Below are 57,215 nucleotides of genomic sequence, written 5' to 3'. Positions count from 1 at the left end.
TGTTCATGAGTATAGTTGAAAACCCTGTGTAATGAATTTTTTGTTCCGATCAACGACAGCGCGATTTGTATGGAATGGTTGGCGCCAAGTGCAAACATTCCTATATAGCCTAGGTAATAAATCAAATCAGCTCCGAGTGTTTTTGGAGAAAGTGTGGAGATAAGGAATAGTGATATGGCGATGATGACAGCTATGAAAATTTCAGGGCCGCTGCTGAGATAGATACTGATTTTTTCATATCGATATTTGGTGCCGATAGCGTTCTTTAGGTGATGATTGCTCATGATCATTTTATGATTGAAGTGGCGAAGGCTTTCTGAAGAAGCTTGCTTTAGCTCAATAATAGAGGTTTTATATCGTTGTTCTTGTTCGATTTCGGTTGTGTACGCGTGTGTTATTTTTTTGGAGGAGTGGGTGACATGGATATATGAGAAGGCGAAGAGTGCTAATAAGGGAGGCGCCATAAAGAGATTTTCAAGAATGAGCATGGAGAATGTAATTATAGTCAGACTGCTCGCGCCTGCCAGTTCAACGATTTGTATTGCGCTTGAAGCGATGCGTTCGGAGTCTTCTTTTATAAGGGTGGCCAGTTTTCCCTGGTCAGTTGACAATATATTATCATAAATATATTCAATTATTAGGAGCCGTATTTTTGATTTTATATATTGATTTAGCGTTTCGGAGAAGCACTGCGTAACGCTTTTTAGCGAGAAAACCGCGATCAATAGCGCTATGGTTAAAAAAAACTGGTCAGGTTTTGAGATTTCCTTAATGTTTATACTGATAATATAAGGTATTAGAAATTGTAGTAGTGCTGTTGTCAGCGATAGCACCAAGCTTGTAATAATGAGCGCTCGACAAACTTTTATTATTTTAGTCATGTGCGCCATCTCGTTTGTGTAATAAACGCACCCTTGAGTGTCTGTAAAAAGCTTCAGGGGTTGAAAAATATATTCCAACCAAAAATCTAAGTGGTATTAATATGCGATCAATATACAGGGTTGACGCGATTAGCTCGCCTAGAGTTAAAGTGTTGGCCGTTATGAGTGTGCTTCCGATATATAAAATCGCAGATAGGCCAATCAGCGAAGATAATCCAGAAATTGCATTTAAAGATGATATGTTTAACTGTGTGCGCCATAGTACGTGAAGTACGAGTGCTTTGTGTTTTTTGAATTTTGTAAAAAGAGGTCTGTCTTTGGTTTTCGTTCTGGATAATATTTTGCTGATGAGAGATGTGTTTTCTTCTATGTATTTTCCATAAGCCGTCTTCATTTTTTTCTGAGTCAAAAAATAAATTAAAGAGGCGAATAAAATAGCCGCAGTTGGCGCTATGGAAAGCGAGGGCTGATAGCTAAATATTGCGATGAAGGCAATGATTATTGCGGTGAGGCTCGTACTAACGTCATAATATAGGCTGTGATGCAGGTAGATGGAGTTGTCCGTGTCGTTATCAATGTACTCGATAATATCCCCCTCTGATGGGGAGTTTTTATTGTGCTTAATCAGGACCTCTAGAGACCTTTGTTTTAGTTTAATTCTTGTTGAAGAGTTGGTGTGCGCTAAATAAATGTTGTTGACTAGTTTTAAGCAGGGCGCGAGGATAAGACCGCTGCAGGCGATTAAAAGATAGGAAAGTTGTAGTTGGTTGTGTGCGTGGTAGTGGTCGATAAGTTTTCCCAAAAAAAAGGGGGTGCTCAAGTTTATGCACGCAGCGACACCGCCAAGGCCGATAAAACGGAAATTTTGAATCATTATTGTAAGTAGTCCATTTGGTGGATGAGAAAAGGAAATTTAAACGATTCATTTAAAACCCCGTGAGCACCTAAAATGGCGCCCGTTTTACCCACCCATAGGCCTAATGGATCGGCCGCTCTTGTGCGTAGCTCTCTTGTGTCGTGCTCTGCTAAGAGAGATGTATTTAGCCAGGTGTAAACCCTTTGATCGAGCAGTGACGGAGGGTAGACGCTCTTTATAATATTGAGTAGGCCATAGGCGCCATGGCAAATCGAGTCATTGATAGGGCGCTTGCGCTGACGCAGGTTTTCGTAGCTGAAAAAGGAGCAGGGTGGATTGTTTCTAATGAACTCCAATGCCTCCGGGACATGATGCTCCGAAAAATATTGGAGAATAAGATAGTTTCCTGGTAGTCCATGGCTCCAAGAGAACTCTCCATTTGTTGACTCTGACCTTCTGCGATAGTCCGGCCAGTTCTTAATGTTTTTATCATATTGTTGCAACTCCCAGTCCAGAAAGTCTACAAAGGTATTGTAGATTTTTTGATTCTTTGAAATGGTTCTGTAAAAATAAAATATTGAATAGGCGCAGCCCATGACACCATGAGAAAGCCCCGAAAGAAGTGAGTCGTTACGAGTTGTAATTGATCTGTCAAATTGTACAAGACGTTTGCCGTTTAGTAGCACCAGCTCTGAATCGATTTTTTTGTATAAGTTACATGCTAGTTCACGAAAGTCATTGTCTTTAGTCAGTTCGTATAGCTTGGTCAAAACACTAAGAGTGCCATACATTCCTGAAAGGAGGTCCGCCCCCCAAAAATATTTTTGCCACCAATCTTCTGAGATCGCACTATGGAAGTAGCTTTTGTATTGCGACAATAATTCGTCGTGCCGGTTGTCCTCGAAATATTTCAGGGTTATGATCAGCGGGAGAACTGAAGATGAGAGGCCAAAATGTGAGCCACCTAAGTGTGTACCTCTATTATGAAGCTTTTTGTTAACCCGATTGTATGCTTCATTCAATATATTCAGAATGCTTTCTTTTGGAATGGGTTTGTTTTGATGTATCATTGCTAAACCATAAGCCATCCCCGATAGACCATAATACAGATCCTCTCCAAGCTCAGAGTACTCGATATATCCACCTGGTGATGCATGAAATCCATACCAGAGGCCATTATTTGAAAGCTCATATGAGATTTTTTCTATTAAGAAATCTATGTTTGAATTTTGGGCGAATCTTATGTCTTCAAGTTTTTCTTGAATAGAGGAACACGTATCGTTGATATTGTCTTCTTTTCTAAAAGTATACGTTGTTAGCTTGCGATCATGCTCGTACATATACCGCATAGCGGTCAGCGTATTGCTTATTTGTGATATCTCGAAACGGCGTCTGGCCTCCGTAAAGTTTTCAATGTAGCTAATGCTATTTGAAAGCCCGTCCAGATAGCTACCGGGCGGCAAGTGCCCCTTTCCTGAGTAATGGGGTTCGGAAAATGAAAGTTCCCCAACGCAGCTTTTTGCGTAAGGAATATCAATATTCAACAGTGCATTGACTTCCGCAGGTAAAAAACCCACTGCCGGCGCATTATCGTTATCAAGGATTTTCGTCAGAAAAGCTTTTCGTTTTTCCGTTGAACACATCAGGGACGCATGAAGCGAACACTGAATTGCATAATGGTAAGTGGCAGTAGGTCGGGGGACGTAGCGGCACGTAAGCCCTTTGAATGATCGAATTTTTTTGATGACATACGCCTGATGTTTTTTTAACGTTTCGAAGAAGCAAGTGAAACCTTCCTGGATTTCTCTTTCATATTCCCACGGGCTGACGATGCAGCCATTAAGGTATAAGACGTTTTTTCCAGGATATATTTTTACACCGTCCGTGCCAAATCGCCCATTATCCTTATCATCTTCCAAGTGCTGATACAAGTTGAGGCTTACATATTGTTCTTTTAATCCGCCCAAAGCGCTTAAGTCTACCCCTATGCCATCTGTACCCTTCCATGTCCAATTGGGAAGAATGCTGGTTTGGGCGCTATTCCAGCGAACTTCCTTGGGAATGCTACTAATGTTCAATACGCAATAAAAAATGGTTTCTAGATCAATAGGGACAGGGTGGCTTGTATTGCAAATCAGATTGTCGCATGTAATGTCGGATGTTGTGAATGCCGTACAGTATCCTAATAAAAAACCGGCCCGTCTATAATAGGTCTGCACGTCCGCAATATCGTTGGCGGGCAATTGTGGAAAATATTTGGCCCAGCCGTGTGTTGGATGAACTATGTATAAAGGGATTTTCCATTCTGAATAGTGACTGTCAGCTTTTTTTGAAAGGTACTCCAAAAGCATTGAGGCGCGGTTTTCAATGTCAAGATTTCGCGGCTTGTAAACGACCTTGCTACCATTTGTAAATGTTAAAGTGCAGGCGGTGAGCGAGCCATTATGGGTTTCCCCCTCGGAGGGGGTGCACTCAAGGAGTAAGTGAGCGGAGCTCAAACTGGTTAAAGCTTTGAATCCGGGTTTGTCCTCTGTTAGTCGCAGGGCTAGTAGGTAAGTCTGATCGATGAAGTTATCGGTTATTTTTTGTAGGGTTCGCGTTAATTCTGGATATGACTCAAGAATATTAAGAAGGTATTCGTTGTTTTTTCTAAGTATTGCGTAATGCTCGAATACGCCAAGTTTGTGGGGTTTAATTGTTTGATTTAATATGTCTCGTTCGACAGATAGTACATTCTGCGCGGTGTTCGTAATACGAGTTGAGAGGTTGCCGACGTAACCATTTATAATGGCCTTGCCTTCCTCGTGATCGAGCTTCTCTATTTGAGTCAGGTTTCTTTTAGTTTTCTCTACGTAGTAAGCTAGAAATGGCCAGACAGGGCAGTCGGTAGTTAGATTTTCTGCGGAGGAATTAAGCGTTAAGAAATCTATGGCTGCCGAGGCGGTAGCACCTTGAGCATCGTTCATATTGGGATACCTTAATGGTTATGGTCGGCAGCGACAATGCCGCCGCCGACTCAACTTGACCAGCCTCAGGAATAGGTCGCATTGCAGCAGGTGTTCCAGCATTGAGTGCAACAGCTTGTGCACGGTAAGGTTCCACTGCTCGCGGCGGTTAGATTGCTATACGCTTGAATAACGAGCGCGGATATTGGCGCAATTGCTTCAAGTACTACGGTTCTGTTGTTTTTAATTGTTTCAAGATCGATTTGCATGGCATACCTCAATTAGTATGATCCAGAATACCCGCTCAATCGGGTATTACACTCCGTCCGTTGTTGATTTTCGTGGGGTGATGCTGACTGGTTGGGTAAGTGAAATTATGATGTGTCCATTTGAATAGTCCTTTTGTTAGGTGAGCGGTTTTTCCGCTGATTTAATAATTTCCCTCATCGCTCATTTAGTCAATTGCCCCATTTTCGGTTTTATCTGTAGTCTTTTATTTTTTGGATCGAAGGCTGATTCCTACAAAGCTTTCGTGTTCTTCAGGGGTTGTAAGTTAGGAGAGGCTTTGATGAGAGGTATTTCTTTCTAGATGTGGGGCAGCACAGTTTTAATGATTTGGTACTGCCGGCAACGCCGCCGAGATCGAGCCGATCTCCCAGGAACGAATATTTAAGGTTCTTCACGGAATCTCGGGAAAGACACAAACAAGAACGCCGATTTTATGGATGATTTTCGTGCGAGCAAACACATCTAAAAACCGGCGCTCTTATGCACGATATTAATACGTTTCGTGCGCTATACCGACGATGCGAACATCTATATGCGCAGTTGCCGTGCAGGCGAACGAGTAATGGCCAGCGTCGAGCGTTTCCTGAGCCAGCGTTTGAAACTGATGCTGAATCGGGAAAAGAGCCGCGTAGCACGGCCTTGGGTCTGCGATTACTTGGGTTATGGGATGAGTTGGCACAAGCAGCCAAAACTGAGGGTGGCGAGCCTGAGCCTGCACCGCCGTATACGGAACCATACGTACGGTGGTGTGAGAGGACGGCGGCTGTGAAGCCGCCTCCTGCTCGATGGGACGTTATTTCGCGATGCCTGGAAACAGGCCCTTTGAGGGGAGGGGGAAACCGTGAGGACAATATTTCATCCCCGAGTCCTGCGATCGGCGCTATAACAGTCCTGTTGAATTGAGAACCGTTCACCTCCCATCCAAGGAATCTGACGTCCCATGAATTCGATTTTCGGCAAATTGGCTGGCCGCGGTGCGTTGGCCTCGGCGATGAGTCTGGCGGTATTGATGTCAGTCGGCGTTGCGCGGGCCGCCGATGCTCCGGCCCAGCGGGTTGCGGTGCGTGGCGAGATCACGGCGGTCGAGGCGGACGCGCTCAAGGTGCATACCCTCGCGAACGAGAATGTCACGGTCGGCATGACCAAGGACACCCAGGTTCGCGGGGTGGCCCTCGCGAAGCTCTCGGATATCAAGCCCGGCAGCTACATCGGCACGGCGGCGATGCCGGGCCCGGACGGTACGCTGACGGCGATGGAAGTGCATGTCTTTCCGCCCGAGATGGCTGGCACCGGGGATGGCCACCGGCCTTTCGACCTGGCGCAGGGCAGCACCATGACCAATGGCCGCGTGGGTGAGTTGAAGGTCGCCAATGGACGGACCCTGACCCTGAGCTACAAGGGCGGTGAGAAGACGGTCGTGGTTCCGGAGGGTGTGCCCATCGTCAACCTGGTACCCAGTGATCGCAGCCTGCTCAAGCCGGGGGTGAAGGTGGTGCTGTTTGCCCAGCAGGGGGCGGATGGCAAGCTGACGGCAGCGGGGATTTCCGCGGGTGAGAATGGGCTCAAGCCGCCGATGTGAGAGACGGAGGCGTTATTTTGCAAACACCACCGATTCGTAGGAGCGGCCGGTCGACGCTCGGTTGCCGGCGATGAGGCCCTGGCGTCTTGCATTGATCTTGCGGGCGCCATCGCCAGCAAGCTGGCGCCTGGAGGGGGGCGGTGTTTTCAATAGCGCGTGGTGACGGTTACTTGCCGTTATAGATCTGATCGAACACGCCACCATCATTGAAGTGGGTCTTCTGTACCGTGCGCCAGTCGCCGAAGGTCTTTTCCACCGAGAGGAAGTCGACTTTCGGGAAGCGGTCGGTGAACTTGGCCAGCACCTGCGGATCACGCGGGCGCAGGTAGTTGTTGGCGGCGATTTCCTGGCCTTCCGGCGACCACAGGTACTTCAGGTATTCCTCGGCCAGCGCACGGCTGCCTTTCTTGTCGACCACCTTGTCCACCACGCTCACTGGTGGCTCGGCTTCGGCGGACACGCTCGGGTAGACCACTTCGAACTGGTCGCGACCGAACTCGCGGGCAATCATTTCCGCTTCGTTCTCAAAGGTCACCAGCACGTCGCCGATCTGGTTGGTCATGAAGGTAGTGGTCGCCGCGCGACCGCCGGTATCGAGCACCGGAGCCTGCTTGAACAGCTTGCCGACAAACTCCTTGGCCTTGTTCTCGTCACCGCCGTTCTTCAGCACATAACCCCAGGCCGACAGGTAGGTGTAGCGGCCGTTACCCGAGGTCTTGGGGTTGGGCACGATCACCTGGACACCGTCCTTGAGCAGGTCCGGCCAGTCTTTCAGGACCTTGGGGTTGCCCTTGCGGACGATGAACACGGTGGCGGAAGTGAACGGCGCACTGTTGTTCGGCAGACGGGTGACCCAGTTGTCCGGGACCAGCTTGCCGTTGTCCACCAGGGCGTTGATGTCGGTGGCCATGTTCATGGTGATCACGTCCGCCGGCAGCCCGTCGATAACCGAACGCGCCTGCTTGCTGGAGCCGCCGAAGGACATCTGCAAGGTGATGTTTTCATTGTGCTCGGCCTGCCAGTGTTTCTGGAACGCCACGTTGTAGTCTTTGTAGAAGTCGCGCATCACGTCGTAGGAAACGTTCAGCAAAGTCGGTGCGGCCTGGGCCAGGCTGCCAAAGGCCAGGCCGGCGGCCAAAAGTGAGGCGCCAAAAATTTTTTTCACTGCGCAGTCCTTGTTTCAGCTGAGAGAGGGGTAATTTGCCGGCAACTATAACGGCGCAGGTATAGTCATTTAAAGATTAAAAAATACTTTGCTTATTCTATTTTCTTGTATAGCGCATTCCCACAACGGGAGCAGAAAGAGGCTTCCGGTTCGTGGCTGTTTTTCCCGCAGGTCGGGCAGTCGTGCTTATGCGAATCGCCGCGCATGGCATTGGCCAGTTCGGCGGTGAAGATCCCGGTGGGCACGGCGATGATCGAGTAACCGGTGATCATCACCAGGGAAGAAATCACCTGGCCCAGCACGGTCTTGGGCACGATATCGCCATAACCCACGGTGGTGAGGGTAACGATAGCCCAGTAGATGCCCTTGGGAATGCTGGTAAAGCCATGTTCCGGGCCTTCGACCACGTACATCAGGGTGCCGAACACTATCACCAGGGTGCAGACGCTGAGCAGGAACACCAGGATTTTCTGCTTGCTGCCGCGCAGAGCGTCGAGCAGATAGTGCGCCTGTTTCAGGTAGGGGCCGAGCTTGAGTACCCGGAAGATCCGCAGCATGCGGATGATGCGGATGATCAGCAGGTATTGGGCGTCACTGTAGTAGAGCGCGAGGATCCCCGGCACGATGGCCAGCAGGTCCACCAGCCCGTAGAAGCTGAAGGCATAGCGCAGCGGCCGCGGCGAGCAGTACAGGCGCAGCAGGTACTCGATGGCGAAAATGATGGTGAAGCCCCATTCTATATAGGCCAGGGCGTCGGCGAAGGTCTGGTGGAAACTCTCGATGCTGTCGAGGATCACGATCACCAGGCTGGCGAGGATGATCAGCAGCAGGGTTTTGTCGAAGCGCCTGCCGGCGACGGTGTCGGATTGGAAAACCATGACGTAGAGCCGCTGGCGCCAGTCGTTGTTACTGTTCATGAAGTGTTGCCCAAGCTTATGGATGCGGGAAGCGTGGGGGATTGCCGATCATTGCGCAAGCCGGGGGGCTTTGGGGGGAGCATTGGCTGCGCTCTCTTGTAGGGCTTGCCGGCGATGGCGTTCTCAGGGGCGATGCATGACTTGAGGGCCTCATCGCCGGCAAGCCGGCTCCCACAAGGCTTTGCGGCGCTTTCAGGATCCCGTTTCCTTTGCCGGCCAGCGTTGGGCTTGCGGTCTACTGTTGCTTGTCTGGTGCAATACACGGGCTCCGGCCCGAACCAGCCAGCAGGCAAGGATAAAGGGCGCGGTCAGCGGCGCCAGGCCGAGGGCGGAAAAACCGGGTGTCAGCAGGTTCGCCAGGAGCATGCCGATCAGCACGGGCCAGGGTGTTCGCTGCCGTTGGCTCAGGGCAAGCGCGACCAGCGCCGGGTTGTAGCCGGCCAGCCCGAGCTGGGTGGCGGACGCCGGATCATGCAGGAGGGTGAAGGCCAGTCCGACGGTGCTGCCGAGGACCGCCCAGAAGGCGGCGCGGCGATTGGCGAGCAGCAGTCCGATGAGGATCGACAAGGCCGCCAGGGGCTGGTCGAGGAACATGACCTGGCCCAGGCCGATGAAAGCCGTGTTGGCGTAGGCGAAGGCGTCATCAAGGGGGACTGTCACGCTGCTCTGGGCCGGGGCCGTGAACGCCAGCAAGAACCAGCTCAGGCCGACAAAGGGAGCGGTGTAGGCCGGCAGGCTCCGCGCGTCGCCGGTGTATTTGAGCCATTGCCGGACCAGAATCGCGCTCAGGCCGGAGGCGGCGATGATCAGCGGCGGGATCAGTATCGACCAGGGAAACCGCAGGCTGATCAGCAGGCCCAGCAGCACGCCGTTGTAGCTGTAGAGACCGGCCTGGCGCTCGGCCTTGGGGTAGCCGCGACGCTGGGCGGTGAGCAGGCCGGCTAGACCGCCGAGCAACGCGCCGCCGAGCAGGGTCGGGGCGCCCAGGAGTATCGCCAGTAGGCAGCACAGGCCGCAGAGCGGATGGCATTGGAGGAAGATCTGGCTGAAGCCGTTGAGCAGGGCGGTTGCCCAGTCGGGGCAGTGGGACGTGTTCGGCATGGTGTGTGTCAGGGGGATTCTTTGAGGGCGCAAGACCGCTTTCGCGAGCAAGCTCTGCTCCTACAGGATTTGTGTTCGACGCAACATTGTAGGAGCCGGCAAGCCGGCTCCTACAGTTGACTGCGTTCAGCCGGGAGGGGCCTAACGCTCGCGAATCGAGAAATTCGCCATATGCTCCAGGCCCTTGATCAGCGCCGAATGGTCCCACTGGCTGCCGCCGATGGCCGCGCAAGTGTTGAACACCTGCTGGGCATTGGCGGTGTTGGGCAGGTTGATATTCAACTCGCGGGCTCCGGCCAGGGCCAGGTTCAGGTCCTTCTGGTGCAGGCTGATCCGGAAGCCCGGGTCGAAGGTGCCCTTGATCATGCGCTCGCCATGCACTTCGAGGATTTTCGACGAGGCGAAGCCGCCCATCAGTGCTTCACGGACCTTGGCCGGGTCAGCGCCGTTCTTCGCGGCGAACAACAGTGCCTCGGCGACCGCCTGGATATTCAGGGCGACGATGATCTGGTTCGCCACCTTGGCGGTCTGGCCGTCACCGTTGCCACCGACCAGGGTGATGTTCTTGCCCATGTGCTGGAACAGCGGCAGGGCGCGGGCGAAGGCCTGGGCGTCGCCGCCGACCATGATGCTCAGGGTCGCGGCCTTGGCGCCGACCTCACCACCGGATACCGGGGCGTCGAGGTACTGCGCGCCTTTCTCGTTGATCCTGGCCGCGAACGCCTTGGTGGCGGTGGGCGAGATCGAGCTCATGTCGATGACGATCTTGCCCGGGCCGACGCTGGCGGCAATGCCGTCGGCACGAAACAGCACGTCCTCGACCTGCGGCGTGTCCGGCACCATGACGATGATGAACTCGGCTTCCTGGGCGACTTCCTTCGGGCTCGCCAGGGCCACCGCGCCAGCATTGATCAGGTCGACCGGGGCGGCGTCGTGGTGGTGGGACAGGAACAGGCTGTGACCTGCCTTTTGCAGATTGGCGGCCATGGGATGGCCCATGATGCCAGTGCCGATAAAACCGATTTTAGCCATGATAACGTCCTCTTTTTCTTATATCGCGTTATGGGTTTTCAGCCAGCCCAGCCCGGCTTCGGTGCTGGTTAGCGGCTTGTATTCGCAGCCGACCCAGCCCTGGTAACCGATGCGCTCCAGGTGCTCGAACAGGAACCGGTAGTTGATTTCTCCGGTTCCCGGTTCATGGCGTCCGGGGTTGTCGGCCAGCTGCACATGGTTGATCTCGGCCAGGTGCTCGGACAGGCTGCGCGCCAGGTCGCCCTCCATGATCTGCATGTGGTAGATGTCGTATTGCAGGAACAGGTTGGCGCTGCCCACCTGATGGCGGATCGACAGGGCCTGGGCCGTGGTGTTCAGGTAGAAGCCGGGGATGTCGCGGGTGTTGATCGCTTCCATCACCAGGCGGATGCCGACGGCTTCAAGCTTGCCGGCGGCGTACCTGAGGTTGTCGACGAAGGTCTTTTCCAGAAAGGCGTCGTCGAAGCCCTGGGGGCGGATACCGGCCAGGCAGTTGATTTGGGTATTGCCCAGTACCTGTGCATAGGCGATGGCCAGGTCGACCCCGGCGCGGAACTCCTCGACCCGGTCCGGGTGACAGGCAATGCCGCGTTCGCCCTTGGCCCAGTCGCCGGCCGGCAGGTTGAACAGCACCTGGGTCAGGCCATGGCTGTCGAGTTGCGCCTTGATCTCGGCGGAGCTGAAGTCGTAGGGGAACAGGTATTCCACGCCGCTGAAACCGGCAGCGGCGGCGGCCTTGAAACGGGCCAGGAAATCCTGCTCGGTGAACAGCATGGACAGGTTGGCGGCAAAGCGTGGCATGGGCGTCTCCTTGCAAATCGATACAAAGTGTTTGGGCTGACTGCCGGCACAGCGATAACAGCGGTGAAGGTGATAGCGCCAGCGCTGGCAAGCCAGTCTCCTGCAAGTGTGGGATCAGTCGAGCAGCGCAATCGCCGTCGGCGCATCGTTGCCGACCAGTGCCAGGTCTTCGAACTCGTTGATGGCGTTGATCTCGGTGCCCATGGAAATATTGGTCACCCGTTCGAGGATGATTTCGACAATCACCGGCACCCGGAACTCCTCGATCATGGCCTGGGCCTGGCGCAGCGCGCCCTGGATCTGCTCCGGCTCGAACACCCGCAGGGCCTTGCAACCCAGGCCCTCGGCGACAGCCACGTGGTCCACGCCATAGCCGTTGAGCTCGGGTGCATTGAGGTTGTCGAAGGACAGCTGTACGCAGTAGTCCATATCGAAGCCGCGCTGGGCCTGGCGGATCAGCCCCAGGTAGGAGTTGTTCACCACCACGTGGATGTACGGCAGCTTGAACTGCGCGCCGACTGCCAGTTCCTCGATCATGAACTGGAAGTCATAGTCGCCGGACAGGGCTACCACCTTGCGATTCGGGTCGGCCTTGACCACCCCCAGCGCCGCCGGAATGGTCCAGCCCAGGGGCCCGGCCTGGCCGCAGTTGATCCAGTGCCGCGGCTTGTAGACATGGAGGAACTGCGCGCCGGCAATCTGCGACAGGCCGATGGTGCTGACGTAGCAGGTGTCCTTGCCGAACACTTGGTTCATCTCTTCATAGACGCGCTGGGGCTTGACCGGCACGTTGTCGAAGTGGGTCTTGCGCTGCAGGCTGGCCTTGCGCTGCTGGCAATCGGCGAGCCAGGCACTGCGATCCTTGAGCTTGCCGGCGGCCTGCCATTCACGGGCCACTTCGATAAACACGGTCAGGGCCGCGGCGGCGTCGGAAACGATGCCCAGGTCCGGGGTGAATACGCGGCCGATCTGGGTCGGCTCGATGTCCACGTGAATGAACTTGCGTCCTTCGGTGTAGACCTCCACGGAGCCGGTGTGCCGGTTGGCCCAGCGGTTGCCGAGGCCCAGCACCAGATCGGATTTGAGCAGCGTGGCGTTGCCGTAGCGGTGGGAGGTCTGCAACCCGACCATGCCGACCATCAGCGGGTGGTCGTCGGGAATCGTCCCCCAGCCCATCAGGGTCGGAATCACCGGAATGCCGGTCAGTTCGGCGAACTCCACCAGCAACTCGCTGGCGTCGGCATTGATGATGCCGCCACCGGCCACCAGCAACGGACGTTCGGCCTGGTCGAGCAGGGCCAGGGCTTTCTCGACCTGGATGCGGGTGGCACTTGGCTTGGCCAGTGGCAGCGGCTGGTAGGCGTCGATATCGAATTCGATCTGCGCCATCTGCACATCGAACGGCAGGTCGATCAGCACCGGGCCGGGGCGGCCGGAACGCATTTCATAAAAGGCTTTCTGGAAGGCGTAAGGCACTTGGCCGGGTTCGAGCACGGTGGTTGCCCACTTGGTCACCGGCTTGACGATGCTGGTGATGTCCACGGCCTGGAAGTCTTCCTTGTGCAGCCGTGCCCGCGGTGCCTGGCCGGTGATGCAGAGGATCGGGATCGAGTCGGCGCTGGCGCTGTACAGGCCGGTGACCATGTCGGTGCCGGCCGGGCCCGAAGTGCCGATGCACACGCCGATATTGCCGGCCTTGGTGCGGGTGTAACCCTCGGCCATGTGCGAGGCGCCTTCGACGTGTCGAGCAAGGACGTGATCGATACCGCCGAGCTTTTGCAACGCGCTGTACAGCGGGTTGATCGCGGCACCGGGAATGCCGAAGGCAGTGTCCACCCCTTCGCGGCGCATCACCAGGACGGCAGCTTCGATTGCTCTCATTTTGCTCATTATTTTGTGCCTCTTGCGTTTTATAATTGTATACAAGTTGCTGTGTGGCGAGTGTATTCACGCTGGGTGGCGCTGGTCAATGCCTTTTCTAAAATGACTGGCAGATCGGTTCTGAGGCCGTTTGTCTGGATTTTGAGTAGACTTCGTCGTATTTTTGTATACAAAAATATATTATATTGTGTTCTATTAATCTGGCCGGACGCCTTCGGAAACTGAGCGTCAACGGCTCTCCCTCACTCGATAAGGACGGCACCATGAGCGCTTTAACCTTGAACGTCGCAGTCAGTCTGGCCTGTGAGGCGATTGCTGCCGGCCGGGCCATTTCGGCAGCACCGCTGACCATTGCGGTGCTGGATGGCGGTGGTCACCTGGTGACCTTGCAACGCGAGGACGGGGCTAGCCTGTTGCGTCCGCAGATCGCCATCGGCAAGGCCTGGGGGGCGATCGCCCTGGGCAAGGGCTCGCGTTTGCTGGCGCTGGATGCGCAGCAGCGGCCGGCGTTCGTGGCGGCGTTGAACAGCCTGGGGCAGGGCAGCGTGGTGCCGGCGCCGGGCGGGGTGTTGATTCGTGATCAGGGCGGGCAGGTGATCGGCGCCATCGGGATCACCGGGGATACTTCGGATATCGACGAGCAGTGTGCGATCAGTGCGGTCGAGGCATTGGGGTTGGTGGCGGATGCCGGGGTGTCAGTCTGATTTTTGTTGTTTGGGCGGACGCTTTCGCGGGCAAGCTCCGCTCCCACAATGTCCGTGCTCGCGCACAAATATTCGGTGCGGCCGGGAATCTGTGGGAGCGGAGCTTGCCCGCGAATGGCGCGCCGCGGTCTATCGGTCCGGCTCGCAGCCCTTGAGCACCAACCGCACGATGGTCTGTGCCGCCGCTTCGTAGTCGATATCTTCCAGCTTGGCCTTGCCGGTGATCGAGGAGATCTGCCAGTCGAAATCGGCATAGGTCTGGGTCGCGGCCCAGATGCTGAACATCAGGTGATGGGGGTCGAGCGGGGCGATCAGGCCGCGGTCGATCCAGGTCTGGATGCAGGCGATATTGTGCCGGGCCTGGGCGTTGAGCTGTTCCACCTGATCGGGGCTCAGGTGCGGCGCGCCGTGCATGATTTCACTGGCGAAGACCTTGGAGGCGAACGGCAGGTCGCGGGAGATGCGGATCTTCGAACGGATATAGCCGGCCAGCACCTCGGCGGGTACGCCCGCCGGGTTGAACGGCGTCGAGGCCTGGAGGATCGGCTCGATGATGCTTTCCAGCACCTCGCGGTAGAGGTTGTCCTTGGATTTGAAGTAGTAGTAGACGTTGGGCTTGGGCAGGCCGGCCTTGGCCGCGATATCGCTGGTCTTGGTGGCGGCGAAGCCCTTGTCGGCGAACTCTTCGCTGGCGGCGCGCAGGATCAGTTCACGGTTGCGTTCGCGGATGGTGCTCATAAACCAGGTTTTTCCTTGCCGGCCCGGGCGGTTGGGCATGGTAGCACCGGGGTTGCGCAAGGCTCAAGAATGGCCCTTCCACACGCCTGCATGGGCATATTGCAGGAGCGCCCGGTCAGGTCCTTGAACCCTGCGCCATCTCCTCAGCCGCCATCGCCGGCAAGCCGGCTCCCGCAGGGTTTTGGGCATGGCCACGATCTGTGCTGATGCGCACAACTGTACAAGCCGGCTTGCCGGCGATGGCGGCCGACCCGGCGCCGCAGGACTCACGACAGCATCAGAAGTGGTACTTGATCAACAGGCTCGCGGTGTCTTGGTTGGTCTTGAACTCGCCGGTGCTTTCCAGGCCGTACTTGTTCTTCCAGTAGTCATACTCGATCCCCACGTACAGCTGCTTCTCGCCCCAATGCAGGGCCTTGCCCAGGTCGTACTTGATCTGCGGGTTGAAGTGCAGGTTGGCGTGGTAGGTTCCTTGGGCATTGCGGTCGTTGTCCACCACCCAGTCCATATAGCCGTCGATCAGCACATCGGAACCGCCCACCGGCAAGGTGTAGGACCAGACCGGGGTGATCTGCCAGATATTGCTGCCCGGGCGGTTGCTGTCGGTATGGCGCTGGTAGAAGTTCAGCTGGAAGTAATCGAACCCCGGGACGTCCAGGTCGAAACCGGGGCCGAACAGGTAGGCGTTGGTGTCGCCTTCGCCGAACTCGTAGGTCATGGCCAGCAGCACGTCCTTGACCGGGCCGAAGGCGAACGAACGGTCGAAGATCTTGCCCATGGACAGGCGCGGGGTGAACTCGCCGTAGTAGGTGTTCGGGCCGAGGCGGGTATCGGCCTTGCCATTGTAGAAGATCCGGTCGAGGAAGAAGAAGTTGTCGCCGTACTTCCAGGCGTCGGCGTGCTCGAAGGTGACGGTCTGCTGGATCTGCGGGTTGACGGTGAAATTCTTGCCGTACAGGTAGGTCAGGCTGTTGTTCTGCCATTGCAGCAGGTCGCCTGCGCAGGCGGCTCCCGTGCCCAGCAGGGTGGCGGACAATATCAGGCTCGTACAAGTGCGCTTCATCGGTGTGCTCCTTAAGGTCAGTGGTTCCACGATTTCCGTCGTTCGGCGTTCTGGGTCTGGCGCCTTTTTTCTTTGTGTACCACCACCGATTGGCCAGCCTGCCTGCTCTTGGCAGGGACTGGATCAAGGCAAAAAAAGGTCAAAGACGCCTCGTCCGGCTGTCCGTGGGACAGTCGAGCGGGAGTGCTTCGATAGGCCTTGAGGGGGGCCGCGCCGGGATCGGCTGGCGCTTGGCTCAGGTGTCGGTGGTGATAGCTTGTTTGAGCGGATTCGAGCGGGCGCGCAGCATACTGACTCGCGCCGCAGGGCTCAAGCGCCCCGTGCCAGAGCGCTCGATTCCGCCGGCAAGGGCTTCAGTGCGAGTGAACATGCCCGCTGAGTGCCGCCCGTTCCGCGCCCCCCAGCACGTTGAAGAGCAGGTTCAGGGACACGGCGCTCAAGGTCGCCATGGCGATACCGCTGTGGGTGATCGGGCCCATCCACAGCGGTAGATGGGCGAAGAACTCCGGCCGTACCACGGGGATCAGGCCCATGCCGATGCTCACCGCCACCAGCAACTGGTTGCGTCGGTCGGAGATGTCGGCTTCCTGGAGGATCTTGATCCCGGTGGCGGCGACCATGCCGAACATGGCGATGGCCGCGCCACCCAGCACCGCCGGCGGAATCGAGGCGACCAGGAACGCGGCCTTGGGCAGCAGGCTGAGGACGATCAGGAAGATCCCGGCGACGATGGTCACCGAACGGCAGCGCACGCCGGTCATCTGCACCAGGCCGATGTTCTGGGCGAAGGAGGAGTGGGTGAAGGTATTGAAGAAGCCGGCGAGGAACGACGCTCCGGCATCGCACAGCAAACCACGCCGGAGCATGCGCGGGGTGACGTCCTGGCCGGTGATCTTGCCCAGGGCGAGGAACATCCCGGTGGACTCGACGAAGATGATCACCACCACCAGGCACATGGACAGGATCGGTGCCAGGTGAAACTGCGGCACGCCGAAATGCAGCGGGGTGACCACTTTCAACCAGGGCGCCTGGGCCAGGCCGCTGAGGTCGACCATGCCGATGACGCCGGACAGCACATAACCCAGGAGCATGCCGATCAGTACCGAGATATTCACCCAGAAACCGCGCATGAAACGGTTGATCAACAGGATGGTAGCCAGTACCAGCGCGGCCACCGTGAGGTAGATCGGCGAGCCGAACTGTGTCGCGGCACTGCCGCCGCCGGCCCAGTTCACCGCCACTGGAAACAGCGAGAGACCGATGGCGGTAATCACGGTGCCGGTGACCAGGGGCGGGAAGAAGCGCACGATCCTGGACATGAACGGAGCGATCAGCAGGCCGAAGAAACCGGCGGCGATGGTCGCGCCGAAGATCCCGGGCATGCCGATGCCGGGCATGCCGGCCATGGCTACCATGCTGCCGACGGCGGCGAAACTGGCCCCCATCATGACCGGCATGCGGATGCCCATGGGACCGATGCCGAGGGATTGCACCACGGTGGCGATACCGGCCACCAGCAGGTCGGCGTTGATCAGAAAGGCGATTTCCTCACGACCCAGGCCGGCGGCCTGTCCGATGATCAGCGGTACGGCGACGGCGCCGCCATACATCAGCAGAACGTGTTGCAGGCCCACCAGGATCAACTGCAACAGGGGCAGGCGCTGGATAGCGGGTGCGGCGGGGATGCGCGGTTCGGATAACTCGGACATGCAACACCTCGGATCTTTTTTATTCTTGTGGTTTTAGCGCTGTGTGGTTGCATACAGCGTTTTTGAAGCGGTTGCAGCCAGGTGGCGAAGGGGCCTTTTGAAGCCCTGATACTGTTCAACTAAGGACCTGGGATCTTGAACGCGCCGCCTTGGTGGGAGCGGTGCATGTCGGATCGCCGCACCGCCGTGAAGCTTCTGGCGGTCTCGAGGGCCTTTTCGCGAGCAAGCTCTGCTCCCACAGGGACCCTGTTCGGCCTTGACTGAATAGCATCAGGGTTTGCCCACTCGCCACCGATGTTCAGTTGGTGCGCGCCCCCTGGTTGATCCAGGCAGCGATCAGGTCACGCTCCTGCTGGGTCATCTGGGTGATGTTGCCCAGCGGCATGATCTGGGTGGTGATGGCCTGGGCCTGGATACGCGGGGCCAGTTGCTGGATCTGTTGCGCGGTATCGAAGATCACACCCGCCGGCGCCGAGCTGAACAGCGGGCTGGTGGGCTGGGCCGAATGGCACACCGCGCAGCGTTCCTGGATCACGTGGTGAACCTTGTCGAAGCTGACGTCAGCGGCACTCGTTGTGGTCGCTGTCGTTGGCGCCGGAGCGGGGACCGAAGCTTGGGCTGGCGCGGGGGCAGCTGCCGGCGCCGCGGATACCGCGGGGGGGGCTTCGGCCGGCTTGCCGCCCAACGCGGTTTCCGGCAGCGGCTGGTATTCGATCGGCGCCGGGGCCTTGGCCACCGGCGGTGCGCTCGGGGTCGACGCGGGACCGGTGACATAGGCCAGGCAGATCATCCCGAGGGCTGCGACCGGCAAGGTCCAGGCGAACTTGTGACTATTGTGGCGAGTGTTGAAATAGTGCCGCACCAATACCGCCAGCACCGCGATCCCGGCCAGGATCAGCCAGTTGTACGGGCTGCCATAGGTGCTCGGGAAGTGGTTGCTGATCATGATGAACAGCACCGGCAGGGTGAAGTAGTTGTTGTGCCGTGAACGCAACAAGCCCTTGGCCGGCAGGGTCGGATCCGGCGCGCGGTTCTCGGCGATGGCCGCGACCAGGGCGCGCTGGGCCGGCATGATGATGCGGAACACGTTGCCGACCATGATGGTGCCGATGATCGCGCCGACATGCAGATACGCACCGCGACCGCTGAACACCTTGCTGAAGCCGTAGGCGGCGGCAATCAGCAGCACGAACAGAATAAGGCCGAGCAGGGCGGGGCGCTTGCCCAGGGCCGAGTCACAGAGGAAGTCGTAGACGAACCAGCCGGCGATCAGCGCGCCGATACCGATGGCCACGCCCTCGGGGCCGCTCAGGCCGCTGCCGGGGGCGACGAGGTAGAGCACCGGGTTGGAGTAGAACACCACGCACAGCAGCGCGATCCCCGACATCCAGGTGAAATAGGCTTCCCATTTGAACCAGTGCAGGTTGTCCGGCATGGTCGGTGGGGCCAGCTTGTATTTTTCCAGGTGGTAGATTCCGCCGCCGTGGATCGCCCAGAGGTCGCCGGCCAGGCCGTCCTTGGGGTTGACCCGGTTGAGGTTGTTCTCCAGCCAGACGAAGTAGAACGATGCACCGATCCAGGCCACGCCGGTGATCATGTGAATCCAGCGCACGCTCAGGTTCAGCCATTCCATCAGATGTGCTTGCACAGTTTTTACCTCTCGCCTGTCACTCTTTTTCGGGAGTGATCAGACCTTCTCTTATTGGTGGGGGGCGAGGATCAGGTACTCATCCTCTTTGAAGAAATGCTCATCGCAGTTGTTGCCGGAGCCACTGCGATCAACCACCAGGAAGTCATCCCGCTTTTCGATCGTCAGCACCGGGTGGTGCCAGACGCCGCGATGGTAATTGATGCCCTGCCTGCCATTACTGACAAAGGCGCGGACCAAGCCTGATACCGGTGCATCGCCAAGGGGCGCGACCACGATCAGAAAGGGGTTGCCGAGCAGCGGGATGAAAGCCTGGCTGCCCAGCGGATGGCGCTCGAGCATGCGCACGGTCAAGGGCATTTCCAGCGCGTCGGCGCGGAAGATGCTGATGATCGCCTGGTCGTCCGGCGTGGCGGTTTGCACCGTCGCCAGGCGATGGAAGCGCTGGGTCGAACCGTTGTTGATCATGAAGTGATCGCTGCCGTCGGTTTCGATCACGTCACCGAAAGGGGCGAAGGCTTCTTTGCTCAGCGGTTCAATCGTCAGTGTGCGCATGCGGGTCTTCTTGATCTCATATTTGTGAATGGCTACACCGCTATCCCGTGGATGCGGATTTGTGCGAGTGGAGCTTGTGTGGGAGCAGTACCTGTGTGGGAGCGGAGCTTGTGGGAGCGGAGCTTGCCCGCGAAGCTTTTAGCGGCCTCAAGGGCCCCTTCGCGGGCAAGCTCCGCTCCCACAAGTTCCAGTCCTGTACAGGCTCTGTTCCCAAAAGTTCCAGTGCTATACAGGCTCCGCTCCCACAAGGTCGTGCATGACCTTTATTTTGCAATCTTGCCCAGCACCCGCAGCCGGCTCACACCGCCATCCGGGAACACGTTCAGGCGGATGTGGGTGATGGGCCCCAACGCCTTGATCTGTTCGGCGAAGCTGTGTTCCTGGTGCATTTCCAGTTTCTGGCTCGGCAGCAGTTCGCGCCAGAACAGGCTCTGGGTCTCGATCTGGCTGTCGGTGCCACCCTTGACGAACGCGCCCTGGATCGAGCAACTGTCCGGGTAGTTGCCTTTGAAGTGCAGGGTGTCGACGATGATCTGCTCGATTTCGCCCGGATGACCCAAGGCCACGATCACCCAGTCATTGCCCGGGGTACGCCGGCGTGCGGTTTCCCAGCCGTCGCCCATGTTGACGCCACGGCCCGGGTTGAGGATGTTGCTCATACGGCCGAAATGCTCGTCGGAACAGGCCAGGGCACGACCGCCGTTGAGGGCGGACGCCAGGTCGACCTGTTCGTTGTCGGCCACCGCCGTCCAGTCACGGAACGGAATGCCGTAGACCCGCAGACGCGCCACGCCGCCGTCCGGATAGATATTGAAACGCAGGTGGCTGAAGGCCTGGTCGTTGCTGATCTCGTGGTAGTGATGGCTGTTGCCTTGCAGCTCGACGGCGGACAGCACTTCGACCCACTGGGTGTTTTCGTCCGGTTCGCCCTGGCTCAGGAAGCAGGCTTCCAGCGAGGCCGATGGCGGATAGTTGCCGGTGAAGAACGAAGTGTCGATGTCCACGCCCTTGATCGAGCCGGCCACACCGAGGCGGATCACCGCGCTGTCGTAGCCTTCGAATCGCTTGCGGCGCGATTCCCAGCCGTCCATCCACTTGCCGTTGTCATCGAACACGCCCTCCTTCCACACCGCCGGGGTCGGCTGGAACAGGCGGTTGGCGTCGGCGAACCAGTCGTCGGTGACCGAGAGGATCTTGGTGCCCAGGCGGGCGTCGGCCAGGTTGACGAACTTCTCGAAAGGTACGGCGTAAGCTTTCATGCTTTTTGTCTGCCTTTAAATGAGTGGCTGGGGAGGCTTGCCGGGTTCAGGCGCGGCTCGCTAAAGGGTCTGCAGGCGGAACAGGGCGATCTTGTTGATCTCGGCCAGCGCGCACTGGAACTCGGTGTCCACCGGGTTGTGGATGCGCACTTCGAACGCGGCGAGGATCTGATGCCGGTTGCTGCCTTTTACCGCCATGATGAAGGGAAACTTGAACTTGGCCTTATAGGCGTCGTTCAGCTCGGTGAAGCGTTGGAACTCCTCGCTCGAGCATTGCTGAATACCGGCGCCGGCCTGTTCGTTGGTGCTGGCTTCGGTAAGCTGGCCCTGGACAGCCGCTTTGCCGGCCAGGTCCGGGTGAGCGTTGATCAGGACCAACTGGCTGGCGCGATCGGCGCTCAAGAGGATGTCGCTCATGCGCTGGTGCAGGCTCTCGACCTCGTCGAGGTCGGTGTCCTGGCCCAGGTCGAAAGCCTTTTCGGCGACCCAGGGCGAATGTTCGTAGATATCGGCGAAGGCCTGGACGAAGGCTTCTCGGCTCAAAGTCGAGGGCTTGAGGGTCTGGAAGGCGGTCATTTCGCAGCTCCCTGGAAAGGCTGGGTGGCGTGCCAGTGGCGGGCGATATCGACCCGGCGACTGAACCAGACCCGGTCATGGCCTTTGACATATTCGATGAAGCGCTGGAGGGCGGCCAGGCGTGCCGGGCGGCCGATCAGGCGGCAGTGCAAGCCGATGGAGAGCATTTTCGGCGCGTCTTCGCCTTCAGCGTAGAGCACATCGAAGGCATCCTTGAGGTACTGGTAGAAATCGTCGCCGGTGTTGAAGCCCTGCACCTGGGTGAAGCGCATGTCGTTGGTGTCGAGGGTGTAGGGGATCACCAGGTGCGGCTTGCCGGTGGTGTTGTTGGGTTCCCAGTAGGGCAGGTCGTCGTCGTAGGTGTCCGAGTCATAAAGGAAGCCGCCTTCCTCCATCACCAGCTTGCGGGTGTTCGGTCCGGTGCGTCCGGTGTACCAGCCCAAGGGGCGTTCGCCACTGATTTCGGTGAGGATGCGGATGGCTTCGAGCAGGTGCTCGCGCTCCTGGGCTTCGTCCATATATTGGTAGTCGATCCAGCGATAGCCATGGCTGCAGATCTCGTGGCCGGCCTCGACCATGGCGCGGATCACCTCCGGATGGCGCTGGGCGGCCATGGCCACGGCGAAGACGGTCAGGGGGATATCGAAGCGCTTGAACAGTTTGAGAATCCGCCACACGCCGGCACGGCTGCCATACTCGTAGAGCGACTCCATGCTCATGTTGCGTGCGCCCTGCAAGGGTTGCGCGGCGACCATTTCCGAGAGGAAGGCTTCGGATTCCGGGTCGCCATGGAGGATGTTGCGTTCGCCGCCTTCTTCGTAGTTGAGCACGAAGGACAAGGCGATGCGGGCATTGCCTGGCCAGTGGGGGTGAGGCGGGTTGCTGCCGTAACCGATCAGGTCGCGTGGGTAGTCGGCGCTCACTGCAGTCTTCCTTCTTGTTCGTGGTGACGGTTGCGTGGTGCCCCGTCAAAACCGGGTAGCGTCACGGCGATGAGGTGATTGTATACAACTTTATATTCATTTTGTAAGCCCGTTTTTTTGCATTTCTTTCTGCTGAATGACCGCACGCTTCGCCCTGGGAAACCCTGCAAGAAACCTGCCTATTCGGTCAGTTAATACTTTGTGGACCTTGCGCTGGCAGGCGATTGCGCTTTATTCATGACTCGTGGGGATGGGCTGGAGGTGGAGGAAAAAATCTCGAATTTATTGTGTACAATATTTTGTAAAAGTGTCTTAATAATTTTCGAGCCGCGTCAGCTGGTACTTCGCCAGGGCCGGTTTCTCCTTTATCCACTGACTCCGGGAGGCGCGAGGCCCGATCTGCCGCAAGGGTGGGCCGGCCCGCAGAATCAATGGGACGTTTGACTACACATGTTTTGGATGCCGCACATGGCTGCCCCGGCAGTTCGATCAAGGTCGAGCTGTATCGGGTCGAAGGCGCACAGCTGGAGCTGGTCGCCAGCGTCCTGACCAACAATGACGGGCGCTGCGCTGCACCGTTACTGCAGGGGGGCGATTACCGCTCCGGGGTCTATCAGTTGCAGTTCCATGCCGGCGACTACTATCGGGCCCGTGGCGTGAAGCTACCGGAGCCGGCGTTCCTCGATGTGGTGGTGCTGCGTTTCGGGATCAACGCCGAGCAGGAGCACTACCACGTGCCGTTGCTGATTTCGCCCTACAGCTATTCAACCTACCGAGGCAGCTAGATTCCCCCAAGCATCTGCGCCAAAGCTTCCTTGGTTATTTGCCCGCGTTCACTGCGGGCTTTTTTATGTCTCGCGATTGGGTTTACAGGTGGTTGTGGTGGTGAATGCACTGGCCTCTTCGCGGGCAAGCTCCGCTCCCACAATGTCCGAGTCAACCGCGGTATTGTGTACAGACACAAAACTGTGGGAGCGGAGCTTGCCCGCGAAGAGGCCAGTACGGCACTACACATCTAACGGCTCAACAATGACACCGCGCCCGCACCACCGAACAACCCGGCGCTGATCCGGTTGAACCAGCTCTGTCCCTTGCCGCTGCGCAAATAACCCGCCGCCCCATGGGCGCCGAGGCCGTAGGCCAGCTTGCACAGCAGGTCCAGCACGGTCCAGGTGGCAATCATCACCAGCAACTGGCCGAGAAACGGCTGGTCGGTCCTGAGAAACTGCGGCAGGAAGGCGGCGAAGAACAGGATGTCCTTCGGGTTGCTGGCGCCGAGCACGAAGGCGCGCCCAAACAGGGCACGAAAGCGCGGGACCGGCGCGGTTTCGGGCACATTCGCCGCCCGCGCCGGTTGCCGCGATTGTTGCCAGCTCCGCCAGGCGAGATAGAACAGGTACAGCGCGCCGACAATCTTCAGCGCGCTGAACAACTGTTCCGAAGCCAGCAGCAACGCACCCAGGCCCAGGGCTGAAGCGCTCAACAAGCAGATCGAGGCGCTGACCCCACCGAGAAAGGCCGGGTATGAGCGGCGCAATCCATAATTCAGGCTGTTGCTGATCATCAGCAGTGACAGCGGCCCGGGGATCAGGATCACTACCAGGGCGGCGCTGCTGAACAACAACCAGGTTTCCAGACTCATCAGGTTTCTCCCTTCGTACAAAAGCCCCATCGAGATGGGGCTGGTCACTACCGCTCGGGTTCTCTTACAGGAAGATGAACTTGGCGATAAAAATGGCGCACAGCACCCACAGGCTGATGGAAATATCCTTGAACTTGCCGGTTCCCGCCTTCAGTGCCACATAGGTGATAAAGCCCAGGGCGATCCCGTCTGCGACTGAAAAAGTCAACGGCATCATGATCGCGGTGACAATCGCCGGAATGCTGTCCGTGGCATCGTCCCACTCGATATGCGCCATGCCGCTCATCATCAGCATCGCTACGTAAATCAGCGCGCCGGCGGTCGCGTACGCAGGGATCATGCCAGCCAGCGGGGCGAAGAACATGGCCGCGACAAACAGTATGCCTACAGTAACAGCGGTCAGACCAGTCCGACCACCCGCGGCAACACCCGCAGCACTCTCCACATAGCTGGTGACCGGCGGCACACCGACCACCGCACCGAATACGCTGGAGACGCTATCCGCCTTCATCGCCCGGGACAGGTTCTCGATACGACCGTCGGCATTCACCAGACCGGCGCGCTGGGCGACCCCCATCAGGGTGCCGGCGGTGTCGAACATGTGCACGAAGAGAAAGGCCAGGACCACGCTGATCATACTGACGTTGAACACGCCCTTCAGGTCCATGGCCATCCAGGTCGGGGCCAGGCTCGGTGGCGTGGAGAAGATGCCGTGGTATTCCACCAGGCCCAGGCCCCAGCCGGCGAGGGTCACGCTGATGATGCTGATCAGGATGGCACCGAAGACCCGGTGGTAGCTGAGGATCGCGATCATCAGGAAACAGATCGCCGCCAGCAGCGGACCGGGCTCATGCAGGGCGCCGAGCTTGATCAGGGTAGCCGGGCTGGCGACGACAATTCCGGCGGTTTTCAGGCCGATCACCCCGAGAAACAGCCCGACCCCGGCACCCATCGCATGACGCAGGCTGAGGGGGATGCTGTTGAGCAGCCATTCGCGGATTCTCGACAGGGTCAGCGCCATGAACAGCACGCCGGAGATAAACACCGCGCCGAGGGCGGTTTCCCAGTGGTAGCCCATGGTGCCGACTACGGTGTAGGTGAAGAATGCATTCAGGCCCATGCCCGGGGCCAGGCCCACCGGCCAGTTGGCATAGAGGCCCATCAGCAGGCAGCCGAGGGCAGCGGCGATGCAGGTGGCGACAAAGGCCGCGCCGTGGTCGATACCGGCGTCGGCCATGATGTTCGGGTTGACGAAGATAATGTAGGCCATGGTGATGAAGGTGGTCACCCCGGCAATCAGTTCGGTTTTCACCGTGGTGCCATGCAACCTGAGCTTGAACAGGCGTTCCAGCAGTCCGGAACTTGACGGTGGCGACAGGTCCAGCAGGGGGGCTTCGGATTTGCGGCTTTCCACAGCGAGTACTCCTCAAGAGTTTTATTGTTATTTCCAGAGCCGGACGCGGGGTGGGCAGCGGCTCTTTGAGGCAGCACGGGTTTGTTGACTATAAAGTCAGGAACTCGCACGAAACGAATTATGCTTTTGTATACAAATAAAGCAAATAATGTTTTTTTATTTGTGTGCGATAGATGAGATGTGTGCGATGTGTGTGGTTGAACGGTGAGAGCAGGTTGACCCTTTGTGGTGAGCGGGCTTGTCGGAACGCCGCACCGCCGCTCTGGGCTGCGAAGCGGCCCCAATATCAGCGACTTCATTGTGTCAGGCAGAACGCAGTCACAGGGTTTACGGCTGCTTCGCAGCCGAGCGCGGGCAAGCCCGCTCGCCACGGGTGGTGTTCATCAAGGAAGGGGGGTATCAGGAAGGACGGTGTTTTCCCAGCGCTAGGTTCACCGCCAGCCAGCCGTCCACCGCGGCTTCGCCGGCCTGGGCAAAGGCTTTCTGCAATAACTTTACCTGCTCGCGGCGCAACGACGCCTCCAACTGCTCACCCTCCGTCGTCAACCGCAGCAGGCGCTTGCGCTTGTCGGTCTCGGACGCAAGGCTGCGCACCAGGTCCATTTCGCTCAGTTGCCGCAATGGCATGTTCAGCGCCTGCTTGCTGACGCCGAGCAAGGCCAGCAGCTCCTTGACGCTCACGTCGGGATAACGGGCGATAAAAAACACAATGCGCTGGTGTACCCGGCTCAAGCCACGACGCTCGAGCATTTCGTCGGCCTTGGCGGTGAACGCCTGGTAACCGAAAAAAAAGGCCTGCATGGCGTCTTGCTGGGCATTCGAATTTTTAAGGTCAAGCATATTGACGTATCTGCTCGCGGCGGCGTAATTTCGGTCAAGCAGTTTGACGTACTTTTCGCTCACTTAGCTACCGGTGACCTCGCATGGCCTTCTCCGAACGCGTGATCCGTCTGAAAAGCTCCCTGATTCGTGAAATCCTAGCGGCCGCCCAGCGTCCGGAGGTGATGTCCTTTGCTGGCGGCTTGCCATCCGAAGCCATGTTACCGACCCTGGACTGGGAGGGCCTGCCGCCCGCCCTCGGCCAGTACGGCATGAGCGAGGGCGAGCCGGCGCTGCGCGAGGTGCTGGCTGCCGAGGCGCGGGCGCTGGGAGTCGACTGTCAGGCGAGCCAGGTTTTGGTGGTCAGCGGCTCCCAGCAGACCCTGGATCTGGTGGCCAAGCTGCATATCGACAAGGGCACCGAGATCCTTCTCGAAGGGCCGACCTATCTTGCCGCGTTGCAGATCTTCCAGCTGTTCGGCGCCGACTGTCTGAGCATTCCGCTGGAGCAGGATGGTCCCGACCTGGCCCAACTGCGTGCGCGCCTGGAAAACCACCAGCCGGCCTTCGTCTACCTGATTCCGACGTTCCAGAATCCGTCCGCCGTGCGCTACAGCGAAGCCAAGCGCGAGGCCGTCGCCGCCTTGCTCGACGAGTTCGGCGTGACCCTGATCGAAGATGAACCGTATCGCGAGCTGACCTATGACGGCGGCAGCGCCCGGCCGATTGTCAGCCGTTTGCGCAACAGCAGCTGGGTCTACACCGGCACGCTGTCCAAGACCCTGGCCCCCGGATTGCGGGTCGGCTACCTGATCGCCAGCCCGGACCTGTTTCCCCATCTGCTCAAGCTCAAGCAGTCGGCGGACCTGCACACCAACCGCATCGGCCAGTGGCAGGCGTTGCAGTGGATCGGCACGGAAAAATATCGCCAGCACCTGGTACAACTCCGGGACTTTTACCGGGCCCGACGGGATGCCTTTCAACAGGCCCTGGAACGGCACTTCGGTGACCTCGCCGATTGGCAGGTGCCACAGGGCGGTTTGTTCTTCTGGTTGACCCTCAAGCAACCGCTGGATACCCGTACCTTGCTCGCCGAGGCATTGAGTCGGGATGTGGCATTCATGCCCGGTGAACCTTTTTTTGCCGAACCGGAGTGTAATCCGGGTAATCTTCGTCTTAATTTCAGTCACATCGCACCGGAGCGCCTGGACGAAGGTCTCCAGCGCCTGGCTGCTGTCATCCGTCATGCACAGGTCGCACAAGCGGCTTAAGGGGAGGGCCATGTACAAGGTTTATGGCGATTACCAGTCGGGCAATTGCTACAAGATCAAGTTGATGCTGCACCTGCTGGGGCAGGAATATCGTTGGCACCCGGTGGACATCCTCAAGGGTGACACCGAGACCCCGGAGTTCCTGGCGAAGAACCCCAACGGCAAGGTGCCGGTGCTGGAGCTGGAAGACGGCACCTGCCTGTGGGAGTCCAACGCGATTCTCAACTTCCTGGCCGATGGCAGCGAGTTCCTGCCCAGCGAGCCGCGCCTGCGCACCCAGGTGCTGCAATGGCAGTTCTTCGAGCAGTACAGCCACGAACCCTATATCGCGGTGGCACGCTTTATCGAGTTCTACCTGGGCTTGCCGGAGGAGCGTCGCGAGGAATACCTCAAGCTGCAGAAGCGTGGGCACAAGGCGCTGAAGGTCATGGAAAAGCAGCTTCAGCAAACCCCGTACCTGGTGGGCGAGCACTATTCGATCGCTGATATCGCGTTGTATGCCTATACCCATGTGGCCCATCAGGGCGGCTTCGACCTGAGCGACTACCCGGGTATCCAGGCCTGGCTGCGGCGGGTGGCCAGCCATCCGAAGCATGTCGGCATGCTGGATTGACGATCCGACGTATGACGCAAGCTTCTGGATGACGCAAACCCTCCCCGTAGGAGCCGGCTTGTTGGCGATAGTGGATTGTCAGGCGACAGAGATGCCGGTTGTCAGCTCGCAATCACCAGCAAGCCGACCCCTACAGGAGGTAAGTCATCTGTTTATTCATCGAACAAGGAATACCGCATGAGTTATCCCATGTTGGCTTTTTTTGCGCTGGGGGTTCTCGGCCTGGCCACGGGCGCGCAAGCGGCCGATAACTGCGATGCCAGTCAGGCGTCGATGAATGAATGCGCGGGCAAGGAATTCAAGCAGGCCGACAACGACCTGAACACGTACTACAAGACCCAGATGGGCTACCTGAAGAACCCGGCCAACAAGGCCGCGCTCAAGGAGGCGCAGCGCAAGTGGCTGGCTTTTCGTGACGCCGATTGCCTGTATCGCAATGGCGAACCGGCGGACGGCGGTTCAATCTGGCCGCTGCTTGATCTGCAGTGCAAGACTGAACTGACCAGGCAGCGTGCGGCACAGTTGAAGGCTTATACCGAATGCCGGGATGAAACCAACGGCTGCCGCAATTAAAGGCGCCCTGCTTCAGGCCGCGGCAAAACGCTTCTGCAGATAATCGATGATCACCTTGGACTCGTACATCCAGGTGGTCTGGCCGTTTTCTTCGATGCGCAGGCAGGGCACCTTGATCTTGCCGCCTTGCTCGAGCAGGGTCTGGCGATCCTGTTCGTTGTTCTTTGCGTCGCGCAGGGCCACCGGTACATTGAGCCGGCGCAGGGTGCGGCGGGTTTTTACGCAGAACGGGCAGGCGTGGAACTGATACAGGGTCAGCTCCCGGGCCGCGGCATCGACCTTGGCCTGGTCTGGCGCGGAGCGCTTTTGCTTGCTCGGGCGGGTGAGGAAATCGATGAAGATGATGAGTTGGCCCAGGCCGACTCGAAGTGCTTTGACGAACACGGGATAGCCTCGCGGGCGGTGGAGAAGGGGGGCAGCTTACCTGATAGTGGCGGGCGCGCTGCTTGGGTGAGAGCGAAATTTGTGGGAGTGGTGCTTGTGTGGGAGCGAAATTTCGGGGGTTGAGCTTGTGTGGGAGAGCCGTTTGTGTGGGAGCGGTGTTGATGTGGGAGCGCCGTTTGTGTGGGAGCGCAGCTTGCGCGCGAAGAGGCCCGTGAGGCCGCTAAAAGCTTCGCGGGCAAGCACCGCTCCCACACAAGCACCGCTCCCACACAAGCATTGTTCCCCCACCAACACCGCTCTCACACAAGCATTGTTCCCGCACAAATACCGCTTCCACACGAGCACAGTCCCCACGCAGGCAGCCCTCTCACCGCTACTGCATCAGGACTTACTTGATCAGCGCCAGGAATTCGCTGCGGGTCGCGGCGTTTTCGCGGAACTCACCGAGCATCACCGAGGTGATCATCGACGAATTCTGTTTCTCCACACCACGCATCATCATGCACATGTGCTTGGCTTCGATCACCACCGCGACCCCCAGGGCACCGGTCACCTGCTGGACCGCGTCGGCGATCTGGCGGCTGAGGTTTTCCTGGATCTGCAAGCGGCGGGCGTACATGTCGACAATGCGCGCGACCTTGGACAGGCCCAGCACCTTGCCACTCGGGATGTAGGCCACGTGGGCCTTGCCGATAAAGGGTAGGAGGTGGTGTTCGCACAACGAGTAAAGCTCGATGTCCTTGACCAACACCATTTCGCTGTTGTCAGAGCTGAACAAGGCACCGTTGGTGACTTCTTCCAGGCTCTGTTCGTAACCGCGGCAAAGGTACTGCATGGCTTTGGCGGCGCGCTTGGGTGTGTCGAGCAGACCCTCGCGGGAGACGTCCTCGCCGAGTTGGCCGAGGATCTCGGTGTAATTCTGTTCCAGGGACATGAAGCTACCTGTGGGAGTTTACGCAAAGAACAAGGATACGGCGGCTGGCAGCCGCCTGCAAATTCGATGACAGTCCGGTTACTCGTCGCGACCTTCCATCATGGTCCGCTTGAGCATTACATACACCGCGCCCGCGCCGCCATGTTTCGGCTGGCAGGAGGTGAAACCCAGGACTTGGGCGTGCTGGCGCAGCCAGGTGTTGACGTGGCTCTTGATCATCGGCCGCTTGCCGTCCAGGCGCACCGCCTTGCCGTGGGTGACGCGCACGCAGCGGATCTCGAACTTGGTCGCCTCGGCGAGAAAGGCCCAGAGGGTTTCCCGGGCTTTTTCCACGCTCATGCCGTGCAGGTCGAGGCTGCCTTCGAACGGGATCTGGCCGATCTTGAGCTTGCGCATCTGGCTTTCCTGGACCCCGTCGCGGGCCCAGTGCAGGTCGTCTTCCGGTCCGACGTCGATGACGAACTGGTCGGACAGCCCGTCCACCGCGGTGTCCTGCACCCGCACCGTGGCCGCCTGGCGCAGCTTGGCCAGCTGCGCGCGGTCGGACTTGGGCTTGCCGGTATCGGCGCGGTCATGCTTGATCGGCTTGACGCCACGGATCTCGCTTTTGAACAGGGAAAAGTCGTCGTCTTGCATGTCAGCCTCCGCAGGGCCTGGCAGTTTACCCAAGTCCCCGGGGTGTCGTCACAGCCGATTGCACGCAGGTGCTTGATCAGTCGTGCTTTTTCATCAGGTGGGGAGCGATGTTCAGCCCGTGGCCGCGGCGCATCCGCCGCCGACTGCGGCGCCACAGCCAGACCCCGAACCAGAGCGTCAGCACGCCCACGCCCAAGACCACCGCTGAACCGGTCGGCGTGGCATTCAAATCCCCCAGTGCCGGCGCGTGGCCGAGCAGACTGGCCGCGCCAGCCATCACCAGCAACACCCCGAGGGTGGCCAACAGTGCCGCAATTGCAGCGCTCAAGCGCGAACCCCAGGTGCTCCGGCCCCGGGGGCGCAGGCGGCGAGCGTCAAAACCATCGGATATCTTCATTCCGATTTCCTCTATGAGTATCGGCCCTTCGACCGAGAGATGGTCGGCTTGTTCCTGATGCGTCCGGGAAATCGGAAAATGAGACGCAATTGACTGGAGTAATGGATGGGCGGTCGTCAGGACAGCCCATCGCAGCGGCTAGCCGATCAGGTCTTTGGTCTGGGCGAGGGTGGCGAAGTTGTCCGCCATGATCGCCATCTCGGTACGCTGGACCTGGGCGGCGCTGATGACTTCACCTTTGTAGGGCAGGTCGCGGGTCGCGCAGGCATCTTCCACCAGGGTGCAGCGGAAGCCCAGGTTCTTGGCCGCCCGCACCGTGGTGCTGACGCTGGAGTGGCTCATGAAACCGCAGACGATCAGGTCCAGGGAGCCGAGTTCCTGCAGGTGTTTCTCCAGGCCGGTGCCGTGAAAGGCGCTGGGCAGCAGCTTGCCGATCAGGGTTTCGTCGCCCTGGGGCTCCAGTCCTGGAATGAACTCGCCGCGCTCGCCCTGGGGGTCGAACAGGCCGCCCACGGTGCCCAGGTGACGGATGTGCACGATGGGGCGTCCGGCTTGGCGGGCGGCGGCAACCAATTGCTTGATATTGTCGACGGCAGTGTCCATGCCGGACAAGGCCAGCGGGCCACTGAGATATTCTTTCTGGGCGTCGATGATCAACAGGCTGGCATGGCTCAGATTGGCGGCCGCATAACCACGGCCGCTGAGTTGAAACATCGTCTTTGGAACGGACATTCGGGGCTCCTTTGAGTGGGGCTTTTACCGCATTGTCCTCCGGCTGAGCGCGTATGTGAATCGCAACCCGTGCAGGCGGCGTGGTTATTGGGCTGTAGCCGTGTCAAGGGTTGTTTGCCCGCACCCGAAACGACGCTCGATGATGTCTTTTGGCCTTATTTTCGCCGGGTAGCGGTTTGGCTGTTAGAATCGCCCGTCGTTTTTTTCAGGAGCCTATCCCCGTGATCACTTCCCGCCTGCGCACGCTGCGCGACCATATTCGTTGGGCTGTCAGCCGCTTTCATGGCGCGGATCTGTTTTTCGGTCATGGTACCGACAATGCCTGGGACGAGGCGCGTCAGTTGGTGCTGGGGGCCTTGCATCTGCCTTGGGAAATCGCCGACAGCTACCTCGACTGCCGCCTGGAAGACGACGAGCTGAGCCACGTGCAACACTTGCTCAAGCGGCGTATCGAAGACCGCGTGCCCACCGCCTACCTGCTGGGCGAGGCGTGGTTCTGCGGCATGTCGTTTATCGTCGATGAGCGGGTGCTGATTCCGCGTTCGCCGATTGGCGAGTTGATCGAAAGTCGCTTCGCCCCCTGGCTGGCGAACGAGCCGGCGCGGATTCTCGACCTGTGCACCGGCTCCGGCTGCATCGGCATCGCCTGTGCCTATGAATTCCAGCAGGCGGAAGTGGTGTTGGCCGACCTGTCTTTCGAAGCACTGGAAGTGGCTAATCGGAATATCGAGCGCCATGGCGTCGACGAGCGGGTGTTCACGGTCCAGGGCGATGGCTTCGACGGCCTGCCCGGCCAGCGTTTCGACCTGATCGTCTCCAATCCTCCTTATGTGGATGCCGAGGATTTCGCCGACATGCCGCAGGAATACCAGCACGAACCCGAGCTGGGCCTGGCCTGCGGCGAAGACGGCCTGAACCTGGTACGGCGGATGCTGGCCGAGGCGGCGGATCATCTGACCGAGAAGGGCTTGTTGATTGTCGAGGTCGGTAACAGCCAGGTGCATGTCGAGGCGTTGTACCCCGAGGTGGACTTTGCCTGGCTGGACTTCGAGCGCGGCGGGCATGGCGTGTTCATGCTCACGGCCGAGCAGTGCCGGGTGCATCAGGCCTTGTTCGCCACCCGGATCTGAAGACGGACAACGACCTGTAGGAACCGGCTTGCTGGCGATGCGATCCGCCAGTCGACATCGCCGGTGCCTGGAGAAACGCGATCGCCAGCAAACCGGCTCCTACAGGTTTTATGGCGCTCTGGAGATCGCTTGAGGTTCATTGGCAGATTCCGACGAGTGAACCGTTTAAGTCGGCAGGCCCACCCGGCAAGGTGGGCCAGAGGCAAACCTTTACTCGGTTATCTGTAAAGCCCGCCATAGAGAGGCGTGCAGCAGCATTTCCAGATAAATAAATCTCCCTTTTTTCACCAATTCCGGTATAGTGCGCGCCGGCCTTTAACCGGGCCGCGTTTAGGTAATGCAATTCCCCGAAGTCAGCTTCGGCTGCTGTCCGCCATGCGGACTATCCTTGACGATTCTTTCATTCAATCGTTTTCGCAAATCCCCGCCGACAAAGCTGCCAGGGTGACTCTCAGAGTCTTACAAGGCATGCGCAGCTTTGGAGCATGGGTCTTTGCGGATGCACTTAGAGGCAGACCCATGACCCAGGAAATCGGCGGCTTCGCCGCTTTTAATCTTAATCCGAATATTCTTGCAGCCGTCACCGCGACAGGCTACGAAGAGCCTTCGGCTATCCAGCAGCAATCGATCCCGATCATCATGGCCGGCCACGACATGATTGGCCAGGCGCAAACCGGTACGGGTAAAACCGCAGCGTTCGCCCTGCCGATCCTGCATCGTATCGATCCTGCTAAGCGCGAACCGCAAGCCCTGATCCTGGCGCCAACCCGTGAGTTGGCGTTGCAAGTAGCAACCGCTTTCGAAACCTACGCCAAGCAAATGCCGGGCGTTACCGTTGTGGCCGTTTACGGCGGCGCGCCCATGGGCCCACAACTGAAAGCAATCCGTAATGGCGCACAGATTGTTGTCGCCACTCCGGGCCGTCTGTGTGACCACCTGCGTCGTGACGAAAAAGTCCTCGCCACCGTGAACCACCTGGTTCTCGATGAAGCGGACGAAATGCTCAAGCTCGGCTTCATGGACGACCTGGAAGTCATCTTCAAGTCCTTGCCGGCAACCCGTCAGACCGTTTTGTTCTCGGCGACCCTGCCGCAGTCGATCCGCGCCATTGCCGAACGCCATTTGCGCGATCCGCAACACGTCAAGATCCAGACCAAGACCCAGACCGTTACCGCGATCGAACAAGCTCACCTGTTGGTTCACGCCGACCAGAAGACCTCGGCTGTGCTGAGCCTGCTGGAAGTCGAGGATTTCGACGCCCTGATCATGTTCGTGCGCACCAAGCAAGCGACCCTGGACCTGGCCAGTGCCCTGGAAGCCAAAGGCTACAAAGCCGCTGCGCTGAACGGTGACATCGCCCAGAACCAGCGTGAGCGCGTGATCGACTCCCTCAAGGATGGCCGTCTGGACATCGTTGTGGCGACCGACGTTGCCGCCCGTGGCCTGGACGTTCCGCGTATCACCCACGTGTTCAACGTCGACATGCCGTACGATCCAGAGTCCTACGTGCACCGTATCGGTCGTACCGGCCGTGCCGGTCGTGAAGGTCGTGCGCTGTTGCTGGTGACGCCGCGTGAGCGCCGCATGCTGCAGGTGATCGAGCGTGTGACCGGTCAGAAGGTTGCCGAAGTCCGCCTGCCGGATGCCCAGGCTGTTCTCGATGCGCGCATCAAGAAACTGACCAACAGCCTGTCGCCACTGGTCGCCGATGCCGAGTCGACCCACGGTGAACTGCTGGATCGCCTGACCGCCGACATCGGTTGCAGCCCGCGCGCCCTGGCCGCGGCCCTGCTGCGCAAGGCCACCAATGGCCAGGCGCTGACCCTGGCGGCGATCGAGAAAGAGCGTCCGCTGGTGCCGAACAATGCGCCGCGTGGCGATCGTCCGGAGCGTTCCGGTGACCGTCCTGAGCGTAGCGATCGTGAGCGTCGTGCACCGGTGCCATTGGCCGAAGGTCGTGCCCGCTGCCGTACCGCGCTGGGTGCGCGTGACGGTATCGCCGCCAAGAACCTGCTGGGCGCCATCCTCAACGAAGGTGGCCTGGCGCGTGAAGCGATCGGTCGCATTCAGGTGCGCGACAGCTTCAGCCTGGTGGAACTGCCGGAAGATGGTCTGGAGCGTCTGCTGACCAAGCTGAAAGACACCCGCGTGGCTGGCAAGCAGCTCAAGCTGCGTCGCTACCGCGAAGATTGATCAACCCCCGGGTTGATTGATCGATAAAAAAATCCCCGACTGGTTCGGGGATTTTTTTTGCCTGCTTTACGGAGTCTGCGTATTCACCGGGTAATCTCCTGCTGCGCAGAATTTTGTGGGAGCCGGCTTGTGTGGGAGCGGAGCTTGCCCGCGAAGCTTTTAGCGGCCTGATGCGCCGTATCGCCGGCAAATCGGCTCCGGCAAGGATCGTGTTGCACAATATCCATAAGAGATGGTCAGCCGAAGCGATAGATATCCATACCCAACGCGCCCATGGTGAACCCCTGGTGGGCGATGCTCATCTGGCCGCCAGCGCCACGGGCGAAGTACAGCGGCAGCAGGTGTTCGTCACTGGGGTGGCTGCGCACGGCGTAAGGCGCCTGTTTGCGGTAGTCGTGCAGGGCGGCTTCGTCATCGGTGGCGAGCTTGTCGACCATCCAGTCGCGGAAGGCCTTGGCCCATGGCTCGATGCTGTTCGGACCGGCATGCCAGTCCAGCTCGCCGAGGTTATGGGTGATGCTGCCGGAGCCGATCAGCAGGATGCCCTGTGCCCGCAGGCCGCTGAGGACATGTCCGATGCGGGTCTGCAGGGCAGGCCCCTGGCCGCTCGGCAGGGACACCTGGACCACCGGGATATCGGCTTGCGGGTACATCAGCGACAACGGTACCCAGACTCCATGGTCTAACGGGCGCTGGTCATCGAGGCGGGCGCTCAGGCCATCGGCGTTGAGCAGCGCGACAATCTCGGCGGCCAGCTGTGGCTCGCCGGGTGCCGGGTATTGCACGGCGAACAGTTCCCGTGGAAAACCACCGAAGTCATGCCAGGTTTCCGGTCGCGGATTGCTGCTGACCCGCAGGTCCTGGCTTTCCCAGTGGGCCGAGACGATGACGATGGCCTTCGGTCGCGGCAACTCGGCCGCCAGGCGGGCCAGGGCCGGGCCGCTGGCGCCGGGCTCCAGGGCCAGCATGGGTGAACCATGGGAGATGAACAGGCTGGGGAGCATAATGAAAGTCCTGGGCGTCAAGTTAAGATGACGCCATCTTCAATCAGATCATTGATCTAAATCTAATATAAGTTTTAGGGCTTTTTGATCGAATTTTCAGGGTGAATATATGCAGCCGGAATTTTGGCACAAACGTTGGGAGCACAACCAGATCGGTTTTCACCTGGAGCAGGTCAACCCCCATTTGCAGCGCTTCTGGCCCGACCTGGCGCTGCCGATAGGGGCGCGGGTGCTGGTGCCCTTGTGTGGCAAGAGCCTCGATCTGGCGTGGCTGGCGGCTCAGGGCCTGCGGGTGCTCGGGGTGGAGTTGTCGGAGAAGGCCGTGGAGGCTTTTTTTGCCGAGCAGCAACTCAAGCCGCTGATACGTCAGCAGGGGGCGTTCATGGTCTATGAGGCAGGCCCGCTGGAGCTGTGGTGCGGGGATTTCTTCGCATTGACGGCGTCGGATGTTGCCGACTGCGTGGGGCTTTATGACCGGGCGGCGCTGATCGCCCTGCCGCCGCCGATGCGCGAGCGTTATACGGCGCATTTGAACAGGATTCTGGCGGTGGGTACCCAGGGTTTGTTGATTACCCTCGACTACGACCAGGTCCAGCTCGACGGGCCGCCGTTCGCCTTGCTCGATGGGGAAGTCCGGCGCTTGCTGGAGCCGCAGTGGCAGCTTCAAGTGGAGGATGAACAGGATGTACTCGGTGAGAGCTGGAAGTTTCTCCAGGCCGGTGTGACTCGGCTCGACGAGCGGGTCTACCGGTTGGAGAAGGTTTCGTAGGAAACAGATAAGCCTGCGCTGATCAGGGCAGGAGGCAGGCTGGTGATGACTCTGGAAGCACCGCGCTGTTGGCTGTTGTGGGGGCGGAGCTTGCTCGCGAAGGCGCCTGTGAGGGCGCCAAAAGCTTCGCGGGCAAGCACAACAACAGTCCCCTCATAAGCGGTGCCATCAGAGTGGTTATCAGCCGCGTCGGCGCAGGGCTTCGATACGTTCTTCCAGCGGCGGGTGGCTCATGAACATCTTTGCCAGGCCCTGTTTCAGGCCGCCGTTGATGCCGAAGGCGTTCAGGGTGTCCGGCATGTGCACCGGCAGGCCCTGTTCGGAGCGCAGGCGTTGCAGGGCGCCGATCATCGCGGCGGTCCCGGCCAGGCTGGCACCGGCTTCATCGGCGCGGAATTCACGCTTGCGCGAGAACCACATGACGATGGCGCTGGCCAGGAAACCCAGGACCAGTTCGGCGAAGATGGTCGCCACGTAGTAGGCAATGCCCTGGCCTTCTTCGTTCTTGAAGATGACCTTGTCGACGAAGTTGCCGATGATCCGCGCAAAGAACATTACAAAGGTGTTCACCACGCCCTGGATCAGCGCCAGGGTGACCATGTCGCCATTGGCCACATGGCCGATCTCGTGGGCCAGCACGGCCTTCACTTCATCGGGGGAGAATCGCTCCAGCAGGCCCTGGCTGACCGCGACCAGCGCGTCGTTCTTGTTCCAGCCGGTGGCGAAGGCGTTCGCCTCGTAGGCCGGGAAGATACCCACCTCGGGCATCTTGATCCCGGCTTCGCGGGACAGTTGCTCGACGGTTTGCAGCAGCCATTGTTCATGGCGGGTACGAGGCTGGGTGATGATCTGGGTGCCGGTGCTCATCTTCGCCATCCACTTGGAGATGAACAGCGAGAACAGGGAACCCGCGAAACCAAAGACCGCACAGAAGACCAGCAGCTGATTGAGGTTGAGGTCAACCCCGTTGGCCGCCATGAACCCGTTGAAGCCGAACAGGCTCAGGGTGATGCTGGCAATCAGCACGACCGCCAGGTTAGTGGCCAAGAACAGCAGGATGCGCATCATGGTTGAAAGTTTCTCCTCAGCTAAAGATGTAGCGTCATGCGGGTATATAAGGTGCAGTCGCGACCTATTCAACCGGGTGACTATTTCAAACTGTGTCCTACAGCTTGATTCTAGCCGCTTGCCAGTCATTTCCTAATGGGAAGCTTGGGTTCCAGGGACCTCGCAGTGCTGGCAGCCCCTTTGAAACTGGGGGGGGGCGCTCGCGGTGAGGGTGTTTCCCTGGCCGGCGCTTTGCTGACGCAAAGACATACAAAAAGAAACGGGTGGAAAACACGCTCCTGCGACTCGCGGATGAGTCGCAGGAGCGTGTAGGAAATTACTGGCGGTAGGTTTTCAGGAACGAGCCGATGCGTCCGATGGCCTGTTCCAGGTCATCCACCCGCGGCAGGGTGACCACCCGGAAGTGATCGGGCCACGGCCAGTTGAACGCCGTGCCCTGGACCACCAGCAGCTTCTCCGACAGCAGCAGGTCGAGGACGAACTTCTCGTCGTTGAGGATCGGGCAGACTTTCGGGTCGATCCGCGGGAAGGCGTAGAGCGCGCCCATGGGCTTCACGCAACTGACGCCAGGAATGTCGTTGAGCAATTCCCAGGTACGGTTGCGCTGTTCCAGCAGGCGGCCGGCCGGCAGCACCAGGTCGTTGATGCTCTGATAGCCGCCGAGGGCGGTCTGGATCGCGTGCTGGCTCGGCACGTTGGCGCACAGGCGCATGTTGGCCAGGATGTCGATGCCTTCGATGTAGCTCTGGGCATTGTGCTTGGGACCGGAGATCGCCACCCAGCCGGAACGGAAACCCGCCACCCGGTAGGACTTGGACAGGCCGTTGAAGGTCAGGCACAGCAGGTCCGGTGCCAGGGACGCGGTGCAGACGTGTACGGCATCGTCGTAGAGGATCTTGTCGTAGATCTCGTCGGAAAAGACCACAAGGTTGTGCTGGCGCGCCAGTTCCAGCATGCCCAGCAGCACTTCCTTGGAATACACCGCGCCCGTCGGGTTGTTCGGGTTGATGATCACCAGGGCTTTGGTATTGGGGGTGATCTTGGCCTTGATGTCGGCGAGGTCCGGCCACCAGTTGGCCTGCTCGTCGCACAGGTAGTGCACCGGGCTGCCACCGGCCAGGCTCACGGCGGCGGTCCACAGCGGGTAGTCTGGCGCCGGGATCAGCACTTCGTCGCCATTGTTGAGCAGGGCCTGCATGGACATCACGATCAGCTCGGACACGCCATTGCCCAGGTAGATGTCTTCGATGCCGACACCTTCGACCTGCTTCTGCTGGTAGTACTGCATGACCGCCTTGCGAGCACTGAACAGGCCCTTGGAGTCACTGTAGCCCTGTGCGGTCGGCAGGTTGCGGATCACGTCCTGGAGGATTTCGTCCGGGGCTTCGAAACCGAAGGGCGCCGGGTTGCCGATGTTCAGCTTGAGGATGCGATGGCCTTCCTCTTCCAGGCGTTTGGCGTGCTTGAGCACCGGGCCGCGAATGTCGTAGCAGACGTTGGCGAGCTTGTTCGATTTGCTGACCTGCATGGCGATGTGATCCTGAAAATGGACGATCCAGGCGGTCTCGTCGAGGCCGCTATGGCAATACTGCGTTTTCACCTCGTCCCGTGGTCCCCGGCCGCTGGCTTGGAAAATCCGTTTGAATGCGTCGGACGCGGGTGCCAGACTGGCGTTTGACGAGGCGCAATCATACGTGCCGCCCGATCCGTGGAAAAGATACAGATCGGGGTTTTTCAGCCGCCGAGGTGTAACGATGGAAAAGTTGGAAAAAACCCTGGACGAATGGCGCGCCATGCTCGACCCGGAGCAGTACAACGTGTGCCGGCTCAAAGGCACCGAGCGGCCGTTTTCGGGCAAATACAACGGCACCAGGACCGATGGGGTCTATCATTGCATCTGCTGCAATGAGCCGCTGTTCGATTCCCGCGCCAAGTTCGACTCCGGCTGCGGCTGGCCGAGCTTCTACCAGCCCATCGGCGACAGCGCGATGGTCGAGATCCGCGATATCAGCCATGGCATGATCCGCACCGAAGTGGTCTGCGCCAAATGCGACGCGCACCTGGGGCATGTGTTTCCCGACGGTCCACCGCCGACCGGTTTGCGCTACTGCATCAACTCCGTGTGCCTGGACCTGGTGCCACGCGGCTGAGTCCGGTTCTGCGCGGCGTCCCTGAATTCAGGGCCCGCGCCACGCCCGGCGGATAAGGCGGGGTAGTCTTGGCTTATAAGGGGTCATCAATCCCGGTTATTAAATTGTGTACAATTCAATTGCTCGCTACCTTGTTCGACATTCATTGGAGGAACTGTCATGAGCGATAACCTGTTGAACATCCCTTGCACCACCATCAAGGGTGAGCAAAAGACCCTGGGTGACTTCGCCGGCAAGGCGATCCTGGTGGTCAACACTGCCAGTAAATGCGGCTTTACCCCTCAGTACAAAGGGCTCGAGCAACTCTGGCAGTCCTACAAGGACAAGGGGTTGGTAGTGCTCGGTTTCCCCTGCAATCAATTTGGCAAGCAGGAGCCGGGCAACGAAGGCGCGATTTCCGAGTTCTGCGAGCTGAACTACGGCGTCAGTTTCCCGCTGTTCAAGAAGATCGATGTCAACGGCGACGACGCCCACCCGCTGTTTGTCCAGTTGAAGAAGCGCGCGCCGGGGCTGCTCTGGTCCCAGGGTATCAAGTGGAACTTCACCAAGTTCCTGATCGGCAAGGACGGCCGCCTGGTGAAGCGTTTCGCGCCCACCACCAAGCCGGAGAATCTCACCCGCGAGATCGAAGCCCTGCTCAAATGAGCGACCTGTCCAGCGATGCGCTGAGCCTCGACTCCCAGCTCTGCTTCAAGCTCTACGCCGCTTCACGGGCGGTGATTCGAGGCTACAAGCCGATGCTGGAGCAGTTGGGCCTGACCTATCCGCAGTACCTGGCGATGCTGGTGCTGTGGGAGTGGCATGCGACCCCGCCGGCGCAACCGACGGTCACGGCCTTGGGTGAGCGCCTGCTGCTGGACTCGGGGACGCTGACGCCGCTGCTCAAGCGCCTCGAACAGATGGCGTTGGTGCAGCGCTGTCGTTCGGTCCTCGACGAGCGTGAAGTGCACCTGAGCCTGAGTCCCGCCGGGGTGGCCCTGCGCGCGCAGGTGCTGCCGATCAAGACTCGCCTGCTCTGCGACAGCGGTGTCGACCTGACCCGGTTGGACGAACTGCGTGACGGCCTCGACCAGTTGCTGACACAGCTCAAGCGGCTGTAGCCGGTACCCACTGTTCGAGCAGGGTGATCAATTCTTCACGGCGGAAGGGCTTGGCCAGGTAATCGCTCATGCCCGCGGCCCGGCAGCGCTCACGTTCCTCGGGCATGGCGTTGGCCGTCAGGGCCACGATCGGCAGGTTTGGCCAGCGTCCGCTGCGACGGATCTGCCGGCTGGCTTCGTAACCGTCCATGACCGGCATGTTGCAATCCATCAGCACCAGATCGAACGCCTGCTGTTCCAGCAGGTTCAGCGCCTCGCCGCCATGGGCGGCAACCGTCACTTCGCAGCCGAGCTTGCCGAGCATGCCCTTGGCCACCAGTTGATTGACCGGATTGTCCTCCACCAAGAGGATGCGGGCCCGGCGTAGCGGCTGACTGTCCCGCGGCTGCACGTTGAGTTCGGCCGGGTCGTCGGGCAGCAGGATCCGCGCCAATGTCTGGTACAGCGCGTTGCGCGCCAGGGGGCGGGCCTGCTGTTGCAGCGGGGCGAGGGCGTTGGCCTGTTCGGTGGGCATGAAGTTGCCATAAGCGGTGACCAGCAGGATCGGCGCGCTGATCGCCGGCCGCAGGCCGAACAGGCATTCGGGGCAGTCGGTGATCAACAGGTCGGGGCTGACGCCGGCGAGGCTGTCGTCCAGTCCGTAGCGCTGGTAGTCCAGCCCCCAGACTGGAAGCTGGCTGCCGAGCAGTTCGCTCAGGCCGCTGGTGCTCGACGTCACGGCGATGACCTTGCCGGTGAGGCGTCGGGGTGTCGCTGCCGGCGTGTGCCCCGGCAACGGCAGTTCGGCGCAGAACTGACTGCCGAAGCCCACTTCGGAACTGATCGTCAGGCGGCCTTTCATGGCCTCGCACAGGTTGTAGGTCAGGGTCAGCCCCAGGCCGGTGCCGCCGAACTGGCGGGTGATGCCGGCGCCGGCCTGGGTGAAGGGTTGGAAGATCTTGGCCTGGGCCTCCTGGGCGATGCCGATGCCGGTGTCGCAGATTTCGATGCGCACGCCGTTTTCACGAGCGCTCAGGCGCACATCGACCCGGCCGAAGCGGGTGAACTTCAGGGCATTGGACAGCAGGTTGCTGACGATCTGTCGCACCCGCGTCGGGTCGCCGAGCACCAGTGCCGGGAATTGCGGGTCGATCAGGCAGGCCAGCTCGACGCTGGGCGCGGCGTTTTGCGAGAGCAGGTTGGCGGTGTCTTCGACCAGGGCGCCGAGGTCGAAGGGGATGCGTTCCAGCTCCAGTTGTCCGGCGTCGAATTTCGACAGGTCGAGGATGTCATTGAGCAACTCCACCAGGACCTTGCCGGAGTCGTGGGCAATCGACAATTGCTGGCGTTGCTCGGCATTCAGCTGGCTGTCCAGGCACAGGGCGATCATGCCCAGCAGGCCGTTCAAGGGCGTGCGGATTTCATGACTCATGTTGGCCAGGAACGCCGAGCGAGCCTGGGCCATGTCCAGGGCCGTACGGCGTGCCGCTTCCAGTTCTTCGTTGGACTGGCTCAGCCGCGCATTGCTGGCCTTGAGTTCGGTGGTGCGCGCCGAGACGATATTCTCCAACTGACCCAGATAGTCGGTCAGGCGGTTTTCGGCGCTGCGCCGCTGCTGGATCTCGGTGCCCATGTTTTCGAATTGCTGGTTGGCGACTTTCACCAGTACACCGATTTCATCGTGTTCGTGGCCGGGAGGGAACTCCAGCCGCGCCTGTTTCGGCTGGCCCGGGGTGCTGCTGCTGAGCGCCTCGATCACCCGCACCAGGGGTTTGGTCAGCATCGTATAGAACAGCACGAGAAGGAGGGCGGTGAGGATCAGGCTGCGGAAAAAGCCGTTGAGCAGGGTGATCTCGGCTCGATGCAGGAAGCGGATACCGAAGGTGTAGGTGTCGATATCAAGGTGCAAGGTACCCAGGGATTCGTCTGGCAAATGGCTGAGAAACAGTCGGTCTTCGAAGGTGCGATCGGCACCGAACAGCCAATCGCTGATCAGCCGATAGCTACCCTCCTGGCGTGGTCTCTCGACACTGGCCAGGACCATATTGTTGTTGTCGATCAACTGCGCGCGCAGCACCGCCGGCGAGTGCAGCAGGCCCAGAGCCAGTTCCTGCGCCAGTTCGGCGTCGATGTTGTAGGCGATCCTCGACGCCGGATTGTGGCTGATTTCCAGCAGGGAAAGGACTTCACGGTTGATCGAGGCGCTTTCGCTGGCATAATCGATGCCGATTTGCAGCAGACTGAGCAGTGTTCCCAGAATGAAGCCGACCAGCACCGTCAACCGGGCTTGTTTGTAGGACAAGCGGTGGGTGAATTTTATATCCATGGGGTGGTGTACCACTTTCCTTTCCCTTCGCCCGGCAAGCATAGCTGATCCGATGCGTGCACCGGCAGTGGGGATTCGATACGCGCGCTGTGCAGTCTGCCAGAGCCAGCAGGCGCCCGAAGGTGCCAACGCGACATCATCGTATGAACTTGCCTGAGGAAACGTCGTGGATTCTCGATTGAATGCCTTTCTTGAGCGTGCCGATGCGGTGCTCGCCCGTCTCGAACCGTTGTTGCCGGCACCGCGCCAGGCCATCGACTGGAACGGCTGCCTGGCGGCCCGCTGGCAGCGTGAAGGGCGCAGCGGTTATCTGTTGCCGCTGGAGGTCAGCCTGGACATGCGCTTGTCCGACCTGATCGGGGTCGACAAGCAACGCGAGCAGTTGGCGCGCAACACCCGCCAGTTCCTCGATGGCCTGCCCGCCAACCATGCCTTGCTCTGGGGTTCGCGCGGCACCGGCAAATCCTCGCTGGTGCGTGCCTTGCTCGCCGAGCATGCCAAGGCGGGTTTGCGCCTGATCGAGATCGAGCGCGATCACCTGGCCGACCTGCCGCGGGTGGTGGAGCAGTTGCAAAAGCTGCCCCAGCGTTTCGTGCTGTTTTGCGATGACCTGTCCTTCGAGGCCGGCGAAGGCGACTACCGGGTGCTCAAGAGTGTCCTCGACGGGTCCCTCGAACAGGCCCCCGACAACGTTCTGCTCTACGCCACCTCGAACCGCCGGCACCTGGTGCCGGAGAAAGAGAGCGATAACGAAAACTGGAAACGCGTCGACGGCGAACTGCATCCCAGCGAAGCGGTGGAGGACAAGATTGCCCTGTCCGACCGCTTCGGCCTGTGGTTGTCGTTCTATCCCTTTACCCAGGAGCACTTCCTCAGCGTGGTCGAACACTGGGTCGGCGAGCTGGCGCGCAAGGCCGGCCTTGCCTGGCAGCGTGACGAGGAACTGGATATCCAGGCGGTGCGCTGGGCGACCGGACGCGGCAATCGCAACGGCCGCTGCGCTTATCAGTTTGCCCGCTATTGGGTGGGTTTGAAGTTGCTGGAGCAGGCACCGTGATCGATTTGCAGAACACCGGGGCGGGCCTGGCGGGCTATGGCCTGCTGCATGCACAGCTGGAATCGCTGCTGGCGGACGAGCGGGATTTCATCGCCAATGCCGCGCAGTTCTCGGCCTTCCTGTTCAATCAGCTGGATGACCTGAACTGGGCCGGTTTCTACCTCAATCGCCATGAGGAACTGGTCCTCGGGCCGTTCCAGGGCCAGATCGCCTGCGTGCGCATCCCCTTTGGCCGGGGCGTCTGCGGGACTGCCGCGGCCACCCGGGAAACCCAGCGGGTCGAAGACGTGCATGCGTTTGCCGGGCATATCGCCTGCGACAGCGCCTCGAACAGCGAGCTGGTGGTGCCGCTGGTCAAGGATGGCCGCCTGATCGGCGTGCTCGACCTGGACAGCCCGCGCCTGGCCCGTTTCACCCTCGAAGACCAGGCCGGCATCGAGCACCTGGCGGCGATCTTCCTGCGCCTGACCGACTGCTGAGGCGACTCAGGCGCCCAGGCCGGCCTTTTCCAGCAGCGATTCGGCATCCACTGTGTCGATCTGCTGGGGCAGGACGTGCTGCTGGGCGTACTCCAAGTAGATTTCCTCGCGGATAAACAGCTGGAACAGTTCCGGATCGATATGGGCGTCGCGGCACATGCCAGCCATGATGCCCAGTGCTTCGCTCAGGGTCTTGCCCTTTTTGTACGGGCGATCGGCGGCGGTCAGCGCTTCGAAGATATCGGCAATCGCCATCATCCGCGCCGGCAGGCTCATCTGTTCGCGCTTCAGGCGCTTGGGGTAACCGGTGCCGTCCATTTTTTCGTGATGGCCGCCGGCGATCTCCGGAACAGCGGCCAGGTGCCCGGGAAACGGCAGTTGGTCGAGCATCAGGATGGTCTGCACCATGTGATGGTTGATGATGTAGCGCTCTTCGCGAGTCAGCGTGCCGCGGGCAATGCTCAGGTTGTACAACTCCCCCCGGTTGAACTTGTAAGGCGGTACGTCCAGTTGAAAGCCCCAGCGGTTGTCGGCGGGGATCAGTTCGGCTGCGTTGCGTTCGAACAGGTGCTCGGGCTTGTCCGCCAGTAGTGGCTCGATGGCCGGCAGGTGGACCGCCGGGCGACGTTGCTGACGCAGGTTTTCTTCCCAGGACACCCCGAGGCGATCGTCCAGCGTGCGGGTCCAGGTGCGTCGGGCAATACGCTGCAGGCGTTCCAGGTCGGCCTCGGCCATGGCCTCGCCGCCGAGGTTGCAGTGGGCGACAAAGGCAAAGTCCTCGTCGAGGGCTTTGAGGCTGGCGTCACGCGCGCGGCTCAAGGCCGGTTCGTCACCACCCAGCGCCCGACCTTGCCAATAGTCGACCCAGGCATCGCGCTTGAGCACTTCGAAGCGGGTGCGTATTTCGTGAATGCGGTCGTACAGGGTTTCCAGCTTGGTGGCCTTGTCGACCACGTATTCGGGAGTGGTGACCTTGCCGCAGTCATGCAGCCAGGCGGCGACGTGCAGCGCCTCCCATTCATCTTCGCTGGGCTGGTAGTCCTCGAACGCCGGTGTCTGGCTGGTCGCGGCGGCCTGGGCGATCATCAGGGTCAGCGCCGGGACACGTTGGCAGTGGCCGCCGGTGTAGGGACTCTTGGCATCGATGGCGCCGGCCAGCAACTGGATGAACGCGTCCAGCAGCTGCTTCTGCCGGGCTTGCAGGCGCTGGCTCTCGATGCAGGCGGCGGCGGTGCCGGAAATGGCGCTGATAAAGGCGATGCGGTCCGGTTGCAGGTTCTCCATATCGGCCTCGGTGCCGCTGTCGGGCAGCAGCAGGGCGAGGACGCCGACGGTTTCGCCATGGCGGTTGTGCAGGCGGATACCGATCAGGTGAATCCGTGGGCTTTCCAGGGCGAGCATGACCTTTTGCAAGCCGGCCGCCTGCTCGAAGCCGAGGGTGGCGACCACGTTGTCCTGCTGGTCGAGTGTCTTGAGCCAGGCCGGGCGTTGTTCGTCCGCCTCGGTGGCGCTGTGGATATCGAAGTGCCGGGGATCCTGCTGGACGCCATCGATGATCAGGGCATGGGCCTCCAACTGGCGGCTGTCGCTGTCCAGCAGGTAGATCAGCCCGGCCCGGGCCTGGGCGATTTTCAGCGTTTCCTCGAGTACCCGTTGCAACAGCGGGTCGAAGCGGGTTTGCGCCGAGAGGCTGGAGGCGATTTCGAAAAAACTCGCCAGGGTCTGCTTCATGCGGGTCATCGAGGTCGCCAGCCGGTCGACTTCCAGCACCGGCGAACGCGGCGTTGCCGGATGGTTGAAGTTGAAGCTGCGTATCGCATTGGCCTCCTGCACCAGGGCGTGCAACGGCTTGACCAGCAGCCGGGAAGTCAGCCAGCCCAGGGGCAGGCACAGCAACAGTGTGGCCAGGGTGATCAGCGCACCCTGCCAGCGGATCCGGTAGGCGTCCGCCAGGAGTTCGTCTTCCGGCACCAGCACGGCCAGTTGCAGGCCGTTGGGGCCGCCTTCGGCGAGTGGCGTGCGGGCGACTATCCATTGCCGTTGCGCGCTGTCCAGATGATGTTCCTGGGTGTTGCCCGGCTCCATGAAACGCCGCAGGATCGGGCTCAGGTCCTGGACCCGGGGCAGGTGCGCGTCGTTGCTGTTGCTGATCAGCCGCCTGTAGTCGGGGTAGGCCACGGCATGGTCGTTTTCATCGAACAGGACGATTTCGGTCGAAGGGGTGACCTTGTGTTTGTCCAGGGTTGCGGAAAGATCCGCCAGGGTCAGGTCGGCGGCGATCACCACGTTCGCGCTGCCGCGCCGGGCGAGGGTGGTTCCGACATTGTGGGTGGAAAAAAACAGGTAGGGCGCGGTGGTGATCTGGTCACTCTCGTTCAGGGCGCTGTTGAACCAGGAGCGTACGCGCGGATCGTAGGCTTCGCGGTGATTGTCCTGGCGGCTGAGCAGTTGCAAGGCGGCGTCGTAGAACAGTGATTCGGACTTGACCCCTTCGGTGCCGGGATCGCGCTCGATGCTCCAGACCTGGAAGGCGGCATTTTCCGGCGCCTTGAAATAGGCGCGCAGGGCGCTGTCGCGTAGCGGCCGGACCATGAAGAAGTCGCCATCGGCGTATCCGAGGTAAAGCGATGCCAGGTTCGGGTTGTCGTTAAGGGCCTGGGTGAAGGGCTTGAGCAGTGCCAACCGTTGCTCCAGCGCCAGGGCCTGGGTGCGATCGTCGATGGCCAGCAGGCTCAGCAGATGGCGAATCGGCTGGTAGGTATGTTGCAGATCGAGCTGTACATCATCTCGGACCTGACCGAACAGCCTTTCGCTGCTGGAGAGAATGATTTGCGTGGTTTGCCGGTAGTTGAACAGTCCCAGCAAGGTGCCGGTCAACAGCAGCAAGCAGGTGAACAGGATACTGATGTGCACGTGCAGCGCCAGCCGGCGTCTTTCGCGTTGCATGGGGCGGGGCATCGCCAATCTCCCTGGGTGTCGGGTGCACTGCTCAGCGCCCAAGGATAGTCAATGTCCGCTGTCAGGTGTGCTCCTGGCCAGGCATTTTTTCAGACGACAGGTCGGTGTATTCACGCAGGGCCGTTTCGAGTTCGAGCAATGCCCGTGCTATCGCCTGCCGGGCGACTTCGATCCGTGGTGTCGGTGCTTCCTCCTGGCACTGTTGTTCCAGGGTCGTGCAGTGTTCCACCAACTCGTGGGCCTGGGCGATCCGTGCCGCGCCCTTGATCTTGTGGGCCATGTCGATCAGTGGGATCAGGTCGCCGCTGATGGGCAGCCCGAGCAGTTCCTCACGGTCTGCCTGGCAACTACTCAGCAGCTCCTTGATCAAGCGGTGCATCAGCAGCGGTTCACCTCCGGTCAGGGCGTGCAGGCCGTCGAGGCTGAAGGCGGCCGGGCGTGGGCGTGGCGTGACGTCGGCGAGCTTCTGGTTGAGGGTGGTCAGGCTGATGGGTTTGAACAGGCAGTCGTTCATGCCGGCTTCTTTGCAGCGGGTGCGTTCCTCGGGCTGGGCATTGGCGGTGAAGCCGAACACCGTGCAGGCTGGGAGGTCATGGCTGGCTTCATGTTGGCGCAGGCGACGAGTCATCTCATAGCCGTTCAGGACCGGCATGTTGCAGTCAACGATCACCAAGTCAAAATGTCCGTCTTTCCAGGTCTGCAAGCCGGTTGCGCCATTTTGTGCGGTGCTGAACGAGTGGCCGAGAAAGCCCAACTGCTGGCACATCAACAGTCGGTTGGCCGGGTGGTCGTCCACCACCAGGACATTCAGGGCGCGCAATGCCGGGGCCAGTTCCGGATCGCGCAGGGCGATGCCTTGCGTGGCTTCGAGGCTGTCGAGTTCCAGGGCCACGACCACGCGGGTACCTTCGCCTGGCACGCTGGACAGGCTCAGGCTGCCGCCCATCATTTCGCACAGGCTGCGGCAGATCACCAGGCCCAGGCCGGCGCCGCTACGGGCCAGGTGTCCGGAGTTGTCCGCCTGCACGAAGGGTTCGAACAGCCGGGCTTGATCGGCGGCGCTGATGCCGATGCCACTGTCCTGGACGGTCAGGGTCATGTTCGTCCGTTTCGCCACCGCGGCGGTCTGCATCAGCAACGAGATCGTGACCTGGCCTTGCTCGGTGAACTTGATGGCATTGCTGATCAGGTTGGAAAGGATCTGTTTGAAACGCAAGGGATCGATCAGGATGTCGCCGATGCTCTGCCGTTCGGGCAACTGCACCACCAGGTCCAGTTGCTTCTGGCGCGCCAGGCCATCGAAGACCCGGACCACTGACTCCACCAGTTCGCTGAGGTTGACCCGCTCGGGGGACAGGCTCAGGCGGCCCGACTCGATGCGGGCTATGTCGAGGATATCGCCGATCAGTTCCAGCAGGTCCTTGGCCGAGGTGTAGGCGACTTCGATGGCGGGGCGGTCGAGATGGCCCTGGTCGGCCCGCTTGAGGGTCAGTTCGAGCATGCCGATCACCGCGTTCATCGGCGTGCGGATTTCGTGGCTCATGGTCGCCAGGAAGGTGCTTTTGGCGCGGTTGGCGCTGTCGGCCTGATCCTTGGCCGCGCGCAGTTCGTCGAACAGTTCACGGCGTTCGCTGATATCGATCCAGCCGCCGATGATGCCTTGCACCTCGCCCAGCGAGTTGCGGTAGGGCAGGATCCAGTGGTAGATGGTCATCCGGCGGTCGCCGATATGCAGGGTGCGATCGCAGATCTGCGCCGTCCCTTCGTCCATCACCCGTTGGTAATCGGCCTGGTATTCCCGGGCCTCGAAGGCGTTGCCCTGGTAGGCATCCATGACCCGCTTGCCGATCACATCCTCGAGTTTGGTCGAGAAGGCTTGCAGGTAACTGTCGTTGCAGGTCTGCAACAAACCTTCGCGATCACGCACATAGATCGGGTGCGGGGTGCCATTGACCAGCGCGCGCATGAACTCGAACTGGTCGCTCAGGGCCCGTTCGGCCAGTTGCCGTTGGCGGATCTGCCGGCGCATGTAGGCGTTCCAGCCGAGGGACAGCAACAGCAGCGCGCCGGCCCCCATGACGATCTGCAGGATCAGCCGATGGTAGTTGCGCCAGTAGCTGTCGGACGACGGGGTGTAGCCGCGCCAGCGATTGTTGATGATGCCCAGTTCGTCCGGGGCGATGCTCAGCAGCGCCTTGTCGAGGATCGAGCTCAGTTCCGTGGCGCCGCGGGCGGTGGCCAGGGCGAAGATCGCCTGCTGGGTGCCGATGGTCGCGCTGATCTGCAGTTTGTCGTCGAAGGTCTGCGAGGCGATCAGGTAGTTGGCGATCACCAGCGAACTCACGGCACCTTCCGCCTGGCCCTGGGCGAGCAGTTCGACCGCCTTGAGGCTGTCGTCGGTTTCAATCAGCTTGATGTGCGGGAAGTCGCTGCGCAGGTACTCGATCAGTGGGTTGCCGCGGATCACCGCCAGGCGTCGGCCTTGCATCTGATCGAGGTTGTTGACGCTGTCGCGGCCTTTGGCCGTCAGCAGCACGAATGAGTTTTCCATGTACGGCCGGCTGAAATGCAGGACGTTCTCGCGTTCATTGGTCGGGCTGATGGCGGCGATGATATCGGCCTGATTATTCTTCACCCGGTTGATCATGTCGTCCAGGCTGCGCGAGCGCTGCACCTCGAAACGCAGGCCGGTGCGCAGGCGGATCAGCTCCAGCAAGTCGGCGGTGACACCACGGAAGCTGTTGTCGGCGTCGAAGAAGGTGATCGGTGCCAGGGCTTCGTTGACCACCACGCGGACTACCGGGTGCTCCTTGATCCAGCGCTCTTCGCGGGCGGTCAGTTGCAACTTGTGGTCGGTCAGCAGGATATCGCTGCCGGCGCTCCAGCGGCGGGCGATATTCTCGCGCTCGCTGGTGGGAATCGCCTTCAGGGTCGCATTGATGGCGCCCAGCAGGACGGCATTGTCACCGCGCACGGCAAAGCTGAAACCGTAGGCCTCGTGTTTGCCGAAGTTGGCCATTTTCACATTGCGCAAATAGCCCTTGTTGATCAGGTAGTGGGTCGAGATGGTGTCGCCGAGGAACACGTCGGCCTGGTCGAACGCCACGGCGTTGAGCGCGTTCAGGTAGGACGGGTAGAACTGCAACGTGGCATTGGGATAAAGGCTCTTGATCTCGTCCAGCGGCAGGTAGTGGTAGACCATGCTCAGGCGCATCCCCGCCAGGCCATTATTCAGGGCGCGGGTTTCGTCTTCACGGGTGACCAGCACCGGCTGGTCGATGGCGTAAGGGGTCGAGAGCGCGATGTTCTTGTTCACCGCCTCGAAGCCGTTGGCGCTGCCGAGCAGGTCGATCCGGCCCTGTTCGAGAGCACTGATGGCGGCTTCGCGGGTGGCGAAGCTCTGCACCTTGATCGGCAGGCCCAGGGCCTTGGCCAGAATACCGGCGTAGTCGGCGGTGATGCCTTCATAGTCACGCCCGCTGACGGTCATGTCGAAAGGCGGGTAGTCCGGGGCAGAGGTGCCGAGCACCAGTTCACGCTTGTCTTCGACCCAGCGCCGTTGCTCCTTGTCCAGCGCGACCTCCATGTGGCTGGCGCTTGAGCGGCTGAGTAATGAGAAGTGGGTGACACCTGGGGTTTCTGCAAGCGCTGACAGGCACAGACACAAGCCTGTGATCACCATCAGATAGTCCTTTATGCGCATGGGCATTGGTTTTCTCACACTACCGCGTTGCGTTTGGCCATCTCGATAAGCTCTACCAAGGATTTGGCCTTGAGTTTTTGCATAAGTCTTTTCTTGTAGGTACTGACGGTCTTGTTGCTGAGAAACATGCCCTTGGCGATTTCCTTGTTGGTCCGGCCCTGGGCAAAGAGTTGCAGGACCATCAGTTCCCGATCGTTGACGAGTTTGAATAGTTCGATCTCCGGATTCTCCGGTCCCTCTTTCCGCGCACCGATCAACGCCTGGCTTGGGAAGTAATTGTAGCCGGACAGTACCGCTTTGATCGCGCTCAGGAGTTCGCTCAGGTCTTCGGCCTTGCAGACATAACCCGAGGCACCGGACTGCATGCAGCGCATAGCGAACAGGTTGGGGGTCTGCGCCGTCAGCACCAGGGTCTTGAGCGGTGAATTCATGGCGTTGAAGCGGGCCAGCACCTCCAGGCCGTCCAGTTTGGGGATACTGATATCGAGGATCACCAGGTCCGGCATACATTCGCGGACCATTTGCATCGCGTCGACCCCGTTATCGGTTTCCCCGACTATTTCATAACAATCCTCTTGTTCCAACAATATCCTGATGGCCAGGCGGACAACAGGGTGGTCGTCGACGATAAAAACCGAGTTCATAATAAAGTCCCATACGAGCTGTTTGGAAAGCGCGAACCTTAGCTCAGTTGGACAAGCGGGCGCATGAAGGGAAGGCCCTACAGAGGTAGTATAGGAATATTCCTACTTTAAATAGGGTTTCGACTTACGGATGGTGCTAGTTTGAAAGAGAAGAGCTGTGCAGTGTCGAGTGGTGTGGTTATACGGAATGGCTAACGCTCTATAAGGTCTTATAATCTTTTGGGAAGTGTCCTACATGTTTATCGGTGCGTTTTATCGTGGCTGCTCCGGGGCGGAACCGGGGGCGGCGCGCTGAAGTGAGGCTTGGTGGATGGCTAGGACTCAGTGGGGCCGCAGGCCTCGTGGGGATAGCGGTCCAGGCCCAACGCGCTCTGCAGGGCAAGGCCGTTCAGTGGTTTGCTCAGGCAGCCGAGCAATGGCAGTTGTCGCTCCAGTGCGAGGGCGCTGAGGGCGGCGAGTTCTTCGCTGCTGAGGCTGCTGAGCAGGATCGCCTGCTTGATCATGCCGCTGCGGCAGGCGGTTTCGATCAGGTCCAGCCCCAGGACGTCCGGCAGGCACTGGTCGCACAGCATCAGGTCGAACGGCGTGTGGGCCGAACTCAACGCACTCATGGCTTCCCGGGCGTTGAGCGTCGGTGTCAGGGCGTGGAAGCCATAGCTGTTGAGCAGGCTCTGGGTGGCGGCCAGTTGAAAGGGGTGATCCTCTACCAGCAACACGCGTAAGTTGTGTTTGGGCATGGTGTTTTCCGGGCGACCTGTCGACTCGGGACAAGGCTACATAGGTAGGCGCTGTGTAGGAAAATATGCCTGGAATCGGGCGCTTGTTGAATGGCAGGTCAGCTTGAGTGTGGACGGCAGACATAAGAGGAAAGCAATTATTTCAGTGGGCCGAAGCCATGATCAATCAGCTCGTTCTCTCGCCGGTGTAGGTTTTATCCCGCTAACCGGCCCGCCCTGATCGGGGGCGGGCGGCGGGGTCTTAAACCGGGCTGGAGCGACCGGTCATTTCCCGGGCCATTTCACTGGCATAGCTGTCGGTCATGCCGGCGATGAAGTCGATCACCCGCAGGAACGAGCTGTGCAGCGGCCACTCGGGCTGGGGCGCGCTGTTGCCGAGCAGGTCGAGGATGCGTCGATGCTTGAACGACGGCGTGCGCCCGCCATGTTGTTCCAGGGCTGCGCCACAGAAGGCGTTCAGGAGGATTTCCAGGGTGGTGTAGGCGCCGATCTCATGGAGGGTCTTGCGCTTGTCCTGGAAGATTTTCTTGCGGGCGATGTCCTTGGCGTTGAGCACGCAACGTTTGGCCGGACCGTGCATATGTTCGACCAGATCCCCCGACAGGGTTCCCGCCAGCAGCGCATCCTGTTGCTCGACGAAGGCCCTGGCGGCAGCGTTGGTCAGGTGTTCGATGGCCTTGCCACGCAAGATCGCCAGCTTGCGTCGCCGGGAGTCCTGCGGGCCGAGTTGCCGGTAGGTTTCCGGCAGGTCGTCGCCCACCAGGCCGAGCAGCAGGGACTCGACCTCGGCATACTCGAGCAGGTCCATTTCCAGGCCGTCTTCGAGGTCGATCAGGGCATAGCAGATATCGTCGGCGGCCTCCATCAGGTAGACCAGCGGGTGGCGCGCCCAGCGCTGTTCCTCCAACTGCGGCAGGCCGAGCTTGTGGGCGATCTGCTCGAGGATCGGCAGTTCGCTCTGGTAGCAGCCGAACTTGTGTTTCTTGTAGCCCAGGGAGTCGGCGTGGCGCGCCGTCCACGGGTACTTGAGGTAGGTACCGAGGGTGGCGTAGGTCAGGCGGGTGCCGCCTTCGAACTGGTGATATTCGAGCTGGGTCAGGACCCGGAAACCCTGGGCGTTGCCTTCGAAATTGAGGAAGTCGTTGCCTTCGGCCACGCTCATGCCGTCGAGCCAGCCGCGCCCCGCCGCCTGCTGGAACCAGTGGCGAATGGCGTCCTCGCCGGAGTGGCCGAATGGCGGGTTGCCGATGTCGTGGGCCAGGCAGGCCGATTGCACGACCATGCCCAGGTCGCTCGGTTCGCACCAGTCGGGCAGGGCGTCGCGCAGGGTTTCACCAACGCGCATGCCCAGGGAACGACCGACGCAACTGACTTCCAGCGAGTGGGTCAGGCGGGTGTGGATATGGTCGTTGCTGGTCACCGGGTGGACCTGGGTCTTGCGCCCCAGGCGCCGGAAGGCACCGGAGAAGATGATGCGGTCGTGGTCTTTGTGGAAGGGGCTGCGGCCCAGTTCTTCAGGGCTGTGCAGCGATTTCCCGAGGCGTTCGCGGGTAAGCAGGGTGTGCCAATCCAAGGCGGGGCTCTCCGTCGGTGACTGAGCTCCCAGCTTCCCGTTTAGTGTGCCGGCCTGCAAGCAAAACCATGCAAGCAGATTTATAAACCGGCGGCGTCGATATCGATCAGCAGCAATCGCTGGCCGTTGTCGAAGAATTGCCCGGCGGTCAGGCAATACTGATTGCTGGTGGCGTCCCTATAGGTGCTGGAGAGGATCAGCCGACGCTCGTCCCAGCCTTCGGCCAGCAGGTGATAGAAGTAGGGTCGCCAGGACCAGTTGTGGCCCAGGTAGCTGCTGTCGGCCTGCCAGGCGTTGTGGCGCCATTCCAGATTGGGGGTGAGTTGGGTGCCGTGGCGATCGCATTGGTAGAAGCGCAGCAGCCAGGGATAGCCGTCGGGCTGGGGCAGCTGGCTGAGCGGTGCCTGGCCCTGGGCCCAGTTCTGCAGCGTGGCCATGAGCCCGCCCAGTTGCTGACGCAGGTTCATCAGGCGCGCGCGTTCGGCCAGCTTCTGCTGTACATAGCGTTCGCGCAGTTCGGCGAAGCGGGCGACAAAGGCATCGGTGGCAAAGAAATCCAGCTCAGCCTTGGCGAACAGATAACCCTGGACGTAGCGCGAGCCGCATTCCAGGGCGAAATTCAGCTCGGCCTCGGTTTCCACGCCTTCGGCGATGATCCAGCAGCCGGTCTTTTCCGCCATTTGCGCCAGGGCCTTGACCACTTCGCTGCTGGGGCCGCCGCGGGCCGCAGCCTGGAACAGGCGCATGTCGAGCTTGAGAATATCCGGCTGCAAGGCCAGGACCCGATCGAGTTGGGAATACCCGGCGCCGAAATCGTCGATGGCGATGCGCGCGCCGGCTTCTCGATAGCGCTTGACCACTTCCCCCAGGCGCAGGCTATCGCCTCCCAGTTCGGTGATTTCGAAGACGATGCGCCGTGGATCGACAGCGTGCTGCGCCAGTTGCTTGAGGCTTGGCAGGGCCTGGCCGTCGCTCAGGCGACTGATCCAGCGCGGCGACATGTTCAGGCTCAGGAACCAGTCCGGGGGCGCTTCATGCAGCCGGCTGAGGGCATTGTCGCGGATCTGGCGGTCGAGGCGGCGCAGCGCGGCGGAAGGGGTTCGCGGATCGGCGAACAGGGGGCCCACGGAGGTCAGTTGCCCATTGGCCTGGCGCAGTCGGCCGAGGGCCTCGACACCAGCGATACGGCCGGTGGCGGTATCGATGAACGGCTGAAAGCTGGCGAGCGGTTGCCCGTCGATCACGGTGCCTCCTTGGGCTGGGTCTTGTGGGTCTGGCTGCGGCGGGCAAGGCAGATTGAGCGCGAGCCCGAAGGTTCGCGCTCAACTCGATGGCTACTGCAAGAATGCAGCCAGCTTTTCTGGCGTCAGGGTTTGGACGCGGTGCCCCGCAGCGCCAGCCGAATCAGCGGCAACAGGCTGGCCCCCAGGCGCGCCCAGCGCGACAGGCTGTCCACGCCGCCGCCCTTGGCGCCCCTGCCGCCCATGAAACCCAGCAGCGTGACGATGCCGATTCCCCACAAGGGCGCGTGCTTGAGGCCCAGGTTGGCCTGCCAGTTCTGGCCCAGGCCGCGTATGCGCTGCAACGGTTGCAGGAGTTCGCGGGACTCATGGCGGATTTCCTGGCGATGCATTTCCATGCGCAGGCGGATCAACGCCTTGCGCATATCACGCCGGGTATGGATGTGCGTCAGGTCGGGCAGGCTCATGGCAGCAGTCGCTCGCGATCGTTGGCCAACTCTTCAAGGGTGGCGTGGAAGGGCGACGACTCATCGAAGATCGCCGCTTTCAGGCGCAGGGCGCAGAACAGCGCAGCCAGGCTGTAAAACACGCACAGGCCAATGATCCCGGCCAGGCGCGCGGTGTCCCAGAGCAGGATCATGACCAGCGCCGAGAGCCCCACCAGCAGCAACATGCCGAACACCAGGGCCAGCCCGGCGAACAGCAACAGGCTGACGGTCCGGGCTTTCTGTTCCTGGAGTTCGATGCCGAACAATTCCACATGGCTGTGCAGCAGGCCGAGGAAAGCCGCGCCCAGGCGACGGGTCGAGGCGCCGCCGCCGCTCGATTCATCCCCCGCCATATCAGCGCCGCGTCGCCAGCAGGCCGACGATAAAGCCGATACCGGCGGCAATCCCGATGGACTGCCAGGGTTTGGCCTGGACATAGGCTTCGGTCGCGTCGACCGCCGCCTGGCGGCGATCACGCAGCGAGGCTTCAGTCAGTTGCAGGGTTTCGCGGGCCTTGAGCAGGCTTTCATGAATCTGCTTGCGCAGTTCGTCGGCCTGGTCGCCGGCGAGGCTGGCGGTG

Annotated in this window: 53 protein-coding genes and 1 pseudogene (3 of these 54 running past the window's edge); 15 read left to right on the top strand and 39 right to left on the bottom strand. The window is 60.1% G+C overall.

Annotated elements, in window-relative coordinates; genetic code table 11:
• On the bottom strand, window positions 1-7 hold the beginning of the coding sequence (locus M5B99_RS07530) for an AAA family ATPase (RefSeq protein ID WP_248803439.1). Its footprint begins 722 nt before the window's first position; 7 of the gene's 729 nt are visible here — the first part of the coding sequence; it begins with the start codon at window positions 5-7; the stop codon falls past the left edge of the window.
• Window positions 1-881: the 5' portion of a hypothetical protein gene (locus M5B99_RS07525; RefSeq protein ID WP_248803438.1), read on the bottom strand. Its footprint begins 13 nt before the window's first position; the window shows 881 of its 894 coding nt (coding positions 1-881); it begins with the start codon at window positions 879-881; the stop codon falls past the left edge of the window. Before M5B99_RS07525 ends, M5B99_RS07530 begins: the two co-directional genes overlap by 20 nt.
• Complete coding sequence (locus tag M5B99_RS07520) at window positions 874-1,755, bottom strand: ABC transporter transmembrane domain-containing protein (protein ID WP_248803437.1); 882 nt, start codon at window positions 1,753-1,755, stop codon at window positions 874-876. Before M5B99_RS07520 ends, M5B99_RS07525 begins: the two co-directional genes overlap by 8 nt.
• Complete coding sequence (lanM, locus tag M5B99_RS07515; protein ID WP_248803436.1) at window positions 1,755-4,703, bottom strand: type 2 lanthipeptide synthetase LanM; 2,949 nt, start codon at window positions 4,701-4,703, stop codon at window positions 1,755-1,757. Before lanM ends, M5B99_RS07520 begins: the two co-directional genes overlap by 1 nt.
• A 763-nt stretch (window positions 4,704-5,466) precedes the next feature.
• Between lanM and M5B99_RS07510 the strand changes: the two are divergent.
• Both M5B99_RS07510 and M5B99_RS07505 read left to right on the top strand, forming a co-directional pair.
• Window positions 5,467-5,736: pseudogene (locus M5B99_RS07510) on the top strand (group II intron reverse transcriptase/maturase); the annotation flags it as partial.
• A 174-nt stretch (window positions 5,737-5,910) separates the two neighbouring features.
• On the top strand, window positions 5,911-6,549 hold the full coding sequence (locus M5B99_RS07505; protein ID WP_248803435.1) for a DUF5666 domain-containing protein: 639 nt from the start codon (window positions 5,911-5,913) through the stop codon (window positions 6,547-6,549).
• 166 nt (window positions 6,550-6,715) lie between these two features.
• On the opposite strand, the gene M5B99_RS07500 is transcribed toward M5B99_RS07505, so the two are convergent.
• From M5B99_RS07500 to gcl, 6 genes are all read right to left on the bottom strand, one after another.
• Window positions 6,716-7,714: a sulfate ABC transporter substrate-binding protein gene (locus M5B99_RS07500; protein WP_248803434.1), complete on the bottom strand. Its 999-nt coding sequence runs from the start codon at window positions 7,712-7,714 to the stop codon at window positions 6,716-6,718.
• Between the two features lie 92 nt (window positions 7,715-7,806).
• Entirely contained in the window at window positions 7,807-8,631 is an 825-nt protein-coding gene (locus M5B99_RS07495) for an ion transporter (protein ID WP_248803433.1), read from the bottom strand.
• Window positions 8,632-8,823: 192 nt separating this feature from the next.
• Window positions 8,824-9,732 (bottom strand): urea transporter, encoded by a 909-nt coding sequence (locus M5B99_RS07490; RefSeq protein ID WP_248803432.1) that lies wholly within the window; start codon window positions 9,730-9,732, stop codon window positions 8,824-8,826.
• A gap of 141 nt (window positions 9,733-9,873) precedes the next feature.
• A complete protein-coding gene (locus tag M5B99_RS07485) occupies window positions 9,874-10,764 on the bottom strand; it encodes a 2-hydroxy-3-oxopropionate reductase (RefSeq protein ID WP_248803431.1) in 891 nt (296 codons plus the stop codon).
• Window positions 10,765-10,782: 18 nt separating this feature from the next.
• The gene (hyi, locus tag M5B99_RS07480) at window positions 10,783-11,565 is read right to left on the bottom strand and encodes a hydroxypyruvate isomerase (protein WP_248803430.1); all 783 of its coding nucleotides are present in this window, start codon (window positions 11,563-11,565) and stop codon (window positions 10,783-10,785) included.
• Window positions 11,566-11,679: 114 nt separating this feature from the next.
• On the bottom strand, window positions 11,680-13,455 hold the full coding sequence (gcl, locus tag M5B99_RS07475) for a glyoxylate carboligase (protein ID WP_248803429.1): 1,776 nt from the start codon (window positions 13,453-13,455) through the stop codon (window positions 11,680-11,682).
• A gap of 254 nt (window positions 13,456-13,709) precedes the next feature.
• Between gcl and M5B99_RS07470 the strand changes: the two genes are divergently transcribed.
• A complete protein-coding gene (locus M5B99_RS07470; protein ID WP_248803428.1) occupies window positions 13,710-14,150 on the top strand; it encodes a GlcG/HbpS family heme-binding protein in 441 nt (146 codons plus the stop codon).
• A 129-nt stretch (window positions 14,151-14,279) separates the two neighbouring features.
• Here M5B99_RS07470 and M5B99_RS07465 read toward each other — a convergent pair whose 3' ends face one another.
• The 8 genes from M5B99_RS07465 to puuE form a co-directional block, all read right to left on the bottom strand.
• Window positions 14,280-14,888, bottom strand: coding sequence for a TetR/AcrR family transcriptional regulator (locus tag M5B99_RS07465; protein WP_248803427.1), 609 nt, complete (start codon window positions 14,886-14,888; stop codon window positions 14,280-14,282).
• A 277-nt stretch (window positions 14,889-15,165) separates the two neighbouring features.
• A complete protein-coding gene (locus M5B99_RS07460; RefSeq protein WP_248803426.1) occupies window positions 15,166-15,951 on the bottom strand; it encodes an outer membrane protein OmpK in 786 nt (261 codons plus the stop codon).
• A 353-nt stretch (window positions 15,952-16,304) separates the two neighbouring features.
• Window positions 16,305-17,660, bottom strand: coding sequence for a nucleobase:cation symporter-2 family protein (locus M5B99_RS07455; protein WP_248803425.1), 1,356 nt, complete (start codon window positions 17,658-17,660; stop codon window positions 16,305-16,307).
• Window positions 17,661-17,958: 298 nt separating this feature from the next.
• Window positions 17,959-19,308: a urate hydroxylase PuuD gene (locus tag M5B99_RS07450; protein WP_248803424.1), complete on the bottom strand. Its 1,350-nt coding sequence runs from the start codon at window positions 19,306-19,308 to the stop codon at window positions 17,959-17,961.
• Between the two features lie 51 nt (window positions 19,309-19,359).
• The gene (locus M5B99_RS07445) at window positions 19,360-19,863 is read right to left on the bottom strand and encodes an ureidoglycolate lyase (RefSeq protein ID WP_177105590.1); all 504 of its coding nucleotides are present in this window, start codon (window positions 19,861-19,863) and stop codon (window positions 19,360-19,362) included.
• 263 nt (window positions 19,864-20,126) lie between these two features.
• Entirely contained in the window at window positions 20,127-21,122 is a 996-nt protein-coding gene (gene alc / locus M5B99_RS07440; RefSeq protein WP_248803423.1) for an allantoicase, read from the bottom strand.
• A 60-nt stretch (window positions 21,123-21,182) separates the two neighbouring features.
• On the bottom strand, window positions 21,183-21,698 hold the full coding sequence (gene uraD, locus M5B99_RS07435) for a 2-oxo-4-hydroxy-4-carboxy-5-ureidoimidazoline decarboxylase (RefSeq protein WP_248803422.1): 516 nt from the start codon (window positions 21,696-21,698) through the stop codon (window positions 21,183-21,185).
• A complete protein-coding gene (puuE, locus tag M5B99_RS07430; RefSeq protein WP_248803421.1) occupies window positions 21,695-22,621 on the bottom strand; it encodes an allantoinase PuuE in 927 nt (308 codons plus the stop codon). Before puuE ends, uraD begins: the two co-directional genes overlap by 4 nt.
• Window positions 22,622-23,052: 431 nt before the next feature.
• Between puuE and uraH the strand changes: the two genes are divergently transcribed.
• Window positions 23,053-23,406, top strand: a complete 354-nt coding sequence (gene uraH / locus M5B99_RS07425) for a hydroxyisourate hydrolase (protein ID WP_248803420.1) — start codon at window positions 23,053-23,055, stop codon at window positions 23,404-23,406.
• Window positions 23,407-23,636: 230 nt separating this feature from the next.
• Here uraH and M5B99_RS07420 read toward each other — a convergent pair whose 3' ends face one another.
• The 3 genes from M5B99_RS07420 to M5B99_RS07410 form a co-directional block, all read right to left on the bottom strand.
• On the bottom strand, window positions 23,637-24,263 hold the full coding sequence (locus M5B99_RS07420; protein ID WP_248803419.1) for a LysE family translocator: 627 nt from the start codon (window positions 24,261-24,263) through the stop codon (window positions 23,637-23,639).
• A gap of 64 nt (window positions 24,264-24,327) precedes the next feature.
• Window positions 24,328-25,677: an NCS2 family permease gene (locus M5B99_RS07415; RefSeq protein WP_248803418.1), complete on the bottom strand. Its 1,350-nt coding sequence runs from the start codon at window positions 25,675-25,677 to the stop codon at window positions 24,328-24,330.
• Window positions 25,678-26,076: 399 nt separating this feature from the next.
• Window positions 26,077-26,517, bottom strand: coding sequence for a MarR family winged helix-turn-helix transcriptional regulator (locus tag M5B99_RS07410; RefSeq protein ID WP_248803417.1), 441 nt, complete (start codon window positions 26,515-26,517; stop codon window positions 26,077-26,079).
• A gap of 83 nt (window positions 26,518-26,600) precedes the next feature.
• Here M5B99_RS07410 and M5B99_RS07405 point away from each other — a divergent pair, with 83 nt between their 5' ends.
• The 3 genes from M5B99_RS07405 to M5B99_RS07395 all read left to right on the top strand — a co-directional run bounded on the left by M5B99_RS07405 (window position 26,601) and on the right by M5B99_RS07395 (window position 28,953).
• Entirely contained in the window at window positions 26,601-27,767 is a 1,167-nt protein-coding gene (locus tag M5B99_RS07405; RefSeq protein WP_248803416.1) for a PLP-dependent aminotransferase family protein, read from the top strand.
• Window positions 27,768-27,777: 10 nt separating this feature from the next.
• Window positions 27,778-28,380 carry a glutathione S-transferase family protein gene (locus tag M5B99_RS07400; RefSeq protein ID WP_248803415.1) on the top strand — a complete coding sequence of 201 codons (603 nt, stop codon included), beginning with the start codon at window positions 27,778-27,780 and terminating at the stop codon, window positions 28,378-28,380.
• A gap of 177 nt (window positions 28,381-28,557) precedes the next feature.
• Window positions 28,558-28,953, top strand: coding sequence for a lysozyme inhibitor LprI family protein (locus tag M5B99_RS07395; protein WP_248803414.1), 396 nt, complete (start codon window positions 28,558-28,560; stop codon window positions 28,951-28,953).
• 12 nt (window positions 28,954-28,965) lie between these two features.
• Here M5B99_RS07395 and M5B99_RS07390 read toward each other — a convergent pair whose 3' ends face one another.
• The 5 genes from M5B99_RS07390 to M5B99_RS07370 all read right to left on the bottom strand — a co-directional run bounded on the left by M5B99_RS07390 (window position 28,966) and on the right by M5B99_RS07370 (window position 32,036).
• Complete coding sequence (locus M5B99_RS07390; protein WP_248803413.1) at window positions 28,966-29,337, bottom strand: glutathione S-transferase N-terminal domain-containing protein; 372 nt, start codon at window positions 29,335-29,337, stop codon at window positions 28,966-28,968.
• Between the two features lie 388 nt (window positions 29,338-29,725).
• Window positions 29,726-30,271 (bottom strand): GTP cyclohydrolase I FolE, encoded by a 546-nt coding sequence (folE, locus tag M5B99_RS07385; RefSeq protein ID WP_100940621.1) that lies wholly within the window; start codon window positions 30,269-30,271, stop codon window positions 29,726-29,728.
• A gap of 78 nt (window positions 30,272-30,349) precedes the next feature.
• On the bottom strand, window positions 30,350-30,907 hold the full coding sequence (locus tag M5B99_RS07380; protein WP_103498210.1) for a Smr/MutS family protein: 558 nt from the start codon (window positions 30,905-30,907) through the stop codon (window positions 30,350-30,352).
• 76 nt (window positions 30,908-30,983) lie between these two features.
• Window positions 30,984-31,304: a hypothetical protein gene (locus tag M5B99_RS07375; protein ID WP_248803412.1), complete on the bottom strand. Its 321-nt coding sequence runs from the start codon at window positions 31,302-31,304 to the stop codon at window positions 30,984-30,986.
• A gap of 138 nt (window positions 31,305-31,442) precedes the next feature.
• On the bottom strand, window positions 31,443-32,036 hold the full coding sequence (locus M5B99_RS07370) for a cysteine hydrolase family protein (protein ID WP_248803411.1): 594 nt from the start codon (window positions 32,034-32,036) through the stop codon (window positions 31,443-31,445).
• A gap of 221 nt (window positions 32,037-32,257) precedes the next feature.
• Here M5B99_RS07370 and prmB point away from each other — a divergent pair, with 221 nt between their 5' ends.
• Together prmB and M5B99_RS07360 are read left to right on the top strand one after the other, a co-directional pair.
• Window positions 32,258-33,166, top strand: coding sequence for a 50S ribosomal protein L3 N(5)-glutamine methyltransferase (gene prmB / locus M5B99_RS07365; RefSeq protein ID WP_248803410.1), 909 nt, complete (start codon window positions 32,258-32,260; stop codon window positions 33,164-33,166).
• A 519-nt stretch (window positions 33,167-33,685) separates the two neighbouring features.
• Window positions 33,686-35,359: a DEAD/DEAH box helicase gene (locus tag M5B99_RS07360; protein WP_218225017.1), complete on the top strand. Its 1,674-nt coding sequence runs from the start codon at window positions 33,686-33,688 to the stop codon at window positions 35,357-35,359.
• Between the two features lie 236 nt (window positions 35,360-35,595).
• Here the strand turns inward: M5B99_RS07360 and M5B99_RS07355 are convergent, their stop codons facing one another.
• Window positions 35,596-36,363, bottom strand: a complete 768-nt coding sequence (locus tag M5B99_RS07355) for a DODA-type extradiol aromatic ring-opening family dioxygenase (RefSeq protein WP_248803409.1) — start codon at window positions 36,361-36,363, stop codon at window positions 35,596-35,598.
• Between the two features lie 109 nt (window positions 36,364-36,472).
• On the opposite strand from M5B99_RS07355, the gene M5B99_RS07350 reads away from it, so the two are divergent.
• The gene (locus M5B99_RS07350; protein ID WP_248803408.1) at window positions 36,473-37,132 is read left to right on the top strand and encodes a thiopurine S-methyltransferase; all 660 of its coding nucleotides are present in this window, start codon (window positions 36,473-36,475) and stop codon (window positions 37,130-37,132) included.
• 180 nt (window positions 37,133-37,312) lie between these two features.
• On the opposite strand, the gene htpX is transcribed toward M5B99_RS07350, so the two are convergent.
• Window positions 37,313-38,200: a protease HtpX gene (htpX, locus tag M5B99_RS07345; protein ID WP_248803407.1), complete on the bottom strand. Its 888-nt coding sequence runs from the start codon at window positions 38,198-38,200 to the stop codon at window positions 37,313-37,315.
• Window positions 38,201-38,516: 316 nt separating this feature from the next.
• Window positions 38,517-39,728, bottom strand: coding sequence for a pyridoxal phosphate-dependent aminotransferase (locus M5B99_RS07340; RefSeq protein WP_248803499.1), 1,212 nt, complete (start codon window positions 39,726-39,728; stop codon window positions 38,517-38,519).
• Window positions 39,729-39,954: 226 nt separating this feature from the next.
• Between M5B99_RS07340 and msrB the strand changes: the two genes are divergently transcribed.
• From msrB to M5B99_RS07325, 3 genes are all read left to right on the top strand, one after another.
• Window positions 39,955-40,350, top strand: a complete 396-nt coding sequence (msrB, locus tag M5B99_RS07335) for a peptide-methionine (R)-S-oxide reductase MsrB (protein WP_103499305.1) — start codon at window positions 39,955-39,957, stop codon at window positions 40,348-40,350.
• A 159-nt stretch (window positions 40,351-40,509) separates the two neighbouring features.
• Complete coding sequence (locus M5B99_RS07330) at window positions 40,510-40,995, top strand: glutathione peroxidase (protein WP_248803406.1); 486 nt, start codon at window positions 40,510-40,512, stop codon at window positions 40,993-40,995.
• Window positions 40,992-41,450, top strand: a complete 459-nt coding sequence (locus tag M5B99_RS07325) for a MarR family winged helix-turn-helix transcriptional regulator (protein ID WP_248803405.1) — start codon at window positions 40,992-40,994, stop codon at window positions 41,448-41,450. Before M5B99_RS07330 ends, M5B99_RS07325 begins: the two co-directional genes overlap by 4 nt.
• On the opposite strand, the gene M5B99_RS07320 is transcribed toward M5B99_RS07325, so the two are convergent.
• Window positions 41,437-43,755: a response regulator gene (locus M5B99_RS07320; protein ID WP_318654566.1), complete on the bottom strand. Its 2,319-nt coding sequence runs from the start codon at window positions 43,753-43,755 to the stop codon at window positions 41,437-41,439. The two genes, M5B99_RS07325 and M5B99_RS07320, sit on opposite strands and share 14 nt — an antisense overlap.
• A 166-nt stretch (window positions 43,756-43,921) precedes the next feature.
• Here M5B99_RS07320 and M5B99_RS07315 point away from each other — a divergent pair, with 166 nt between their 5' ends.
• Entirely contained in the window at window positions 43,922-44,812 is an 891-nt protein-coding gene (locus tag M5B99_RS07315; RefSeq protein WP_248803403.1) for an ATP-binding protein, read from the top strand.
• Window positions 44,809-45,291, top strand: coding sequence for a GAF domain-containing protein (locus tag M5B99_RS07310; RefSeq protein ID WP_248803402.1), 483 nt, complete (start codon window positions 44,809-44,811; stop codon window positions 45,289-45,291). The genes M5B99_RS07315 and M5B99_RS07310 overlap by 4 nt, the downstream gene beginning before the upstream one ends.
• A gap of 6 nt (window positions 45,292-45,297) precedes the next feature.
• Here M5B99_RS07310 and M5B99_RS07305 read toward each other — a convergent pair whose 3' ends face one another.
• The 9 genes from M5B99_RS07305 to M5B99_RS07265 form a co-directional block, all read right to left on the bottom strand.
• A complete protein-coding gene (locus M5B99_RS07305) occupies window positions 45,298-48,249 on the bottom strand; it encodes an HD domain-containing phosphohydrolase (RefSeq protein WP_248803401.1) in 2,952 nt (983 codons plus the stop codon).
• A gap of 61 nt (window positions 48,250-48,310) precedes the next feature.
• The gene (locus M5B99_RS07300; RefSeq protein ID WP_248803400.1) at window positions 48,311-51,958 is read right to left on the bottom strand and encodes a transporter substrate-binding domain-containing protein; all 3,648 of its coding nucleotides are present in this window, start codon (window positions 51,956-51,958) and stop codon (window positions 48,311-48,313) included.
• Between the two features lie 8 nt (window positions 51,959-51,966).
• Complete coding sequence (locus M5B99_RS07295; RefSeq protein WP_040064687.1) at window positions 51,967-52,596, bottom strand: response regulator transcription factor; 630 nt, start codon at window positions 52,594-52,596, stop codon at window positions 51,967-51,969.
• A 314-nt stretch (window positions 52,597-52,910) separates the two neighbouring features.
• Complete coding sequence (locus M5B99_RS07290; RefSeq protein WP_248803399.1) at window positions 52,911-53,333, bottom strand: response regulator; 423 nt, start codon at window positions 53,331-53,333, stop codon at window positions 52,911-52,913.
• A 241-nt stretch (window positions 53,334-53,574) separates the two neighbouring features.
• Window positions 53,575-54,906, bottom strand: a complete 1,332-nt coding sequence (locus M5B99_RS07285; RefSeq protein WP_248803398.1) for a deoxyguanosinetriphosphate triphosphohydrolase — start codon at window positions 54,904-54,906, stop codon at window positions 53,575-53,577.
• An 80-nt stretch (window positions 54,907-54,986) separates the two neighbouring features.
• A complete protein-coding gene (locus M5B99_RS07280; protein ID WP_248803397.1) occupies window positions 54,987-56,150 on the bottom strand; it encodes an EAL domain-containing protein in 1,164 nt (387 codons plus the stop codon).
• A 122-nt stretch (window positions 56,151-56,272) separates the two neighbouring features.
• Window positions 56,273-56,614, bottom strand: coding sequence for a hypothetical protein (locus tag M5B99_RS07275; protein WP_248803396.1), 342 nt, complete (start codon window positions 56,612-56,614; stop codon window positions 56,273-56,275).
• Window positions 56,611-56,988 (bottom strand): phage holin family protein, encoded by a 378-nt coding sequence (locus M5B99_RS07270; RefSeq protein ID WP_248803395.1) that lies wholly within the window; start codon window positions 56,986-56,988, stop codon window positions 56,611-56,613. The genes M5B99_RS07275 and M5B99_RS07270 overlap by 4 nt, the downstream gene beginning before the upstream one ends.
• 1 nt (window position 56,989) lies before the next feature.
• Window positions 56,990-57,215 carry the 3' portion of a DUF883 family protein gene (locus tag M5B99_RS07265; RefSeq protein WP_248803394.1) on the bottom strand. 89 nt of this gene lie beyond the right edge of the window, so the window shows 226 of its 315 coding nt (coding positions 90-315); its start codon lies off the right edge, out of view; its stop codon occupies window positions 56,990-56,992.

The organism is Pseudomonas sp. MWU13-2100 (assembly GCF_023242365.1).
Lineage (GTDB): Bacteria > Pseudomonadota > Gammaproteobacteria > Pseudomonadales > Pseudomonadaceae > Aquipseudomonas.
The sequence above is the reverse complement of the archived record's forward strand: the minus strand, read 5'-3'. Positions and strand labels throughout refer to the sequence as shown.

Coding starts and splice junctions, on each gene's coding strand:
- M5B99_RS07520 (WP_248803437.1), bottom strand. CDS start 1,755: ATGATTCAAAATTTCCGTTTTATCGGCCTTGGCGGTGTCGCTGCGTGC.
- lanM (WP_248803436.1), bottom strand. CDS start 4,703: ATGAACGATGCTCAAGGTGCTACCGCCTCGGCAGCCATAGATTTCTTA.
- M5B99_RS07505 (WP_248803435.1), top strand. CDS start 5,911: ATGAATTCGATTTTCGGCAAATTGGCTGGCCGCGGTGCGTTGGCCTCG.
- M5B99_RS07495 (WP_248803433.1), bottom strand. CDS start 8,631: ATGAACAGTAACAACGACTGGCGCCAGCGGCTCTACGTCATGGTTTTC.
- M5B99_RS07490 (WP_248803432.1), bottom strand. CDS start 9,732: ATGCCGAACACGTCCCACTGCCCCGACTGGGCAACCGCCCTGCTCAAC.
- M5B99_RS07485 (WP_248803431.1), bottom strand. CDS start 10,764: ATGGCTAAAATCGGTTTTATCGGCACTGGCATCATGGGCCATCCCATG.
- hyi (WP_248803430.1), bottom strand. CDS start 11,565: ATGCCACGCTTTGCCGCCAACCTGTCCATGCTGTTCACCGAGCAGGAT.
- gcl (WP_248803429.1), bottom strand. CDS start 13,455: ATGAGCAAAATGAGAGCAATCGAAGCTGCCGTCCTGGTGATGCGCCGC.
- M5B99_RS07470 (WP_248803428.1), top strand. CDS start 13,710: ATGAGCGCTTTAACCTTGAACGTCGCAGTCAGTCTGGCCTGTGAGGCG.
- M5B99_RS07465 (WP_248803427.1), bottom strand. CDS start 14,888: ATGAGCACCATCCGCGAACGCAACCGTGAACTGATCCTGCGCGCCGCC.
- M5B99_RS07460 (WP_248803426.1), bottom strand. CDS start 15,951: ATGAAGCGCACTTGTACGAGCCTGATATTGTCCGCCACCCTGCTGGGC.
- M5B99_RS07455 (WP_248803425.1), bottom strand. CDS start 17,660: ATGTCCGAGTTATCCGAACCGCGCATCCCCGCCGCACCCGCTATCCAG.
- M5B99_RS07445 (WP_177105590.1), bottom strand. CDS start 19,863: ATGCGCACACTGACGATTGAACCGCTGAGCAAAGAAGCCTTCGCCCCT.
- alc (WP_248803423.1), bottom strand. CDS start 21,122: ATGAAAGCTTACGCCGTACCTTTCGAGAAGTTCGTCAACCTGGCCGAC.
- uraD (WP_248803422.1), bottom strand. CDS start 21,698: ATGACCGCCTTCCAGACCCTCAAGCCCTCGACTTTGAGCCGAGAAGCC.
- uraH (WP_248803420.1), top strand. CDS start 23,053: ATGGGACGTTTGACTACACATGTTTTGGATGCCGCACATGGCTGCCCC.
- M5B99_RS07420 (WP_248803419.1), bottom strand. CDS start 24,263: ATGAGTCTGGAAACCTGGTTGTTGTTCAGCAGCGCCGCCCTGGTAGTG.
- M5B99_RS07410 (WP_248803417.1), bottom strand. CDS start 26,517: ATGCTTGACCTTAAAAATTCGAATGCCCAGCAAGACGCCATGCAGGCC.
- M5B99_RS07405 (WP_248803416.1), top strand. CDS start 26,601: ATGGCCTTCTCCGAACGCGTGATCCGTCTGAAAAGCTCCCTGATTCGT.
- M5B99_RS07400 (WP_248803415.1), top strand. CDS start 27,778: ATGTACAAGGTTTATGGCGATTACCAGTCGGGCAATTGCTACAAGATC.
- M5B99_RS07395 (WP_248803414.1), top strand. CDS start 28,558: ATGAGTTATCCCATGTTGGCTTTTTTTGCGCTGGGGGTTCTCGGCCTG.
- folE (WP_100940621.1), bottom strand. CDS start 30,271: ATGTCCCTGGAACAGAATTACACCGAGATCCTCGGCCAACTCGGCGAG.
- M5B99_RS07380 (WP_103498210.1), bottom strand. CDS start 30,907: ATGCAAGACGACGACTTTTCCCTGTTCAAAAGCGAGATCCGTGGCGTC.
- M5B99_RS07375 (WP_248803412.1), bottom strand. CDS start 31,304: ATGAAGATATCCGATGGTTTTGACGCTCGCCGCCTGCGCCCCCGGGGC.
- M5B99_RS07370 (WP_248803411.1), bottom strand. CDS start 32,036: ATGTCCGTTCCAAAGACGATGTTTCAACTCAGCGGCCGTGGTTATGCG.
- M5B99_RS07360 (WP_218225017.1), top strand. CDS start 33,686: ATGACCCAGGAAATCGGCGGCTTCGCCGCTTTTAATCTTAATCCGAAT.
- M5B99_RS07355 (WP_248803409.1), bottom strand. CDS start 36,363: ATGCTCCCCAGCCTGTTCATCTCCCATGGTTCACCCATGCTGGCCCTG.
- M5B99_RS07350 (WP_248803408.1), top strand. CDS start 36,473: ATGCAGCCGGAATTTTGGCACAAACGTTGGGAGCACAACCAGATCGGT.
- htpX (WP_248803407.1), bottom strand. CDS start 38,200: ATGATGCGCATCCTGCTGTTCTTGGCCACTAACCTGGCGGTCGTGCTG.
- M5B99_RS07340 (WP_248803499.1), bottom strand. CDS start 39,728: ATGCAGGTCAGCAAATCGAACAAGCTCGCCAACGTCTGCTACGACATT.
- msrB (WP_103499305.1), top strand. CDS start 39,955: ATGGAAAAGTTGGAAAAAACCCTGGACGAATGGCGCGCCATGCTCGAC.
- M5B99_RS07330 (WP_248803406.1), top strand. CDS start 40,510: ATGAGCGATAACCTGTTGAACATCCCTTGCACCACCATCAAGGGTGAG.
- M5B99_RS07325 (WP_248803405.1), top strand. CDS start 40,992: ATGAGCGACCTGTCCAGCGATGCGCTGAGCCTCGACTCCCAGCTCTGC.
- M5B99_RS07320 (WP_318654566.1), bottom strand. CDS start 43,755: ATGGATATAAAATTCACCCACCGCTTGTCCTACAAACAAGCCCGGTTG.
- M5B99_RS07305 (WP_248803401.1), bottom strand. CDS start 48,249: ATGCCCCGCCCCATGCAACGCGAAAGACGCCGGCTGGCGCTGCACGTG.
- M5B99_RS07300 (WP_248803400.1), bottom strand. CDS start 51,958: ATGCCCATGCGCATAAAGGACTATCTGATGGTGATCACAGGCTTGTGT.
- M5B99_RS07295 (WP_040064687.1), bottom strand. CDS start 52,596: ATGAACTCGGTTTTTATCGTCGACGACCACCCTGTTGTCCGCCTGGCC.
- M5B99_RS07290 (WP_248803399.1), bottom strand. CDS start 53,333: ATGCCCAAACACAACTTACGCGTGTTGCTGGTAGAGGATCACCCCTTT.
- M5B99_RS07275 (WP_248803396.1), bottom strand. CDS start 56,614: ATGAGCCTGCCCGACCTGACGCACATCCATACCCGGCGTGATATGCGC.
- M5B99_RS07270 (WP_248803395.1), bottom strand. CDS start 56,988: ATGGCGGGGGATGAATCGAGCGGCGGCGGCGCCTCGACCCGTCGCCTG.